Source organism: Paraburkholderia sp. GAS32 (genome assembly GCF_050434225.1).
GTDB lineage: Bacteria > Pseudomonadota > Gammaproteobacteria > Burkholderiales > Burkholderiaceae > Paraburkholderia > Paraburkholderia madseniana.
Genome location: NZ_JBNPVS010000021.1, coordinates 114,768 through 155,429, shown reverse-complemented (window position 1 = coordinate 155,429; position 40,662 = coordinate 114,768). Strand labels below are relative to the sequence as shown.

The window sequence follows — 40,662 nt, the reverse complement described above, 5'->3', positions numbered from 1 at the left end:
CGCTTCAAATTCATCGATCTCTTCTGTCATTGCGATCGCCCGCAGTCTCTATTACTTCATACTACCAGGTATCGCTTTTTATTGACACAGTAAGACTAGGGGTTCCCTTTGATTATGCGTTTTACGGGAGTAGCACGATCTTGGTCTCATGCCGATGCGCTCGTGGAAACCGGCGTTTTGCCCTGTTCCCTTCATTTCGGAAAACGTGGCGTTACCCGTCGATTGGTACGTCGAACCGCGTCCGACAACCTGGGCATTTGAATGGCTCGAAGTTACCTTGCGCCGGCAATGCTGCGAGCGGCTGCTCCTCGCCGGCGAGGTAGCAGACTGGGCATGGAAACGCTTCGTGCGATCGAAGTCGGTGCCACCGATCGACAAACCGCTGAATATCGATAGGCTGGGTGCCGTTCGCTTCGAGGTGGTCGAGAAGCACGTGGAACAGAGCGGGGCTTTGCATTGAGACCTCTGCGGCAATTTCCAGCCATCGTAGCATCCGCCACCCATGCGCGGCCCGCGCTCAAGCAGTTCCGCGCGCAAGCCACCGTGGATGTTCAGTGCTAGTGTAGTCGTGGGGATTTTCCCCAGTCACCGGGAGAACGCGATGCCGTCAGACCCCGCCACAAAATCCGCCGAGCCACCTTCGCCGCGAGACAAGCCGCTTCCTGCCGCGGCGCCGCAGGCCGAGTCATCTGCACGGGACGCAGATAAAGACGAGCCGGTACCGCATGAGCGCCCGCCAGTCCGATCAGACGACAACTGACTTTCCGCCGCGCCCTCGGTTTAACGGAAGGGTTCGTGTGTGCGGAGGTCAGAGGTCTCTCGACAGGTAGTAGCTACGCACCAGTGAAATCTGAGAGCGACTCGACTGCCTATCTCGGCCGGACTTTCGAAGGTCCGTTCTGCTCAGTTAGCTGCCCTTGCCCTGCTCGAGGGACGCTGCGGCGGTTTCGTCCATGACGTTGGTCACGCGCTGCACCGATTGCGTGTTCTCATCCATCGCAGCGCCGGACGCTCGACGAACTCGGCGCCGGCTCGCACGCCCCCCTCGAAGTCCTGGATAGTCAGTGTTGTCGCCTCCTCCGGAGCGTCGGCGGCGAAATGGCATTTCGGTCGCGCGGAAGATCTACTGATCGATCTTTCGTGTGACGCTCGATTGCGGTTCGCTGTATGCCAACCTCCTTCGCCTCTGTGCAAACATTTGTGCGCGCTGGAACAAGTATGCGGAATTTCGTCTATCTACCCTTGCACTGGTGCGATGCAACAAGGCGTACATGGTGTGGGCCATTGCCATCTGCCGCTCAGGGAGTTCCGGGATGTATATCAATCTTGTCGATCACGGGCATGGAGTGCTGCGCGCAGGCGGTCTTGCCCGCCGCTGGCGCGAGCTGGTTCTTGGCGCCGTCAGTCTGCTGGCGCTGCTGATCTCGAGTCACGCACAAGCTGCCGCGCCGGCGCCTGCCGAATGCGCGGCGCTGCAGGCGAAATACCCGCAATTCAAGGGCAAGACGCTAATCAACGCGATCAACCCACACACGCCGGGCTATGAAGCGCTGGACCCGAACGACCCGAGTAAATACATCGGCTTCGACATCGACCTCGGCGAAGCGATCGGCAACTGTCTTGGCTTCAAGATGGCGTACAAGCCTGTCTCGTTCGCGGCGCTGCTGACCACGCTGCAAAGCGGCCAGGCCGACATCGTAATCTCCGACATCTATGCGACCGAAGAGCGCGCGAAGGCGGCGGACTTCATCACCTATTCGAAAGTGTTCGACGGCGTGCTCGTCGCGAAGGGAAATCCGAAGAAGATCAGCGGCATCAACCCGACAATGTGCGGCACGACTGCCGCAGAGAACACCGGCTACGTTGAAGTGCCGCTGATCCAGAATCTTGCGCCGGCCTGCAAGGCGGCGAACAAGTCGGAAGCGGCCGTGCAGCTGTATGACAACAACGCGAACGCGATCCAGGCGATTCTCTCGGGCCGCGCGGACACGTACATCAACGATGTGAACACGGTGGACCAGGCGGTCAAGGCGTATCCGAACCAACTCGAAAAAGCTAGTGCAGTGACACTGCCGTATTCGATCGGTATCGGCGTTCCGAAAACTAATCCGGCAATGCGCGCAGCCGTGATGGCAGCGCTTGTCGCGATCCAGAAGGCCGGCATCCAGACTGACTTGCTGAAGAAGTGGTCGCTCGGTGTTGAAAACCTCGAAACCCCCAAGCTGATTGCCTCGAACTGATGAATCTGTTTCTGCACTATCTCGGCCTGCCGTATCTGCTGAGCGGCATCGGTTTTACGATCGCAGTCACGGCCCTCGGGCTCGCGGGCGGTCTGATCGTGGGACTGGTGCTCGCGAGCATGCAACTGAGCAAGGTGGGGCCGCTCGCCGCGATCGCGCGCGGCTACACAGTGATTTTTCGCGGCACGCCGCTGATCCTGCAACTCGTGTTCGCGTACGACGCGCTGCCGCACATCGGGCTGAAGTTGAGCGCGATGGGCGCAGCGGGTCTCGCGCTCGCGGCGAACGAGGGGCCGTTCATCGCGGAGATCCTGCGCGCTGGCGTGCTCGGCATCGACCGCGGGCAACTGCTCGCGGGGCAGGCGCTCGGCATGACGCCGACCGTGCTGCTGCGCCGTGTGATCGCGCCGCAGGCCATCCGCACGATGATCCCGGCGCTCGGGAACGAGTCGGTCAGCGCGTTGAAAAACTCGTCGCTGGCCTCCGTGATCGCGGTCGACGAACTGACCTTGCGCAGCACCCAGCTCGCGTCGTCGACGTTCGATTTCTTTTCGATCTTCTTCGCGTCCGGGCTGGTGTATCTCGTGCTGACAGGCGTGATCGCCGCGATCCAGTTGTTCGCCGAAACCGCGCTCGATCTCGATCGTAGCCCGTCCGGGCGCTTCGCAGGGCTGCTGCCGTGGCGCCGCGCCGGGATTGCGGCGAACTCGACCGGCGCAGCCCCGACGCTACCCGTCGATGCGCCGTTCGGACCGACGCCGTCGCCCATGCCCAACGCGGATGACCTTCACGCAGAGCGCGCGCAGCGCTACACGGCGCTCCAAAAGCAGAGCGCGACCGTGCAGGTGAAGGGTCTGCGCAAGCGTTACGGCGGGCAGACGGTACTCGACGGTTTCGACCTCACAGTCCGCTTCGGCGAGGTTATTGCGCTGCTCGGGCCAAGCGGATCGGGCAAAAGCACGCTGCTGCGCTGTATCAATCACCTGGAGCAGTGGGATTCGGGGGAAATCCGCATCGCCGGCAAGCGCCTCGGTTTTCGGGTCGATGGTCAGCAGATGACCCAGGGCGATATCGCCAACGAGCGTGCGAGTGCCGGTGTCGGCATGGTGTTCCAGCATTTCAACCTGTTCAGTCATCTGACGGCGTGCGAGAACATCGCGGGGCCGTTGCGCTGGGTGCACGGCATGGCGCCCGCCGATGCCGAGCGCCGCGCGCGCGAACTGCTCGAACGCGTCGGCCTCAGTCATCGCGCCGATGCGTTGCCGCGCCATCTGTCCGGTGGCCAACAGCAGCGCGTCGCGATCGCCCGCGCGCTTGCGCCCAATCCTCGCGTGCTGTTGCTCGACGAACCGACGTCCGCGCTCGACCCCGAACTCGTCGGCGAAGTACTCGACGTAATCCAGCGGCTCGTGAACGAAGGCGGTCTGACGATGATCATCTCAACGCACCAGTTACGCTTCGCCGATCAGGTCGCGGATCGCGTCGTGTTCATGAGCGGCGGCGCGGTGGTCGAACAGGGGCCTGCGCACGAAGTGCTCACACACCCACGCCATCCTTTGACGGCGCGATTCTTGAGCGTGATGGGCGCCGACGACCGACTCAAAGTCGCGTCGTGACGGCACGCGCCATTCAGCATCGCCCGGCCCTTTGCGCCCGGCGCCTTACGAGGTTCGAACAAACATGAAGCACCATACTCTCCCCGTGTCGCCCGAAACGGTTCATTGGGGTTACTTCAGCAAAAAAGTCGAGCCGGCGTTGACGGTGCGCTCCGGCGACCGGATCACGATCGAGACGCTGACACACCATGCAAACGACGATCACGAACGCATGGTCGCGGGCGACCCCGGCGCCGAAAGCATCTTTCACTGGACCCGGGAGCACAAGGCCATGCCGCGCCGCGGCGCGGGGCCAACCGACGGACCCTTTACGCTAGGTTCGGGCGAAGGTGTCGGCGTGCATCTGCTGACCGGGCCGGTCGCGATTGAAGGGGCCGAGCCCGGCGACGTGCTCGAAGTGCGGATTCTCGACGTACGGCCGAGGCCGAGCTGCAATGCGTGTTATCGCGGCCGTTGTTTCGGTTCGAACGTCGCCGCATCCTGGGGCTTCCACTATCGCGATCTGATCGAGGAGCCGAAGCCGCGTGAAGTCGTGACGATCTTCGAGCTCGATACCTCCGGCGAGCCGTTCGCACGTGCGGTCTACAACTACGTGTGGACGCCGCAGACCGATCCGGACGGCGTCGTTCATGCGATGATCGATTATCCGGGCGTGAAGGTCGATCATTCGCTGGTTCGCAAGCGAGAGAACATCCTGTCGAACGTGAAGGTGCCGGCCAGGCTGCATTTCGGCACGATGGGGCTGGCGCCGACGGAGGCCGACTACGTCAGCTCCAATCCACCCAGCTACACCGGCGGCAATATCGACGACTGGCGTGTCGGCAAGGGGGCACGGATGTATTACCCGGTCGCCGTCGAAGGCGCATTCTTTTCGGTCGGCGATCCGCATGCGGCTCAGGGCGACAGCGAGCTCGGCGGTACCGCGATCGAGACCTCGTTGACGGGGGACTTCGAATTCGTGCTGCACAAAAAGAACGACCTGGGCGGCACGATCCTCGAAGGCCTCACGCACCCGATGCTGGAAACCGACGACCAATGGTCGGTGTACGGCTTCACCTTCCCGAACTACCTGGCGGCACTCGGCCCGGCCGGACAGATCGAGGTGGCACAGCACTCCAGCCTCGACAAGGCGATGCGCGACGCGTTTCGCAAGCTGCGCCGCTTCCTGATGACCGTACACAGGCTGAGCGAGGACGAGGCCATCGCGCTGATGTCGGTCGCCGCGGATTTCGGCGTCACGCAAGTTGTCGACGGCAACTGGGGCGTGCATGGCTCGATTCGCAAGAATGTCTTCGTCGACGGCGCGGGGGACTGAGCGTTCCCGTGTGGGCCGCGAGGCGATGCGGAGCCCACAAGGGCTGGCGTGCCGGATGCATCGGCACGGTGCATATGCGCGCTGCTGGTGCGGTCTCGCGCACGACTGTGGCGGCCTCGCGCGCGCTGCCGCTCAGGGCCGGCCGGGCATCATCGATGCAGTCGACGTGCGATGGCGCGAATATTGCTCTTCTGCGATGACCCGTCCGGCTCCCCGAATCCATCCAAGGGTAGCGGGCGCCCTGCCACGCGCTCGCGCCGCAGGCATCGGCCCTGGAGTCCACTTGGATCTGCTGCGCTTTACTACCGAATCCTATCCGGAAGTCGAACGGCTGCGCGCCTGGCGGGAAGCGCTCGACAGGATGGGATGGCGTAGCGGCGCGATACCTCCGGCACGAGCGTTGCACGGGACGATCCAGACGCAGCGGTCGGTCGGGGGCTTCGATCTGAGCCTGCTGGCGTCCGTTGCGCAGACGCTCGAGCCGAATGCTGCCGGCGGCGACAGCGTGCTGATCATGCTGCACCTTGACGGCGTGGCGACGCTGCTCGCCGACGGCCGACGCCAGCCCCTGACGTTGAACGACCTCGTCTATCTGCCGTCACGCGAGGGTTGCTCGCTGGTTTTCGCCACGGATTTCCGCGCCTTTGTCGTGCGTATACCGCGTGCGGCGATCAGAGGGCGGCTGCTTGCGCCGTCGTCGATGTGTGCCGGGCGGATCGCCGGAGATGCCGGCATCGGACATGTGTTTTCCGGTTTTCTGGCGTCGCTGGCGGAAAGCGTGGACACGTTGTCGGCCAACGAGTTGCGTCCGCTTGAACTCGCGCTGATTGAGTTCCTGGTAGCGATTCTCGCAGTGCATCAGCGCGAAACGCCGATCAGCGGGCTGACATCGTCGCAGGCGGCCATCTTCTCGCGCGTTTGCCGCAGTATCGATGAGCGGCTCAGCGACCCGAAAATCAGTCTCGCGCTTCTCGCCACAGAAGAGCGCGTCTCGCAGCGCTACCTGCAAAAGCTGTTCGAAACCGCTGGCCAGAGCTTCTCCACCTATTTGCGGCTGCGCCGCCTCGAACGTTGCAGGGCCGAACTAGTCGATCCGCTACACGAAAAGATGTCGATCTCGGATATCTGCTTCCGTTGGGGTTTCAACGATCCCGCGCATTTCAGCCGTGCGTTTCGCGACCAGTATCACACCTCGCCGCGTGCCTTCCGTAACGAAGCGAGCTTGGATCTGGCCCGGCATCTGGTGCAGCGCATTTCGCGCGGACTGCCGTTCAACACGGAAGCGCTGCTGCTCCATGCGCAAGCCGCGGCGCAGGCCAGCGCGCAAGCGCGGCCGCGGGAAGCAACGCTCGACGATGCGGGTACGGTCGTGGCCAGCCCCACCGTCGAGACGCGGACCGAGTCCACAAGGGGCGTCGCCCGCCGGCCGGGCAAGCCGCGCCACCACCTGTTGCGTGCGACGGCAAACACGGTGCACTGGGGCTATTTTTCGCACGACCTGAAGCCGGTGCTCGAAGTCGACAGCGGCGATACCGTGACGATAGAGACGCTGACGCAGCATGCATCGGACGACTGGGCGCGCATGGTTGCCGGTGACCCAGGCGCCGAAAGCGTGTTCCACTGGACCGCAGAGCGCAAGAACGTGAACCGGCGCGGTGCCGGACCGATCGATGCATCGATCTACGGACGCGGCGCCGGCGAAGGGTTCGGGGTGCATATCTGCACTGGTCCGATCGCGGTGCGCGGCGCCGAACCGGGCGACGTATTGGAAGTCAGGATTCTCGATGTACATCCGCGGCGCTGCGCGAATCCGCAATTCAGCGGGCGCGCGTTCGGCAGCAATGCGGCCGCGTGGTGGGGCTTCCATTACCGCGAGCTGTTGACCGAGCCTAAACCGCGCGAAGTTGTCACGATTTATGAACTCGACGCCGAGCCGCAGCCGCACGACGGTCCGCCATATGCACGTGCGGTCTACAACTACCGCTGGACGCCGCAGCGCGATCCGTTCGGTGTGGTGCATGCAACGATCGATTATCCGGGCGTGCCCGTCGACCATTCGACGGTCGAGGAGAATCACGGGATCCTGAAGGGTGTCAAGATTCCCGTGCGCCCGCATTTCGGCCTGATCGCGGTCGCGCCGCAACAGGACGGCCTCATCGATTCGATCCCGCCGTCCGCGTTCGGCGGCAACCTGGACAACTGGCGCGTCGCGCAGGGCGCAAGCGTCTATCTGCCGATTGGCGTTCCCGGCGCGTTGCTGTCAGTCGGGGATCCGCACGCGTCGCAGGGCGATTCGGAGCTGTGTGGGACCGCCATCGAATGCTCGCTGACCGGCGACTTCCAACTGGTGTTGCACAAGAGAGCGACACTTGCCGGTCAACCGTATGCGGACCTCACGTATCCGCTCGTCGAAACCCCCGAAGAGTGGGTGCTGCACGGCTTCAGCCATGCAAACTATCTGACTGAATTCGGCACGCACGCGCAGAGCAAGGTCTACGAAAAGTCGACGCTAGACCTCGCGATGCGCGACGCGTTCATCAAGACGCGCCGCTTTCTGATGACGACCAAGGGTCTCACCGAAGATGAAGCAATCTCGTTGATGTCGGTTGCGGTCGACTTCGGCGTGACACAGGTTGTCGACGGCAACTGGGGGATGCACGCGATTATCCGCAAGGCCTTGTTCGCGGATTAATTATTGTGTGACGTTCGCTATGGCGCTGCCAGGCGTCGTACGCGTACGACGCTTTTCTTTGTTCATGGAGTTACGGTAGATGGATTTATCGACGAGATTCTGGATGGTTGAGGATGCGCCTACGCCAGTCGGTCCCTTTTCTCATGCCACCGAGCAGCACGGCTGGGTGTTTCTCACTGGCCAGATGCCGACATCGCCTGACGATGACAACGCCCCGCTTCCCGAAGGTGTTGCCGCACAGACAACCCGGGTGATGGACAATCTGGTTCTCGTGTTAAAGGGGATCGGGCTTGGGCTCGAAGATGTCGTCTCCGCGCGGATCTTTCTAACCGAGTTCAAACGCGATTACGCGACGATGAACGCGGTCTATGCTGCCTATTTCCCGCCTGCGAAATTGCCGGCGCGGACTTGCATCGGCGTGACTGGATTGGCGCGTGACGCGCTCGTCGAAATTGACTTTATTGCACATAGGCAGACTTCAGCAGCCGCTTGATATCGGTGGGCGGATGTTGACCATTCCGGTGCCGGATTCATGACTGTCAGCAGCGGGTCGGCCGTTCTTCTTGCCTGGGCCGTCTGGATGAGTCGGGAGCACTCATTCGTGCCCCACGCCCGACTACCTGGAAATCTTCTCCAGCTCGAGCCCCTTCGTCCGCGGCCCCATCAAGCCGATCGCCAGCATCACAATCAGCATTGCCCCGGCGATGAACACAAACACACCAGTCGTCCCGAAGTGCTTCAACACGGCCGCGATCAGAAAGGCCGTGAAAATCGCCGAGAAGCGGCTCCACGAATAGACGAAACCCACCGCCCGCGCGCGGATACTGGTCGGAAAAAGCTCGGTCTGATACGCATGGTAGCTGTACGAAATGATGTTGCCCGCGAGCGTCAGACACACACCAAGGCTCACCAGCAACACCGCACCAGACGCCTGGCTGAACCACAAACCGCACACGATATTCACCGCCGCCATTACCACGATCACCGTCTTGCGCTCGAAGCGGTCTCCGATGAAAAGTCCGATCACCGGACCGATAGGCGCGGCCAACGCGATCACGCTCGAGTACATCAGGCTCGTGGTGATCGTAATGCCCTGCTTGATCAGCAGCGTCGGCACCCAGTTCGCAAAGCCGTAAAAACCGACAGTCTGGAAGATATTGAAGATCGTCATCATCAGCGTGCGGCTGCGGTACGGCGGCACCCACATATCGCGGAAGCTGCCGCGCGGCGCGACCGGCGCGGGCGGCGCCGGCGGCGGCAGTTCACGGCCGTATTCGCTGCGTACTTTCGCTTCGAGTTCGCTCATCACGCGATCGGCTTCGGCGAGACGCCCTTGTTGCGCAAGCCAACGCGGGCTTTCCGGCAACGCGCGCCGGATCCACCAGACAAACAGCGCACCGTGTGCGCCGATCAGCACCACCCAGCGCCAGCCGTCGAGGCCGAACAGCGTGCGCGGCACCAATAGATAAGAGAGAAAAGCCACCACCGGGACGGCCGTAAAACCAACGGCCTGCTCGCATGCGAAAGCGCGGCCACGAATCTGCTTGGGCACCAGCTCCGAGATATATGTGCCGATCGTCACGAGTTCGACGCCGATACCGACGCCCGCCACGAAGCGCCAGAAGTTCAAACCCGTCGCCGTTTCCTGAAACGCCATTACGACGTTGGCCGCCGTGTACCACAGCAGCGAATACGTGAACACGGCGCGGCGGCCGAAGCGATCCGCCAGAAAGCCGCACGCGATCGTGCCGATGAACAGCCCGCTGAACAACGCGGCGATGAAACTCGCAACGCCAGTCGAGCCGAACAGGCCGTGCGTCGTTGCGGTCAGCAGGCCGCTTTTGACGAGACCAGGCGCAACGTAGCCCGAGTACAGAAGGTCGTACAGTTCGAAGAAGAAGCCGAGGCTCAGCAGCACCACCAGCTTCCACACGGAACGCGTGGCGGGCAGCCGGTCGAGGCGCGCGGAGATGCTGCCGGCGTCGAGCGTGGTGGATGCAGCGGACGCCGCAGCAGTTGCGCTTGCGGAAGACGCCGCGCCGCCGGCGCTGCGCGCGACGGACCCGGCGTGATCGAGGGATGCCATATTGTTTGTCTCCTGGTGATGCAGGTCATTCAGGCGATGCACGATGATGCTCGCCGCGGCCGGTCTTGTGTCGGCCTTGGGTACTTTCGTATGTCACACGCACCGCGATGCCGGGCCGCAAGGTCCGGCCAGCATTCTAGCGGCGCGCGTGCTTCAATTGTTCGAAGGTGGTGATTTTTCCGGCCAGCGCGCTCGCCGCAACGGTGTACGGGCTCGCGAGCCACACGTTGCCCGGCCCCGAGCGGCCGGGGAAATTGCGGTTGATCGCGCTGATCGTCACCTCGTTCGCATCGGCCGACTGACCTGGTCCGCAGTTCGCGCACGAACCGCAGCCCGGCATCACGAGCGTCACGCCCGCGCGCTCGAAAACCGGCAAATAGCCCTGGTTCTCGCAGTAGGCGCGCACGGCCATGGTGCCGAATTGCAGGAAGAGACGCGTGCCCTCGGGCACATGCATGCCCTGCTCCACGCCCCAGCGCAATACCTCGTGATAGAAGTCGAAGTCTTCGCGCTTGCCCGCCGTACACGAGCCGCCATACGCGATATCGATCGCCACGTCCTGCTCCAGTTGCGGCGCCGGCACGCCATTGCCCGGGTCGCCCGGACGCGCGAGCATCGGTTCGATGGCGGTGGCGTCGATGCGGATCGTGTCGCGATACGTGGCGCCCGCATCGCTTTTCATCCAGTTTTCAAGGGCGAAATCGACACCGCGACGCTCCTTCAGGAACGCCACGGTGCGTTCGTCCGGTTCCACGATGCCCGTGAATCCGCCCAGTTCCGCGACCATGTTGGTGAGCGTGGCGCGTTCGTCGATCGACATCGCGCGCACCGCGGCGCCGCCATACTCGAACACGAGGCCAATCGCGCCGCCCGAGCGGATCGCGTCCATCTGCAACAGGTGCAGCACGAGGTCCTTCGCAGTGACGCCGTCGCGCAACGTGCCGTCGATTTCAATGCGCAAGGTCTCGGGCACCTTGCAACGCACGTAGCCCGTCACCCAGCTATTGGCGATTTCCGTTGCGCCCGCACCGAATGCAAGGCAGCCGAGCGCGCCGGAATGCGGCGTATGCGAGTCGGTGCCGCATGCAACCTGTCCTGGCAATGCGTACTGCTCGGCCATCAACGCATGACAGATGCCTTCCGAACCCGGCGAGTTGTCGAGCGCGCCGTGCGAGCGCACCGGATAGTCGCGCGAGAACGACGTGTGCCCTTCCATCAGATTGGCAACGCCCGGCAGCAATCCGTCGCGCACGTGCGGAATGCTTTGCGAAGCGAGCACCAGGTGATCCTGGAACGCGATGATGTGATCCGGCGCATGCAGCGGCGCGGGCTTGCCGAACGCGCGATGCATGAGATGCGCGCACATGCCGGTGAAGTAGTCGTGGCTGAAGCGCCAGTCGGCGGCGATGAACACGCCGTCGCCGCGCTGCGCGCTTTCAATGCCGGGATGAAGATGGCGCTCGATGATCTTCTCGACCAGCGTCTTCGGTTCGGCGGTGCTTGCCGCATTCGCTGCGTTGGCCGCGTTTGCCGGGTTTGCCATCTCCCGCACACGCGGCGCCGGCCAGTTCGCGAACTTGCTGTACGCAAGCAAGCCACCGCTGCGAATGATCTGCTGCGTGAGCGCATCGCGGCCTTTGAGAAACTCGTCGATCGGCACCGTCTCCCCTGCGATCAGACGATCGAGCACGGAGAAATCGGTGGTCGTGAGAATGCCGATGTTGTCGCAGTTCTGCTGATAGATACGCTCGAAACTCTCCGCGACGATCAGGCGAATACCCGCTGACAACTCCGCCAACGGGCTCGATTCGCGCGACGACCCCTTGCCGTAGCGCTTGCCCGCCACCGTCACCTGGAAGCCACCGTTCTTGACCGCATGGCGGCCGATCGGCATGCGCTCGCAGGCCTTGAAGCCGACGTACGGATATTGGCCGAGGCGTTCGTCATAGGTGAGCATGACGGTGACCGGTGTGATTTCGTCGGTGGACACGTTATCGCGCAGCGCACCGGCAGTGGCGCGCGTGAAATTTTCGCCGGCGAGTTGCGCCTCGATCACCGCGGGGTCCTGTGACAGGTACAGCACGCGGCCGTCCAGACGAATCGTATCGCTCATGAGCATTCTCCTTGCGCCCACTATACGGCGCGCGCAGGCAATGCCGAAGTGCCGGTCCAGCAACACAGACGTCTCGTTTGGAGAATGGTGCGAGGCGCCCTGCGGGCTAGGGCTTGCTGCCGAGGAACCCCACCAGTGCCGCCGCGCTGGCGCTTAACTGATCTCGCGACTTGAAGATCATGATGAGATGCCGCACCGCCCAGGCGTCGCTCAAGGACAGCAGGCGCACGTCGAGCGCGTTCACATAGAGCAGCCCCACCTGCTCGGGCACGATTGCGATGCCAAGGCCGGCATGGACCATCCGGCACAGCGCATCGAGGCTGCTGACGCGGATCTTGACGTCGATCTGCCGCCCTGCGCTGGCCGCCTGCTGTGCGAGAAGTTTGGTCAGCGCACTCTCGCTGCGCAGGCCGACGAAGCTGTCGTCGAGCAACTCGTCGAAGGCCACGCGCGAAGCGGAGGCCAGACGATGGCCGCCCGGCACCAGCACCGCCAGTCGGTCTTCCCGATACGCCACCTGCTCGAAGGCTTCACTGCCCGCCACCGGATTGCAGATGCCAAAGTCGGCGCCGTGTTCGTCGACGATACGCAGCACGTCGGCGCTGTTCTCCTCCTCCAGTTCGATCGACACCTCCGGAAACGCGCGCCCGAAAGCCGCCACGTCCTCCGGCAAAAACTGCACGATCGACGAGAGATTCGCCACCACCCGCACCCGCCCCTTCGCCCCCGACGAAAAGCGCGACAACTCCGCGCTCATCTGTTCGATGTTGCCGATGATCGCCAGCGCATAGCGCAGCACGGTCTCGCCGACCGGCGTCACCGTAATGCCGCGCGACTGGCGCTGAATCACCGGCAAGCCGATCAGCGCCTCGATTTCGGCAATGCGCCGACTCACTGCGGACGAGGCGATGAACTCACGCTCAGCCGCGCGCGCGATGTTCTGCTCCTGGCAGACGGCGACGAACAGGCGCAGCGAGGTGAGGTCGAGCTTTTTGAGGAGGTTTTCCATGGTGCTGCGTTTTACATTTGAGAGTGCAAAGGCATTGCCTTTTCCTACATTTGAATAAAGCGGTGACCGCTCCGCGAGCAAAGTCCCCGCCTTTTTAACGCCCGATTTGCCTCTATCCTACCCGTCGGCGTGTCTCGCCCCTGAAGCGGCTGCTTCGAACAATAGGTGAGGTTTGCTATGAGCATCAATGAACGTTGTTACCTACGTCGGTATTGCTCCTGCCATCGTCGTGATCAGCGAGCAGTCCATCCATACGCCTAAGGCAGTGCGATCAGTTTGATTCGAACGCTAGATCGCCTATCGCGCTTCACTCACGTTCGGGTCGGCGCTTTTCTCGCGCTCCACCGCAAGCCATCGCTGACCAGACGCGGGAGTGATCTGCAACAGTATCGAGGCGCTGGCACAGACGAGCCCAACGCCGCAAACACCCGACCAATGCCATACGCTCCACGCATAGTTGCCAAGCGTTGCGCCGATCGCACCGCCCGCAAAGCGGATCGTCATATAAAGCGTGTTGGCGCGGCTCATCGCAGTGCTCCGAACCGCAAGGTTGCGCGCCATGTTCGAGACATGCGCGCTTTGCAGGCCGAGATCGAGCAGGACCACGCCGACGATTAGCCCGCCGATGCTAGCGCCTTTCCAGGCAAGTAGCGCATACGAGGCGACGAAGACGAGGCTGGCGGCGAGAATGACACGACGCGGATCGCGCGCATCGGCCAGCTTTCCCGCGGCATAGGACGCGCTCGCGCCGGCGACGCCGACGAGCCCGAACAATCCGGCTGTCTCGCTGCCGTAACGGGCGTCGAGGCCATGCAGCTGAAACGCGAGCGTCGTCCAGAAGGCGCTGAATGCGGCGAATTGCAACGCGGCGATCGAAGCGGTCTGCCGTACCACGGGTTCCTCGCGCAGCAGCGTAAGCAGCGAACGCATCAACGCGCCATAGCTGCCCGAGAAGGTCGGCTCGACGCGTGGCAGCACGCGCGCAAGCATGGCGGCAACGGCCACCGTCGCGACTGCCGCGAAGGCGTAGACGGTACGCCATCCGAAATGTGCGGCGATCGTGCCCGATACAGTGCGAGAGACGAGGATGCCGCAAAGCAGGCCGAACATCACGATTCCAACGGCCTTGCCGCGGCCTTGGGGACCTGCAATCTGCGCCGCATAAGGCGTGAGCAGTTGCGGTGCCACACTCGCCATGCTCGCGACAAAGCTGGCTGCCACGGCCCAAGGCAGCGTGGGTGCCGCCGCCATCGCGACGAGCGCGACGACGGCCGCCGCCAACGTGAGCGCGAAGAGCTTGCGAAGCTCAACCTTGTCGCCCAGCGGAATGAACAGGAGCAGGCCGAGCGCATAACCAGCCTGCGCGGCGATTGAAACCGCGCCGGCCTGAGGTTCGGTAGCCCTGAACGTGTGCGCGAAATCGACCAGCAGCGGCTGGTTGTAATAGTTGTTGGCGACGACGAGCCCGGCTGCGAGTGCCATGACCCAGTAGATCGACTGTTTCATCTGCGTCCATCCTTTGCCGGAAATGTTCGAAGTGCTCGCGCGCTCGATCCAAGGCGCGGCGCGAGGGCTTTTGCGGTTTGCTCAAAGGGGAATCTAGACTATTTCTAAAATCGGGAGTAGCGTCATCCAGCGGCAATGACTCTTGCGATTTAAGGAAGGGTGACCGATGGACCGATTCGACGCGATGAACGTGTTTGTCCGAGTGGTGGAAACCGGCAGTCTGTCTGCAGCCGCCCGTGCGATTCCGATGTCGCTGACTTCGGTGAGTCGCCACTTGTCGGCGCTCGAGAAGCAATTCGGCATGCAGCTGCTGCGTCGCACGACACGGCACATTGCGCTGACAAACGAGGGGCGCCTCTTTTTCGAGCGCGCGAAGTCGATCCTTGCCGAGCTGGACGAAGTGGGCACGTTGCTCAGCGCGGGCCAGAGCGAGCCGGCGGGCCGTTTGCGCATCGCTGTGCCCACGCTGCTCGGCCGAACCGTCATCGCGCCGCTCTTGCCGTGCTTCCTTGCGCGCCACACCGCAGTTTCGGTCGAGCTGCTGCTGATCGACCGCGCCGTGAATCTCATCGAGGAGGACATCCACCTCGCGATTCGTGTGGGCCGCCTGCCCGATTCGGCGCTCGTGGCACGCAAGCTCGGTGACGTGCGCATGGTCGTTTGCGCCGCGCCGTCTTATATCGAACGCCGCGGCGCGCCTTGCTCGCCTGACGAGCTGCGCCGGCACGACTGCCTCGTTTTCTCCGACCAGCCTGGCCCCGTTGATTGGCGCTTCAAGTCCGCAGGCACCCGTCATTCCGCCCGCATTACAGGTCGCCTCTGGGCCAACGCGCTCGACGTGCTCGCGGCCGCGGCGATCGACGGTGCGGGCATCGTGCGCGCCCCGTCGTGGCAAGTGGCAGCCGACATCGAGTGCGGCCGGCTGCGGCGTATCCTGCAGGACTACGAGACTATGCCTGCACCTGTGAATGTGCTCTTCGAACGCGCGCGACGCACGTCACCCTCTGTGCGGGCCTTCCTAGACTACCTGGTCGAATCGACGGAAACGGGCCCGCTCGCGGGCATGTCCCGCTTCGGCGAAGCGCTCGGCGCGGCAAACGGGTGATACCGCATTACGCCGGGCGCCTATGCGACATGTTCGTTCGTGAGTCTTAGCTCCCACGCCTTGGCGCCCTGAGCGCGCGCCAGCGTCAACGCTTGCTGCAAAATCAACGCCCGTGGCGCTCGCCGAGATGACGTCTTCTCCGATAGCGTCCGAGACTTGACTCTCATCAGTTCCGGGGCGTTCCAAAACTGTCCAGTAGCGTCGCCTGCCAGCCGGGCATTAATGAGGCTGACTGCTTCTCGCATACGGCCCTGTTCCAGCATTGCGCTCGCAAAGTCGGATAAGAAAACGGAATAAGCCGGATCAAATCCACGGGCTTGCAGCGTCTCCAGTGTCGATCGAAGCTCGACGAAAGAGACAGCGTTCGGATCCTGGAATACTTTCGCCCAAAGTGAAAAAGCCGAACCATAGAGTCCCCAAAAGTCCAGACCGTGAGTTCCTGCCACCTGGATAAGCTGCTGGGACGCACGCTTGACGCCTTCTACGTCTCCCGAAAGTGCTCCCACGTTACAGCTTCCCTCCGCAAGGGCACAGCATAGGGTGCAGGCGTGATCCAATGCCATCGCCTCGTCAATCGCTATCTGGGCAGCCCGTCGCGCTTTTGCCGTGTTTCCCATTACCCACAGAATGCGCGAAAGAAAGGCCCAACCTGCCACGCGCTGGTCCATTCCAAATCTTAAATGGGAGCCATGACGTTCGTCGCGCGTATAACTGTCGAGCATGCACTCAATTTCAGACAAAGCTTCAGTGTGATTTCCCAGAAAATGATGAGATGTCCCAATCAAACGACGTGCCGTCAGAAGTGCCGCTTGATCGCGATGACTCGCGGCTAGATCTGCCATGTTTTTCCCGTGCTGGAGGGCCTGTGCGTAGTAACCGCTGCGGAGATGATAAAGCCATAGACCGTATTCAGCCTGCAGTTGCGTTTCCGCGTCGTCCAGCCGGAGCGCGAGATCGCTGGCCCTGCTCCAGGCCCGCCCATTAGCCGGAACGGGTCCACGTGACCAGGTCAGCGAAGTGGCCAGTGCGGTCTGGATCATCATCTCCTGGCGCTCTTCAACGGGAGGAATTTTCGTTTCTTCCAGTACGTTCGTAATCCGCAGGCGACACTCGTCGTAGAGTGATAGTTGTATCCAGAATGGGGCGGAGTTCGCGAGAATGAGCAGACCCGAGGCACGGCGCTTACTATCTGACAATGACCAGTCAAGAGCGGCCCTGATATCGTCAATGTGGTGTTCGTATTGTCGCTTCCATTGCGTCGTGGGTAGCGACGTCCAATCCCGTTGGGCTTGAGAAGTCAATTGCTCAACGAAGCGAGCATGCTTTTCAGTCATGGCCGCCGTGCGGTTCGCAAGCTGCTCCAGGGCGTATGCCCGCAGCATGGTTAGATAGCGATAGCGAATCGGCGGGGTTCCGGCCTGCAACGTGATCAGCGACTTGTCAACGAGGCTGCAAAGCACATCAACCAGTCGGGTGGGCTTTTCCAGATTGGTGGATACGATACGTTCTGCGGCAGCAACGGTGAAATCGGCAGGGAAAATGGCCAGCTCCTGGAACACCGCTTGTTCCACGGAGTCGAGTAATTGGTAACTCCACTGCAGCGCGTCACCAAGCGTCCGATGGCGACCTGGGGTCTGGCGTTTCTGAGCGGCAAGCAATCCGGACGAAAGGGCTAAATCTTCGGTGACCGCTGCGAGACCCAACGATGGCACGCGAGCTGCAGCGATTTCCAATGCCAGTGGAACCCCATCGAGCGCCCTGCATAACGTCGTAACCTGCTCTACGTTCGTTTCCGTAAGCTCGAAGTGATAGTCCGCGGAAGTTACACGGCGGACAAACAGTTCAACCGCACTATAGCTTCTTGCGTTTGCTGCGTTGATGGTGCGCGGAGGTAACGTGAGAGGACTGAGCCGGTAGACCTGCTCACCGTCCAGCCCCAATGGGGTCTGGCTGGTGAGCAGCACGCTCAGTTGCGGATCAGATTCCAGAACCCGCTCAAGGGCCGCTGCACAGGCCGACGTAACGTGTTCGCAGTTATCAACGACCAGTAGTGCCCTTCCCGGGTGAGACGCCAACTGTTGTGTGCTTGTCCCAGCAAGCCCCGCCAACGCGCTCGAAATAGCTGGCGATACTGAGGCTGCGCTTAGTTGCGACAAGTCGGCGAAGTAAACCCCGTCGGGAAAACAGGGGCTGGATTCTGACGCGGCCTCTATCGCCAGGCGGGTCTTACCTATGCCGGCAGGGCCTGTGAGCGTACATAGCGTTTGGGTAGCCAGCAGCCGGTTTAATTCCAATAGCTCCTCGACGCGGCCGATCAAAGGAGACCGTGGGCTCGGCAGGCCAACTCGTGGTTGAGGTGCGCCTATGGACGACGTGACAGCCCGATGCGCCTGCACTGAACCTGTAAAACGATAGCCTCGACCGAATTCCGTCGCGATAAGGTCCCGATCATCCCCCAGTATTTTTCGCAACGACGAGATCTGCGCCTGCAAGCTGTTTTCCTCGATGACCTCCTTCGACCATATCCGGGAAAGAAGCGAATCTTTGGATACGACCTGGCCTGCCGTACTGACAAGCTGGACTAACACGTCCAGCGCACGCTCACCTACGTCCAGTCGTACACCGTCTCTTAACAATAGCCGCAAACGTGGGAACAACTGGTAGCTGCCGAAAGCAACCATATCGTCGTCGCGGGAGTCCGGGCCCTTCGACGGCCTTTCATGGCGAGTCTTTGTACCTGTAGGCATTTGTCAATGTCACACGGCGAGATTTCGGGGATCAACAGGGATTTCAGACGTCTGAAATTGTAGGCCAAAGACTTCTTGTGTGCGCTGCATCACGATGAAGGTCCCTGTACTACGTCGTGAGTCTGGACATGTCACCCAATACAGTTGGTAGCGAATCTCCGGCGCAGTCCGCCGCCCCTGAAGAGCCCGGGTTAACACATCACCTGGACAGTTCATTGCTGATGGTGATGGCGGTTGCCTGCGGTGTCTTCGTCGCTAATATTTACTACAACCAGCCGATCCTGGAACTATTGCAGCAGGCTTTCCCACGATCGGTTGGCCTCGTCAATCTGGTTCCGACGGCGACACAACTGGGTTTCGCCTGTGGTCTGTTTTTTCTGGTACCTCTGGGAGACCGGATTGATCGGAGAAAATTGATTCTCGGGCAAACGGCAGTGTTAGTCGTGGCGTTGGTATGCCTTGCTGCAGCCCCGAATGCCTGGTTGCTGGTAGTCGCTTCAGCAGTAGTAGGTATTTCAGGATCTGTTGCCCAACAAGTCGTACCGTTCGCGGCAGAACTAGCCGGATCCAATCGCCGTGGCCAGGTCGTCGGTACCGTGATGAGCGGCCTGCTTTGCGGCATTCTGCTGGGACGGGCCGTCGGCGGATTTACTGCCGATCATTGGGGCTGGCGTGCCACGTTTTGGCTAGGGGCCGCGATGACCGCCATTATCTGGGTCATGTTGCTAGTCAAACTCCCACACAGTGAACCCAAGACAAGTCACAGCTACTTTCGTCTCATGAAGTCACTCATCGAGTTGTGGCGAGAAGAACCGTCACTGCGCCGTGCAACGTGTATTCAAGCCGCGATGTTCGGCTCCTTTATTGGGCTATGGACGATTCTGGCATTGCGTCTGCATGAAGCCTTCGGCTTGGGGGCTGATGTCGCAGGCCTCATGGGGATCGTTGGTGCGGCCGGTATTCTGATTGCCCCACTTGCCGGCCGTGTCGCCGATCGTCGTGGACCTCATGCCGTTATCGGGCTTGGTTGTCTGATCATGCTGCTGTCATACGCGGTTCTCGGCCTTTGGGGCAGCCTCGTTGGCCTGATCGTCGGCATCATCCTGTTGGACTTCGGTGAGCAGTCGGCTCTCATCTCCAACCAACATGTGGTGTACGCACTTCGCCCGGAGGCAAGAAGCCGACTCAACACGCTATTCATGAGCGGCATGTTCGTAGGCGGTGCCGCGGGTTCCTGGGGAGCAAGTCTCAGTTGGCGACTAGGTGGATGGCACACAGCGTGCATATTCGGCGGCGCATTGGCATTGCTCGGGTTTGTTCTTCATTTCTCCGGGAGGCTGGCTGCTTATGGCACCACCAGGAGTTGAAACGTCGACAGTGGCTGAAAGCAACCGGGAATGGAATCGATGCCTCCCCCTGTAAGGGCCGACGGACGTAGCAGCTCGAAGGAATCAGGAAACTTTCGTACTCGACTCAATGTGAACGTAGAAAAGAGAGCGGGACGCAAGCGTCCCGCTCTCTTCTCACCTTGTGCTTTTGCTTACGCGTCCAGATAAGCCACTTCGCCATGCAACTCGGTATCGAGCCCGTGCTGCGCGGCGGCTTCACCGACCTTAACGGGTGTCACGCGGTTGATCAGCCACAACATGCCCCACGTGAACACGAACGCCCAGACGCCGGACACACATACCGCCACGCATTGCTTGACGAAGAAAGCGCCGCCACCTAACAGCAGGCCATCCGCGCCATTCGGATTCCACGCTTTCGACGCGAACACGCCGAGCAGAACGGTACCGACAAGACCTCCCACGCCATGCACGCCCCACACGTCGAGCGCGTCGTCGAGGCCAAGCCGGTTTTTCAGCGCAACAGCGTAATAACAGATCACACCGGCAGAAATGCCGATTATCGCGGCGGTGCTCAACGACACATAGCCGGCCGCGGGCGTGATGGTCGCAAGGCCGGCGACCGAGCCGGTCAGCAAGCCGATGAATTTCGGCTGCCGTGCGTTGGCCCATTCGATCAGCAGCCACGCAATGGCAGCGAACGAAGCGGCGACGTCGGTGTTAAGGAAAGACGAGGCCGTGATGGCGTCGACGCGCAGCTCGGAGCCGGCGTTAAAACCATACCAGCCGAACCACAGCAGACCCGTGCCGAGCGCGATCAACGGCACGTTGTGCGGCTTGTGCGTGAGGGTCTGACGGCGTCCCACATACAACACCGACGCTAGCGCGGCGAATCCGGCGGTGTTGTGGACCACAATGCCGCCCGCGTAATCGAGCACACCCCACTTCGCGAACAGTCCATCCGGACTCCAGACCATGTGCACGAACGGGAAATACACCAGCACCAGCCAGCCGGTCAGAAACAGGAAGTACGCCTTGAACGTCACGCGGTTGGTGAACGCACCTGTGATCAGCGCCGGCGTGATGATCGCAAACATCATCTGATAGGCGACGTGGACCACCAGCGGAATGCCCGCGTCATTGCCCGTGTACATCGTTTGCAGCGTAATGCCGCGCAGGAACGCATAGTAGGTCGGGTCACCAATGATGCCGTGCCAGCTTGGGCCGAAGCACATCGAGTAGCCGAACGCGAACCACAGCACGGTTGTCCACGCGAGCGAGATGAAGCTCTGCATCATGATCGCCAGCACGTTCTTGCGTTCGACTAGGCCGCCGTAGAAAAACGCGAGACCCGGCGTCATCAGCATGACGAGGCTCGCGCACAGCAGCATGAAAGCGGTATTGCCAACGTTGATCGGCATGGTTGCGGGAAGCACAGCTTGTCTCCTTGATGGTCGTCGTGATGTGTGCCCCAGGCAGCGCGAGGCACGGGCGTCGAAAAGAGCCCTTCAGCGCGGAATTTCTTTCAATTTGTAGGCTTCGTCTGTTTTCGCGCGTTTGCGGCAGGCGAAAAGTATTCCCGCGCCGGAGCCGGCGCAATAGGGCTGGAAGATATAGCGGGATTCACGTGCCCCGTATGGCCGTCTCAGGCCCGACCGGCGACCGCTCGCCATCGTCAGCGTGCTGTAAGCGCGGGTAAACCACGTCCACTCGAACGGCCGCTCATAGCCATGCCTGTGCGAAAACGTCGCTTTTTCGCGTCAGTTTCACATCGCTCCGCCTGGGCCGCCCAGAGGCCACACAGGCTAAAAAACACCTATGATTTGAAAGACATATTTCCTTCAAGAGGACATTTAATCACTTCATGAAACAGCTTATTGTAAAAAAGTAGAGACACTTTGGAACCGGTTCCATTTACTATGGCGCCGAAATCCGACGACCGCCCGTGTGCAGCACGGCGCGCTCCCATCTCGCGATAAAGAACAATATGGCTCACTCTCCTCTTACCTCCCGCCGCGGCTTCTTACGCACGGCCGTTGCGCTGGTTCCCGCCGGGACCCTCGCCGGCTGTGAAGTCAAGCAATCCGCCACGACTGCTCAGGGCGCGAGCGGCACCGCCTCCGCGGGCCAGCCCTCCGGCGCCGACTACAAGCCGCATTTCTTCGACGCGAAGGAATGGGCGTTCATCCACGCGGCGGTCGATCGCCTGATTCCATCGGACAGCGAAGGCCCGGGCGCGGTCGAAGCCGGCGTGCCCGAGTTCATCGACCGGCAGATGGACACGCCGTATGCGCACGGCGCGCTCTGGTACATGCAGGGCCCATTCACGCAAGGCGCGCCGGAACTCGGCTATCAGTTGAAGCTCGTGCCACGCGATCTGTACCGGCTCGGCATCGCGGCGGTCAACGCTTACTGCACGAAGACCTACGCGCATCCGTTCGACGCCCTCGACGCACCCACACGCGACACCGTGCTCACCGCGCTGGAGACAGAAAAGATCGATCTCGCGGACGTCCCGGCCGGCGTCTTCTTCGGCCAGTTGCTGCAAAACACCCGCGAAGGCTATTTCTGCGACCCGATCCACGGCGGCAATCGCGACATGGGCGGCTGGAAGATGATCGGCTTCCCCGGCGCGCGCGCCGATTTCATGGACTTCGTCAACCAGAACGGTCAGGCCTATCCGTACGGCCCCGTGTCGATTGAAGGAAAGCGCACCTGATGACCACACAAACCAAACCGCACGTCGACGCGGTCATCGTCGGCTTCGGTTGGACCGGTGCGATCCTCGCGAAGGAACTCACCGAGGCCGGCCTCAAAGTGGTCGCGCTCGAACGCGGCGAGTATCGCGACACGTATCCGGACGGCGCATATCCGAACACGATTGACGAGCTGACCTACAACGTCCGCAAGAAGCTGTTCCTCGACCTCTCCAAGACCACCGTATCGATCCGTCATAACGTCGGCGATGCGGCACTGCCCTACCGGCAGCTTGCCGCGTTTCTGCCGGGCGAAGGCGTCGGCGGCGCCGGGCTGCACTGGTCGGGCGTGCATTTCCGCATCACGCCGGAAGAACTGCGTCTGAAGAGTCACTATGAAGAACGCTACGGCAAGCGCTTCATTCCGGACGGGATGACGATCCAGGACTACGGCGTCAGCTACGACGAACTCGAACCGCATTTCGACTTCGCCGAGAAAGTGTTCGGCACCTCGGGCCAGGCTTATAAGGTCAACGGCAAGGTGGTCGGCGACGGTAACGTGTTCGACGCGCCGCGCAGCGACAACTTCCCGCTCCCCGCGCAGTTGAACACCTACTCGGCCGAACGCTTCGGCAAGGCCGCGCGCGAGATCGGACTGCACCCGTACCGCCTGCCTTCGGCGAATACGTCGGGTCCGTACACGAACCCGTACGGCGTGCAGATGGGACCGTGCAACTTCTGCGGATTCTGCAGCGGCTACGCGTGCTACATGTACTCGAAGGCGTCGCCCAATCTGAACATCCTGCCGGCGCTGAAGCAGTCGCCAAACTTCGAACTGCGCTCGCGTTGCCACGTGCTGCGCGTCGAACTCGACGATACGAAAAAGCGCGCCAAGGGTGTCACGTACGTCGATCCGGCGGGCAACGAAGTGTTTCAGCCTGCGGATCTCGTGATCGTCGCGGCGTTCCAGTATCACAACGTCCACCTGCTTCTGCTGTCAGGTATCGGCAAGCCGTATGACCCGATCTCGGGCGAAGGCGTCGTCGGCCGTAATTTCGCGTATCAGAACCTCTCGACGATCACCGCGTTCTTCGACAAGGACACCTTCACCAATCCGTTCATCGGCGCGGGCGGCAACGGCGTCGCCGTCGACGACTTCAATGCAGATAACTTCGATCACGGTCCGCTCGGCTTTGTCGGCGGCTCGCCGTTGTGGGTGAATCAGGCGGGCACCAAACCGATCAGCGGCATCGCGACACCGGCCGGCACGCCCAACTGGGGCGTGGACTGGAAGAAGTCGGTAAAGGACCACTACGCACACACCATTTCGATGGACGCGCATGGCTCCAACATGTCGTATCGCGACGTGTTCCTCGATCTCGATCCGACCTATCGCGACTCCTACGGCCAGCCGCTGTTGCGCATGACCTTCGACTGGAAGGACAACGACATCAAGATGGCGCAATACGTGACCGGGCAGATGCACAAGATCGCGCAGCAGATGGGGCCGAAGTCCATCGGCGTCTATACGCGCGAATTCGGCGCGCACTTCGATTCGCGCCGCTATCAAACGACTCACCTCGTCGGTGGCGCGATCATGGGCACCGATCCGAAGACAAGCGTGTTGAACCGTTACCTGCAAAGCTGGGACGTGCACAACGTGTTCGTGATGGGCGCGTCGGCGTTCCCACAAGGCATCGGCTACAACCCGACCGGCCTCGTCGCGGCGCTCGCCTACTGGTCGGCGCGTGCGATTCGCACGCAGTATCTGAAGAACCCCGGGCCGCTGGTGAGCGTATGAAGAAGAAGATCGATACGAAACGCCTGGGTCAGGCATTCAGACGCGTGCGCGCTGCATCATTCTGCGTGGCGGCTACGTTGTCCGTTCCGCTCGCCGCGCAAGCCGCAACGCTCCCACCTCAATCCGACGCGACGTTGATCGCGCACGGCGCGTATCTCGCGCGTGCCGGTGACTGCATTGCATGTCACACGGCACAATCCGGCAAACCCTTCGCGGGCGGCCTGAAGTTCGACACGCCGATCGGCGCGATCTACTCGACCAACATCACGCCCGATCGCAACACCGGCATCGGCTCATGGACGTTCGCGCAGTTCGATCGCGCGGTCCGTGCCGGTGTGCGGCCGAACGGCGACACGCTGTATCCGGCGATGCCGTACCCGTCGTATGCGCGTTTGAGCGATGACGACATGCACGCGCTGTATGCGTACTTCACGCAAGGTGTCGCGCCGGTGCACCAGACGAACCGTGCGGTCGATATCGTCTGGCCGCTGTCGATGCGCTGGCCACTCGGCATCTGGCGTTACCTGTTCGCGCCTGATCCCGCGGCGTTCAATTCGAAACACTATGCCGATCCGGTGGTTGCACGCGGTGCGTACCTCGTGCAGGGCCTCGGCCACTGCGGCGCCTGTCACACACCGCGTGCAGTGACGATGCAGGAACGCGCGCTGAGCGATCTCGACGGCTCCGAGTTTCTCGCAGGCGGCGCGGCGATCGACGGCTGGGTCCCGTCGAGCCTGCGCGCTAATCCACGCACCGGCATCGGTTCGTGGAGCGAGGCCGATATCGTGCGATTCCTGAAGGCCGGACGCACGCAGCACAGCGCGGCATTCGGCGGCATGACCGACGTCGTGCAGCACAGCATGCAGCACATGAACGAGGCCGACCTGACCGCGATTGCGCGTTACCTGAAGACGCTGCCGTCGACCGATCCGAAGGAAACGCCGTACGTGTACAACGATACGGCGGCTCGCGCTCTGCGCACCGGCGACGCCACAACGCCAGGAGCCGCCGTCTACCGCGACAACTGCACCGCCTGCCACCGCAGTGACGGCCGCGGCTACACGCGCGTGTTCCCGGCACTGGGCGGTAATCCAGTCGTGCAGGGCAAGGACGCGACCTCGCTGATTCACGTCCTGCTGACCGGCAATACGCTCGAAGGCACGAAGACCGCGCCGTCTTCGTTCACGATGCCGGCCTTCGGCTGGCGGCTGAACGATCAGGAAGTCGCCGACGTCACGAACTTCGTGCGCCACAGTTGGGGCAACACCGGTTCGACGGTCAGCGCGACGGATGTCGCCAAGGTCCGCAAGACCGTCACGGTGCATGCGCCCGAAATGCCACCTGCCGCGGCACTAAGCCACTAACGTCGCGCCCTTGCAACTCGCCCGCAATGAGGGCGAGTGACGACAAGGATCGCGCAAGCCGCTTCTCCCCTTCACGCAATCTGCTCCGTTGGTCATGAGGCGAAGCGGCAGTAGCGATTAGCTTGCCTCTGCCGCTCAATACTGTTGCTGGACCGCGTCGATCATCTCAAGATGACGCGCTTCCGTCTCGTCGTCTGCGGGGAACATGCATTCGATACGCAGCTCCTGTGCCGCGACGGCTTGCGGCGTGCCCACGGTTGCGACCATTGAAAAGTAATTCAGGACCTTGCCGTCCTTGACGAAACCGATTGGGATCACCGGCATGGCCGCAGCAGCGGTCCCGGTTTCCACGGTGCGCTGCGAAGACTTCAAATCAGGCTGCACATCCGGATAGGCACGCAGCGCGGCAAGCAACTCGTGCGTCTGTTCGTCGACCACGCGACCGACCGATTCCCGATAAACACGCTGAATCAGGCTATTCGACACCGCTTGCCAATCGGCAACGAACGGACGCATTCCATCCGGATCGAAAATCAGATGCAGCATGTTGCGCGGCCCCTTGCGCGCAGCCATATCGATGAAACAATTGAAAAAGCGCGGCGCGGATTCGTTGGTCATCAGCACGTTCCAGTGGCGATCCATGACGAGCGCGGGAAACGGCTCGTGCTGACGCAACATTCGCCCGAGTGCTTTCGTGACGCTCTGCATTTCCTGTGCGTTCCAGGCGCTGTCGGCATACATCGGCGCATAGCCCGCTGCCAATAGCAACGTGTTGCGTTCGCGCAGAGGAATGTCGAGCGTCTGAGCGATATCCAACAGCATCTGCCGGCTCGGCACGCTGCGTCCGCTTTCGATAAAGCTGATGTGACGCTGCGAGACACCCGCGTTGAACGACAAGTCCAACTGGCTGATGCCGCGCATGTCTCTCCAGTGACGCAACAACGCGCCGAGTTCATTCGGCGGCGTCTTCCTTTCGGGATTCGCAGGATTCATCGGTCTGTGGTCCACTAGTCGATACAGATCAGGTTCGGTGATCGATGGCGCCGGAGCATCGTGGACGTCCGGCGCCAATCGGTCGTTCGAACCGCGCCGGTCAGCATACTCCCAGTTGCCGACCGGCCCTTCCAGACGCGACCTATGCGGTCCAGACATATTCCTGGAACGGCGCTTCGAGCGGAGGCTTTGTGATGTTGCCGGCGTAGTTCGTGATAGTGGAAGCAGCCAGCACCGTGAGGACCTCGAGCACCTGGTCCTGACGGAAGCCGGCCTCGAGAAACGGGTCTACGTCCTTATCGTCCAGGTGTCCGCGCTTTTCGATCGCTGTTTTCGTCAAGGTCGACAACGCGGCGTGCTTGCGATCGGCAGGTGCACGGCCATCGCGAATCGCTTCGACGTCGGCGGGTGAGAGGCCCTCTTTCAGCGCGAGTGCGGTGTGAAACGCAACTGCCCACGTACATGCGTTGGTCACCGCGTTAGTCAGCAATAGAGTCTGTATCTGCGCCTCCGTGAAAGTACCCGCATGAACTTTCTGGAAGATACCGATGAAGCCGCCGATCAGCACCGGCGATTCAGCCATGGCGCCCGCGATGTTGGGGATAAGGCCGAAGTTTTGCTCAAGCTGCCGAAGCACCGGCCTGGATTGTTCGGGCGCGGATTCAATCGTGTGAATGTGAAACGTCGACATGGTATGTCCTCGATCGTAAGCGCCGCTCGGGATGAGTTGCGCGATGACCGAAGATTAGGCGTGAGTGTGCGGCCCGCCAATTACCTCGGATGTAATAGGTTTCGGTAACTGGCGCGCGGCCATGCAAGCGTTCACGAAAAGCAAAAGGCCGGGTCTGAACTGCCCCCGGCCTTTCTCACCGCAAAAACTACCAATCAGAACCGGTGAATAATGCCCACACCCACCGCCAACTGACTGCCTGAGGAAGACGGCGCACTGTTATACCCATCGCCGAGTGTCGCCGTGGCGTCGATGATCTGCCCGGCGCCGTTGGTGCCCAGCGTCTTGCCCTTCGCCTTCTGATAAGCCTCCAACGCATAGAAACCCGTGCGCTTGGACAATGCGTAGTACTCGGAGAGATTGAACTGGTGGTATTGCGCATTGTCCTGAATGCCGTTCGCGCGTGTAGCACGGGTATAGCTGTACCCCGCGCCAAAATCCCAAGCAACGGCCGGTTTCCAGTGCAAAACCGTACCAGCCGTATTGAAGATCGCCGTATCGTGGAACTTCGAACCACTGCCCGGAATGTACTGGACGTTCGAATAGGTCGCCGTGATATCCCACGCGCCATTGAACTTATAGCCGCCACCCACCGCGAAACGCTGTTGCGCCTGCGCAGTCTGATAGCCGTTCGTCAACGCGGATACGCCGATCTGCGAGCCGCCGTTCGTGGTGGTCGAATCCGCGCCCCATGAGCCGCCGCCCGCGGTCGAATTGTTGATTCGCGAGAAGCCGGCTGCGAGGCCGACCGGCCCCATCGCATACTGCACCGCGGTCGCCCAGGTCGAGCCCTGGTTCGTGCTGCCCGCCACGCCGCCCAGCGAATACGAGCCGCTCACCGTCAGGCCATAGAGCTTCGGCGACGTGTACTCCAGCGTGTTGTTCGCACGGTAGATCGTGTCGAGGCCGTCGATATCGCCAGGATGCGCGCCGTAGTAGCCGGTGATCCATGTGGTCGGGCTATACGGTGAGAGCAACTGGTAGTACGAAGCGTACTGGCGGCCCGCCGTGAAGGTACCGTACGTCGGGTTGGTCAGGCCGACCCACGCCTGCCGGCCGAACATCGCGTTGGTGTATTGCTGGGCACCGGTTGCCGAATTGAAGCCGGACTCGAGTTGGAAGATCGCTTTTGTGTTGCCACCCAGGTCTTCCGCGCCCTTGAGGCCGAAGCGGCTGCCCGCAAATACACCCTGCGTCATCTTGACGGCCGATTTTCCTCCGCTAGTGGAGCCGAGCGACGTCAGATTGTTCGTATAAGAAAAGCCGTTGTCGACGATACCGTATAACGTGACGCTGTTTTGCGCGAAAGCCGGCACGCAAGCCGCGATCGCTGCTCCCAACAGCACAACGTCTACTCGTCTGATACTTTTACTCATTCTCCAGATCTCCAAATCATACGTGTTATTGAAATTGTCTCAATCGGCATTGACGCTCGAGGGTCGCCAAACACTTTGTTCTATCGCCCTTGGGGCTGCAGCAGTCGCTTTACCGTCAAGGCTAGGGGGACGGTGAAGAAGATATGGGACATGAAGCCGCCGATGATCACAGCCGGGTCGTAGTAGTTCGGATGGCTATCGGAGGCAATCATGATTGCCACATGCATGACGATCCACGCGAAAACCGCGTAAAACAGCGCGACAAAAGTGGCTTCGTATCCGCGCCGGCGAAAGTAAGGCCAGATTGCCGCGAACAGAACGCCCCACGCCGACGCGAACACGAAGTGAATGCCCGTGCCGACGATATAAGCCCACACCCCGATTGATTCCTGCACCTGTTTGCCGAACACCAGCCCCGTCGCGTTGCGTGGAATGCCCGCCAACGGCATCAAGTGCTGCGCCCCTACCCAGATGAGCGCTTCGTAAATCCAGATGATCACGGCGCCGACCAATCCGCCGATCACACCCGCACGAATCATGGCCATGCGGTTCGGCCATTCCGTCACATTCGTCGTCTCACCCTTGTTGAGCCCACTTCCGCTCACGCTCAAATCGCCACTCATGTCTGCTCTCCTTCAATAATTGCTGGTAAGGGATGCCGTGCGCACAGCAATCAACACGCCGTTGCGTGAAACCGCTGCAGACGCGTTCAGGCGTCGGCCACGGGACTGGTGATGAAGCGCAGCGCGAGACGGTTCATGACGATCGCCGCAGCAGCGATCAGCGCAGGCACAGCGAGCACCGCGAATACGGTTTCGAAACTGAATCCCAGCGACAACAACGCGCCACCCACGAGCGAGCCCAGAATGCCGCCGAGCCGGCCGAACCCAAGCATCCAGCTCACGCCGGTTGCGCGGGCACGAGTCGGATAACAGCTCGGGGCAAGTGCATTGAGACCGGTCTGTGCGCCGCTCATGAAAAAGCCGGCACAGGTAACGAGAACCGGCAGCAGGTTCGATTTGAGCGTGCCCATGCCCAGCGCGAAGATGAACACGCCACCGAACAGATATGCCGCACCGATCACCGCGTTGCGATCCATGCGGTCCATTGCGAAGCCGACCGCAACGGCGCCCACGGTGCCGCCCAACTGGAACATGCCGGTGATCGCGGCGGCACGCTCGACCGGCAAGCCGGCATCCTTGATCAACGTGGGCAGCCAGCCAGTGAGCAGATAGATGATCAGCAGGCCCATGAAGTACGTGAGCCACAGCATCAGCGTGCTGAATGCGTAGCCGTCCGCGAACAGCATCCGCACCGGCGCCTTCGCAGCGACCACCGGTTCGGGCGCGGTGAAGCGCACGTCTTTCCCGAAGACATGTCCGCAGACGCGGCCGAGCGTTGCAGCGATACGCTCGGTCGACATTTTGCGCACCAGCATCAAACGCGCGGACTCGGGCAGGAGCCACAACAGCAAGGGAACACTGAGGATCGGCAAGATACCGCCGAACATGAACACCGCGCGCCAGCCGAAGTGCGGAATCAGCGAAGCCGCCACAAATCCGCCGGCCCCCGAACCGAAGTTGAAGCCGGTGAACATGATCGTGAGCAACAGCGAGCGACTGCGCGACGGTACGTATTCGGAGAGTAGCGTGGTCGAATTCGGCATCGCGGCGCCGAGACCCAGGCCCGTCAGAAAGCGCAGCGCAACGAGTTCCATGGGTGAGTCGGCGAATGCGCAGGTCAGGCTGAAGAAGCCGAAGCAGAGCACGGAGGCAATCAACACTTTCTTGCGCCCGATGCGATCGGCAATCGGCCCTGCCGCCAGCGCGCCGATCGCGAGGCCTACCATCGCGGCGCTCATCACGGGACCGAAGGCGGCCCGGCTGACGTTCCAGTCATGCATGATGACGGGCGCGACAAAACCCATCACGGCCGTGTCCAGCCCGTCCATCATGACGATCAGAAAACATAGAACGAGGACCAGCCATTGGTACGCCGACATCTTGCGTGCGTCGATAAACGCCTTGATGTCGACTGAGTCTGCAGATTTCATGCGTGTCTCCGGAGAAAACAGTTTCCCGCCCCGGCGTTCTGTCGAAGCCGGGGTCTTCTTGGTATTGAAATGAAAAACCGCTAAAAAAAGATGCGGCGCAGGGCCGAGTCGCCTTAGACGGCTTCCGGCACCCTGCGCGTTTTCAGAAACGCCTCGAGCGTTTCGCCTCGCATGCTGGCGTACATGCCGAGATTCGTGATCTTCACCACGCGCGCAAATTTCTCGAGAACGAAGAAACACACGCCATATCGAATCAGCCCGATCCAGTCCGTGTTGTCGACGAGCGCGCGCTCCTCCGCCGTCAGGCTGGCCACGTCGTACGCAGCGGTCCGGTTCTCCAGCCACAGCGTGCGAGCCGGCGCTTCGCGCATCTGCCAGAAGAAACGGTTCAGGCGCATCGCTTTCATACTCTGGCGGATATCGAACGGATACGTGCCCTTCAATTCCTCGATACCGATCAGTTGCGGGTTCATTGCATCACCTCTTCTTCGTAGAGGGTCACGGCCATCGCGGTGCTCGTCGCAAGGTAATAGCTGCGATGCAGTTCACGGACCTTCGGCCCGAGCGCGCCGCGCATCGCGAGCCACATGATCGTCTCGACGCTCTCCGCGCCTCCAAGGCGCACATAGTCGACATGCTTCATCGCGGCGAGACGCTGCGGCTCATGCACGATCAGATCGAGGAACTCGATGTCCCAATCAGTATTGTTGAAGCCGCTTCGCTCGCCGTGGACCTGGTGCGACAACCCGCCGGTGCCGACCACCACGACATCCAGATCCTGCTCGAACGACTCGATCGCGCGGCGCAGCGCCTGACCGAGACGGTAGCAGCGGTTCGCGGTAGGCAGCGGATATTGCAGCACGTTGACTTCCATCGGCACGAGCGACATCGGCCAGCCGCCGTCGTGCGGCAACATCAGCGAAAGCGGGGAATTGCATCCGTGATCGAGTGCACGATCCTGGAAAATCGTGAGATCGAACTCGTCGTTGACGAGCTGCTCCGCAATGTGGATCGCCAGATCGGGATGACCGGTTATGTCCGGCAGTGGGCGCTTGCCTGCGCCCTCGTCCGCGAACTCGTGATTGGCCGATACACCTAGCGCGAAGGTCGGATAGCAATCGAAGAAGAAGCTGTTCGCGTGGTCGTTGTAGAACATCACCATCACGTCCGGCTTGCGCTCGGCGAGCCAATCGGCCACCGGTTCGTAGCCTTTAAAGAGCGGTGCCCACGCGGGATCGTTCTGCTTGCCCTTGTCGTACGCCATGCCGATAGTGGGCACATGCGACGTGCCGATTCCACCAATGATCCTTGCCATATCCCGTTGTCTTCCGTTGCTTCGTGCCGCGCGCCAACCAGCGCCAATCGGATGGGTCGCCGCTACCGGGGTGGCAGCCATTGCAACCATCTTGAGGTGCAACCATAAAGATCATGCAGGCTTGCCGAAAGTACGGGTAAACCACATTCGCACCGGTTAAATTGCTCGCAAGCGCCCTGAATGCCAGTGACCGGCGCACGGATAAGCGCTGAAAGCCCCACCGGATCGAGGGTTTGGGGTATCGCTGACGAGCGTGCCGAGCCCCGGCCTCGCCTCCTGACTATCCACATGCGATAAACAAAACAGATGCCCGGGAAACGAAGTCGCAAGCCGTCTGGCAAGCGTGGTACGAGACTTGATGCGTCGCTATACTTGATGGCCTCGAATGAGTAGACACCCATGAACGAGATCACCCAGCACACGATCGCGGACACGTTGAACATCCGCCAGCCAGAACGCCACCATCCGTGAGCAGCAAAGAACTCCTCAACCTCGCGCAATTGCGAGCATTTCGACTCGTTGCCGAGATGGGTAGCGCCACGCGTGCGGCAGCGGCGCTATTTCGCGCCCAGTCGGCTGTGACGCGTTCTGTGCAGGAACTGGAGTCGGCCCTCGGCGAGGCCCTCTTCGATCGCGGCCCCTCCGGCATGCTGCCGACGCCCGTTGGCCGCGCCGTGCTGCAGCGTTGCGAGCGGATCTTCGCCGAACTGGAAGAACTCGCGCAGTGGTGCTCGGCGAGGCAGGCACGCCGGCGGCCAACAGCAGAAGGCGCGCTGCCGGCCTATCTGCTCAACACCCGGCGGCTTCAGCTATTCATCGCATTGGCGCGTCATCGGCACATGCCGAGCGCGGCGAAGACCTTCGGCATCAGTCAGCCGGCCGTGAGCACAGCGATCCGGGTGCTGGAAAGCGGCGCCGGTTTGAGTCTGTTCCATCGCAGCCCGCGCGGCATCCTGCTCACAACGGAGGGCGAAACGTTTCTGCTTCACGTGCGCCGCGCATTGAACGAATTGCGGCATGTGCCCGACGATATCGCCGCCCTGCACGGCAAGATTCAAGGCGCGGTGACAGTGGGCGCATTACCGCTCGGGCGCACGTTGCTCCTGCCCAAGGCGATTGCGCGGATGACCGCGCAGCATCCGGGCGTGAGAGTCGTCACTGACGAAAGCGCCTATGAGGCGCTGGTCGCCGGCCTGCGCGCGGGCGATATCGACTTCATTCTCGGTGCGCTCCGCGATAACGACGCCAGCAGCGGTCTGAAGAACGAGCGCCTGATGTCGGAAGATATGGTCGTTCTGGTGCGCCGCGATCACGCGCTCACTCGCGCGCGCGATCTGAGCATCATGGATTTGCGCGACGCGCAGTGGATCGTGCCACGCAGCAATGCGCCGGCTCGCGCACTGTTCGAAGCGCAATTCAAGCGAATGAAAGTGAAGCCGCCGATGCCCACGGTCGAGACAGCAGACCTTGCGGTGATTCGTGGGCTGCTGCTCGGCACGGACATGGTCGCGGCGTTATCGGGCCAGCAACTGCACTACGAAGTTCAGTCTGGTCAACTGGCGATGCTCGACGTGCAGTTGTACAACACCCGGCGCGACATAGGACTGACCATGCGGGCAGCCGGTACGCCCTCACCTGCAGCGCGTGCGTTGATCGACGCGATCAGGCTTTCGGTTGTCGATGTCACGCGCACGATCAGCATCGCCGCGAATTAGTCGCTGCGTACAGGGGCTTTCACAACGAGCCTTAACGCGCCATAGTCACTGAAAACTGGAATTCAGAATTACAAAGATAGCCAGAATATGCTGCTGCCGCCTTGGTCGAATAGTGACGATCAAGACAACGGAAGCAATATGAAAAGCCAACCTTTTTTGTTAGCACTATTCGCGGTCGCCGCGTTCTGGACTGCCGATAGCCAGGCCGCGCAGCCGGGTTACGCCTATTCGACGACGGTGCGTCTTTCCGACGGCAAAACGCTGAGCTGTGCTGTGAACGAGCCCTTGAGCGCCGTGCGCGACACCGGTACCACGCTCACCCGACGCGAAACGACGGAAGCCGACGTATTGGCGACTCAGCGACTGCGCCTGCTCAGCGGCCCCACGTCTGAGTATCCATCACCGTACACTGCGCCGAACGTCACGTGCGGGGCCATCAGTTGACGCTGAGTGGGACGACGGAGTTCGTGCGGCTCATTCGGTACGATGCGGAACATCGTTCGGGAAAGGATAGGGGGCGTGAGGTCCTGGCCATTCCGCCGCCGGTGGACCGCGTAGCGCATCGCATCCGGCGAGACCTGCGAGAAAGCTGCACGTGAGTAAAGCGGCGCAAATGCACCGGACTACTGCTCGACCGTTCATCGCACACCTCCTCGCATCTACCGCATACGCTACTTCTTGGACCTCCGGTCGGGGTGGCAGGTTGCACACAGGCCGGTTCGACCATCATAGAGCCGGCCTGCGGCGATGGGTGTCATGCGAAAACCGTGCTATCTGATTCCAGTTCTGTCCGCTGGGTTCGTGGGGCGGACAGCTTGTCTGTTTCGCGGAGCCTGAACACGGCCACCGCATCGACGAGCGCACGAGCCTGATCTTCCAGCGATGCCGCAGCAGCGGCGGCTTGCTCGACTAGCGCGGCGTTCTGTTGCGTCGCGTTGTCCATCTGCGTCATCGCGGTATTGATCTGATCAATACCGTGCGATTGCCCTTCGGAGGCAGCACTGATCTCGCTGACGATACCCGTCACGTTCCGGGCCGCCGTGACGATTTCGGCCATGGTTTCGCCGGCGCGCGTTGCCAGTTCGGCGCCGTTCCTCACCTTCGCAACTGAATCGCCGATCAGTTCCCTGATCTCCTTCGCGGCGGCGGCCGAACGTTGCGCGAGCGCGCGCACCTCTCCCGCGACCACCGCGAATCCGCGTCCCTCCTCGCCGGCACGTGCAGCTTCGACGGCCGCATTCAAAGCGAGTATGTTGGTCTGGAACGCGATCCCCTCGATCGCGCCGATGATATCGACGATCCGCTTTGAACTCGACGACATATCCGCGATCAGGTCGACAACCTGGCCAACAACCTGGCCGCCGCGGGCCGCTATCTCCGACGCATTTTCCGCGAGCGCACTGGCCTGCCGCGCGTTATCGGCATTTTGCCGGACCGTCGCCGTCAACTCTTCCATGCTCGATGCGGTCTTCTCCAGCGTCGCCGCCTGCTGCTCCGTACGCGTCGACAGGTCCGCATTGCCACTCGCGATCTCGCCCACGCCGTGCGTAATCGCCGCCGTTCCCTGCCGCACCTGGCTCACGGCCGCAACGAGCCCCGCCTGCATCCGGCCGAGTGCGGTCATCAATCGTCCCATTTCGTTGACGCGCAGCGTTGCGATCTCACTGGCCAGATCACCAGCAGCAATCCGCTCGAAATGGCGAATAGCGGCATCGATAGGCCGCACAATCGAATTCGTCAACGCGGATCGCGCGACGAGACCGAGGATCATTGCAGCGGACCCGATTGCGCCGAACAGCCAGAGCAGCATATGAAAACGCTGCTGTGCCGATGCAAAGCGCGCTCTTTGCTGCTCTGCCTGAAAATCCTCCAGCGCGCGCGCGGCGTTCCGGTAGTCGCTAAACAGTGTGTCAGGCGCCTGCCGTTGCGTCGTCCGGAACGACATGAAATCGTTCTGGTCGAGCGCCGCGATTTCGGGGCCAAGCGCCTGTTTCATCAATAGCTCGCGCTTCGCACGCAGCGCGTCGGTCAGCTTCCTCTCCACCTCATTCGACGGCGGTTGCGCAGCATAGGCCGCCAGCTCGCGATCACTACTCGTCTGCTCGGCATGCACTCGCGCGAGCACCGCATCGGTTGGCTTTCCCTGCGCGACGAGCGTCTCGTACGCACCGAGATCGACTCGCACCTGCAGAAGCGCTTCGCTGCTGGCGCCAAGGTGTCGCAGCGCAGCCGTCTCTTCGCTGTACATCCTGTCGAGCGCCGTGTTGGCCGTTTCCAGGCCCGCAATCGACGTTGCGATCACAAGCATCAACGCGGCCGTGTAGCCGGCAATCGTGATGGTCAGAGCGGTCCGGATACTGGTATTTCTGAACATGGCTGTCTTCCTCGACCCGGTGAGCCAAAAAAAAGCGGCGGGTGGATAAGTCCGCCGCCGCTAGTAGGAGCACATCGATGAATGAATCAGCGCGAATCTGATTCCCGGATCAGAAGCGAGTGCGCACGCCCGTGGTCAGTTCGAGCTGGTTGGTCGCGCCGAAGGTGGATCCGACGGTGTAGCCGCCATGCAGCTTCATGTAGTCGCCGGCCAGATACACTTCAGTACGCTTGGACAGGTGATAGAACGCCGACCAGTACAGCGTTTCCTTGAAACCGTTGTGGAGGCCTGACGTCGGATCGAAAGCGCCGATGTTCGCGTTCGGAATATCGCCGTCGACGTTGTAAGCGGCGTTGTGCACGCGCATTTGCTGATAACCGAGTTCGTAGTCGAACGGACCCTTGGGCGACAGCTTGAGCGACGCCGTCCACGCATTGTCCTGACGCTGACCGAGCGCGCCCTGATTGCCCAGGTAACGGAAGTAACCCGCATTGGCGCGCAGAATACCGAACGTGTAGTTGCCGCCCACCGAGAACGTCTGGTTTGTAAAGCCAACGCGATTGACATGGCTATAGAAGCCAGACACGTCGAACACACCACCGTTGTACCCGAGCGCTGCCTGGTAGTTGGAGTTGGAGCCGAAACTCGTGGAGTTGCCGAATGCGTAGCCTGCGCTGGCGAAAATGCCATTGCTGAACAGTTTCTTCCATGCCACGCCATTGTTATAACGTGTGCCGGTCGCGCTGGCCGCGTAGAAAATCATCTGCTTGAAGTTATTCGAATTGGTCCAGCCGCCCTCTTCCGTCGTCAGGCGCGCCGAGCCGTACGGGTCGCCATAGATCGTCGATGCGTCGCGCGCGATCGTGTTCTGGAAACCTGCCGTGATCTTGCCGAACGTGTCGTTCTCGATACCCACCCATGCGTCACGGTCGAAGATCTGGCCCGGATCTTCCATCTGGCCGTTGGCGACAACGAATTCGCTCTCAAGGCGGAAAATGACCTTCGTTCCACCTCCGATGTCTTCCGCGCCCTTCAGGCCCCAGCGGCTGCCGCTGAACCACGGTTCGCCGTCGTTGCCCATACCAATGACATGATTGCCGTTCGCATCCGCGTGCGTCCGATAGGTGGGAAAGCTCAGGTCCATCAGGCCGTAAAGCTGGACGCTCGACTGTGCGTGCGCACCGGTTGCGGCGAAAGCGCCTGCCGTAACGGCCAAAGCCAGATACTTTTTCTTCACGATCGTCTCCTCTGATTACAACGTTGAAATTTTCGTTCTCGTCGACTGCGGTGACTGCCGTCCGAATATCCGGACAACGGCCCCGACTGCCGATGAGCGCAATCCTAGTTTTCTCAATCCTTCACGCAGCTTTCCCGCATCACCTGCACAACTAAGTGAATTCACTGATATACGTCGCTAATTCGGCGTTCGCTACGCGGTATCGATGCTGCACGGGATGGTGCCGACCCGTTTCAGCGTGGCAGGCCGTTCGGAGAAATAAAGCGGCACGCCACCGGCGTCGAACTCGATCACCGGCGCGTCTTTTGAAACAACGTGATTCATCAGGTAAAGCCGTGCAAGTCGCCGGCACCGCGAAGGCGGCGCCGGCGGCGCAACGAAATTGCGCTGCAACAAACAGGCAGCAGCGACCGGCAAGCGCCGGCTTATTTTGAACCGGTGAACTCGTTGGTGTAGGTTTTCGCCAGCTCGATATGCTTGCCTTTGACCGACGGGTTGAACGCCGACAGCACCTTCAGCACGGTCTCGGGACCGTCGGCCGGCATCTTGCCGTCCTTCGTAAACATGGGCAGCGACGCTTTCAACGCGCTCACGTAAAGCTGTTTGTCTTTCTGATAGTCGTCAGGCATTTTGGCTGCAATTTCTTCCGCGCTATGCGTGCTGATGAATTGCATCGTGCGAACGAACGCGTGCGCAAGCTTTGCTGCTTCCGCCTTGTGGGAATCGACCCATGCCGCCTGGACATAGAGGCTCGACGCCGGGTAGGTGCCGCCCAACGCCGCCTTCGTGCCTTCGACCGAACGCATGTCGACAAGCACCTTCGCGTCGCCGGATTTCTGCAAGGCCGAGACGGTCGGCTCGGTCGTCATGCCGGCGTCGATGCGACCTTGTTTGATCGCCGCGATGAAGCTGGCGTCAGCGCCCACCGGCAGCATCGTGTATTCCGTGGACTGGATGCCGTGCTGTCCGGCGAGGTATTGCGTAAGGAAGCTTGTTGAAGAACCCAGGCCAGTCACACCCAGCGTCTTGCCCTTCACGTCCGCCATCGATTTGACCGTTTCGGCCGCTTTGGTCGATACCATTTCGACCTCGCCCGGCACTTGCCCGAACACGACGATCGCCTTGACGTCCTTGCCCTTGGTTTGCAGATCGATCGTATGGTCATAGAAACCGACGACGGCCTGAACGGCGCCGGCCAGCAGTTCGTTTTCAGCGTCAACGCCGGCTGGCTGCGACAGAAGCTCGACATCGAGCCCTTCATCTTTGAAATAGCCGAGCTGTTCGGTCAGGCGCGCCGGCAAATAGATCAACTTCGTGATACCGCCGACCATGATCGTGATCTTCTCGCCGCCGGCGGCTATCGCTTGCTGCGACGCAAGACTGAACAGCAGGCCGGAAGCAACGGCGATATGGCGCAGCGTGCGAAAGCTAGGGGTCATCGATAGTCTCCGTTATTGTCCGGTGCGGCGGAATGCCGCCCGTCTGCATCGATGAGGCGATTCTAGGGGGCCGAATCCTTCTCGCTGCTTACACGGAGACCGAGGATCCGTACGGGATTTCCATGAGAGACGAGCACCAAAAAAAAAGCCAAGGCGGTGGAGCCTTGGCTTGGAGAATTCCGCGGATCGAGCGATCCGGCAGAATCCAGAGGTGCCTGCTGCGCCTTGGAACGCAGCAGCCCCCAGGTACGGCAACAACAGCCGGGCGAGCGCGAAAGCTCAATGCCGGGCTTTGCTCCAGTGCGGCCAGTAGTGGCGGTGATCCAGATGTCTAAGCCGCTTGCGACGCATCTGCTCCCGGTAATAATGAGCGGCGACGAACACAGGTGCCATCGCCAGCACGAACGAACCCATAACGATTCCCACTGCTTCACTCATCGCGACCTCCATTGCAGAACTAGCGAACAGGTGACCACACCACTTTCAGTCCACGAATTGGACACTGGAATTCGTGATCCCAGCATCCATAAGCAATCCTTCATATGGGCCAGAGACCTCAACACGGGCATTGCTGCCCGCGTCAGTTCTATCGCTTCGCGCCCGCGGCTACGGGAGCCTGCTCTGAGTTGCTGCGCACGGCCTTCGATGCCGTGGCTGTGACTGCATCAAAATTACTCTCGACGGCATGCACGGCCTGCTGCCCCGTTTTCTGCAGCGTTTCATACAGGGTCGTGGTGGCGGCAATCGCGGATTTCCACGCGGCGATCGCTGCTTCGGAGCCGGTGGGAGCATGCTTCGCCGCTTCTTCTACGAGTGCCTGCACACGATCGTTGTACCGCTCGTAGTGCGTCTGTGCGAGTTGCGTAACTTCAGCCTGAGTGGTCGATGCGATCTCGAACACTTGCTTGCCGTATGACAGCGATTTTTCCGCGAAGGGTCCGGTGAAACCGGCTTGCAGCGAGAACCATTGCGGCGGCTCCGTCGTGCCGGACGCCTTCGCCATGTTTTCCTGCGTCTCGGCCAGCGTGGCCCTGACGGCCTGCAGGTTCAGCGCGACCAGTTTTTCGACGCCTTCAAAGATCTTTCCGGCCACCCCGAAGAACGCGTCGACATTGGCCTTCTGTGCAGCAACCTGCTCGGGACTCAATAGAGCCATGATTGAATTCCTCAAAGTTCGGTCCGGCGCGCGAAGCCCCGATCAGACGGGTGTGATGCGGCGGATCGCGATGGTGAATAAATCGAAACGGGTGTCGCAGACGCCTAGCGCATCCGGGCAACCGCCTTGAGAATGGAATCGCCTTCGCTTGTGATCCGGGGACGCGAACGTCCTGACGCGAGGTTTTCCAGTGATATGAGTTGCCGCTCGAGCAGGGCGTCGAGCTCGGCGCGGTCCAGTTCGATCTGATCCGGCGCGTTCTTGATGAGCATTAAGGTAGCGAATTCATGGGGACTCAGCATATCGTCTCCTCGATTTAGTCTATCTGCACGGGAAGCATTAATTACCCCTCCAGCGTGAATGCCCGGCAAATATTCCTGCCGTCTCCGCAAAGCGATCGTTCGAGAAATCGCATCGGGGAGACGCCATCATAACCGCTCAATTTTCAAATGCAATATGCGGGATGCGTTTTATCAAAGCGGCTGTTTTGTCTGCTGAATACTTCCGCATCGCGTGGTCGCGCCTTGCTCCCGACAACACCGCCCCACCCCCGTGGATACCGGCCTGGCATGGCCGATAGGTTGATCCGGTCAACCCGCCAATGTTTGAATCGAAGGCTTAATTAACATTATCGATTC

The 40,662-nt window shown here is 61.3% G+C and carries 33 protein-coding genes; 13 read left to right on the top strand and 20 right to left on the bottom strand.

Features of this window, described 5'->3' with window-relative positions; all coding sequences use genetic code 11:
- Positions 1-148 precede the first annotated feature (148 nt).
- The 6 genes from P3T25_RS24540 (at position 149) to P3T25_RS24515 (ending at position 8,356) form a co-directional block, all read left to right on the top strand.
- A complete protein-coding gene (locus P3T25_RS24540; RefSeq protein ID WP_154566169.1) occupies positions 149-460 on the top strand; it encodes a hypothetical protein in 312 nt (103 codons plus the stop codon).
- A gap of 853 nt (positions 461-1,313) precedes the next feature.
- Complete coding sequence (locus P3T25_RS24535; RefSeq protein WP_266239639.1) at positions 1,314-2,240, top strand: ABC transporter substrate-binding protein; 927 nt, start codon at positions 1,314-1,316, stop codon at positions 2,238-2,240.
- Positions 2,240-3,856: an amino acid ABC transporter permease/ATP-binding protein gene (locus P3T25_RS24530; protein WP_429359140.1), complete on the top strand. Its 1,617-nt coding sequence runs from the start codon at positions 2,240-2,242 to the stop codon at positions 3,854-3,856. Before P3T25_RS24535 ends, P3T25_RS24530 begins: the two co-directional genes overlap by 1 nt.
- A 64-nt stretch (positions 3,857-3,920) precedes the next feature.
- Positions 3,921-5,171, top strand: a complete 1,251-nt coding sequence (locus P3T25_RS24525; RefSeq protein ID WP_171929281.1) for an acetamidase/formamidase family protein — start codon at positions 3,921-3,923, stop codon at positions 5,169-5,171.
- 283 nt (positions 5,172-5,454) lie between these two features.
- Entirely contained in the window at positions 5,455-7,863 is a 2,409-nt protein-coding gene (locus P3T25_RS24520) for an acetamidase/formamidase family protein (protein WP_154566165.1), read from the top strand.
- A 79-nt stretch (positions 7,864-7,942) separates the two neighbouring features.
- Positions 7,943-8,356: a RidA family protein gene (locus tag P3T25_RS24515; RefSeq protein WP_154566164.1), complete on the top strand. Its 414-nt coding sequence runs from the start codon at positions 7,943-7,945 to the stop codon at positions 8,354-8,356.
- 123 nt (positions 8,357-8,479) lie between these two features.
- Here the strand turns inward: P3T25_RS24515 and P3T25_RS24510 are convergent, their stop codons facing one another.
- The 4 genes from P3T25_RS24510 to P3T25_RS24495 all read right to left on the bottom strand — a co-directional run bounded on the left by P3T25_RS24510 (position 8,480) and on the right by P3T25_RS24495 (position 14,577).
- The gene (locus P3T25_RS24510; protein ID WP_429359139.1) at positions 8,480-9,949 is read right to left on the bottom strand and encodes an MFS transporter; all 1,470 of its coding nucleotides are present in this window, start codon (positions 9,947-9,949) and stop codon (positions 8,480-8,482) included.
- Between the two features lie 136 nt (positions 9,950-10,085).
- Positions 10,086-12,062 carry an aconitase family protein gene (locus P3T25_RS24505; protein WP_429359138.1) on the bottom strand — a complete coding sequence of 659 codons (1,977 nt, stop codon included), beginning with the start codon at positions 12,060-12,062 and terminating at the stop codon, positions 10,086-10,088.
- Positions 12,063-12,168: 106 nt separating this feature from the next.
- On the bottom strand, positions 12,169-13,071 hold the full coding sequence (locus tag P3T25_RS24500) for a LysR family transcriptional regulator (protein WP_154566161.1): 903 nt from the start codon (positions 13,069-13,071) through the stop codon (positions 12,169-12,171).
- A gap of 297 nt (positions 13,072-13,368) precedes the next feature.
- Entirely contained in the window at positions 13,369-14,577 is a 1,209-nt protein-coding gene (locus tag P3T25_RS24495) for an MFS transporter (RefSeq protein ID WP_429359137.1), read from the bottom strand.
- Between the two features lie 166 nt (positions 14,578-14,743).
- On the opposite strand from P3T25_RS24495, the gene P3T25_RS24490 reads away from it, so the two are divergent.
- Entirely contained in the window at positions 14,744-15,682 is a 939-nt protein-coding gene (locus tag P3T25_RS24490; RefSeq protein ID WP_429359136.1) for a LysR family transcriptional regulator, read from the top strand.
- Between the two features lie 20 nt (positions 15,683-15,702).
- Here the strand turns inward: P3T25_RS24490 and P3T25_RS24485 are convergent, their stop codons facing one another.
- Positions 15,703-18,363 carry a winged helix-turn-helix domain-containing protein gene (locus P3T25_RS24485; RefSeq protein ID WP_429359135.1) on the bottom strand — a complete coding sequence of 887 codons (2,661 nt, stop codon included), beginning with the start codon at positions 18,361-18,363 and terminating at the stop codon, positions 15,703-15,705.
- Positions 18,364-18,557: 194 nt separating this feature from the next.
- Here P3T25_RS24485 and P3T25_RS24480 point away from each other — a divergent pair, with 194 nt between their 5' ends.
- The gene (locus P3T25_RS24480) at positions 18,558-19,796 is read left to right on the top strand and encodes an MFS transporter (RefSeq protein WP_266239649.1); all 1,239 of its coding nucleotides are present in this window, start codon (positions 18,558-18,560) and stop codon (positions 19,794-19,796) included.
- 173 nt (positions 19,797-19,969) lie between these two features.
- Here P3T25_RS24480 and P3T25_RS24475 read toward each other — a convergent pair whose 3' ends face one another.
- Complete coding sequence (locus tag P3T25_RS24475; protein ID WP_429359134.1) at positions 19,970-21,211, bottom strand: ammonium transporter; 1,242 nt, start codon at positions 21,209-21,211, stop codon at positions 19,970-19,972.
- A 551-nt stretch (positions 21,212-21,762) separates the two neighbouring features.
- Here P3T25_RS24475 and P3T25_RS24470 point away from each other — a divergent pair.
- From P3T25_RS24470 to P3T25_RS24460, 3 genes are read left to right on the top strand one after another with little or no spacing between them, the layout of a single operon-like run.
- Positions 21,763-22,494, top strand: coding sequence for a gluconate 2-dehydrogenase subunit 3 family protein (locus tag P3T25_RS24470; protein WP_429359133.1), 732 nt, complete (start codon positions 21,763-21,765; stop codon positions 22,492-22,494).
- Positions 22,494-24,272: a GMC family oxidoreductase gene (locus tag P3T25_RS24465; RefSeq protein WP_171927359.1), complete on the top strand. Its 1,779-nt coding sequence runs from the start codon at positions 22,494-22,496 to the stop codon at positions 24,270-24,272. Before P3T25_RS24470 ends, P3T25_RS24465 begins: the two co-directional genes overlap by 1 nt.
- Positions 24,269-25,636 (top strand): c-type cytochrome, encoded by a 1,368-nt coding sequence (locus tag P3T25_RS24460; RefSeq protein ID WP_429359132.1) that lies wholly within the window; start codon positions 24,269-24,271, stop codon positions 25,634-25,636. Before P3T25_RS24465 ends, P3T25_RS24460 begins: the two co-directional genes overlap by 4 nt.
- Positions 25,637-25,771: 135 nt before the next feature.
- On the opposite strand, the gene P3T25_RS24455 is transcribed toward P3T25_RS24460, so the two are convergent.
- The 7 genes from P3T25_RS24455 to P3T25_RS24425 form a co-directional block, all read right to left on the bottom strand.
- The gene (locus tag P3T25_RS24455) at positions 25,772-26,629 is read right to left on the bottom strand and encodes a helix-turn-helix domain-containing protein (protein ID WP_429359131.1); all 858 of its coding nucleotides are present in this window, start codon (positions 26,627-26,629) and stop codon (positions 25,772-25,774) included.
- A gap of 142 nt (positions 26,630-26,771) precedes the next feature.
- Complete coding sequence (locus P3T25_RS24450; protein ID WP_171927361.1) at positions 26,772-27,320, bottom strand: carboxymuconolactone decarboxylase family protein; 549 nt, start codon at positions 27,318-27,320, stop codon at positions 26,772-26,774.
- A 194-nt stretch (positions 27,321-27,514) separates the two neighbouring features.
- Positions 27,515-28,735 carry a porin gene (locus tag P3T25_RS24445; RefSeq protein WP_429359130.1) on the bottom strand — a complete coding sequence of 407 codons (1,221 nt, stop codon included), beginning with the start codon at positions 28,733-28,735 and terminating at the stop codon, positions 27,515-27,517.
- Between the two features lie 80 nt (positions 28,736-28,815).
- A complete protein-coding gene (locus P3T25_RS24440; RefSeq protein WP_429359129.1) occupies positions 28,816-29,358 on the bottom strand; it encodes a hypothetical protein in 543 nt (180 codons plus the stop codon).
- Between the two features lie 86 nt (positions 29,359-29,444).
- Positions 29,445-30,788: an MFS transporter gene (locus tag P3T25_RS24435; protein ID WP_429359128.1), complete on the bottom strand. Its 1,344-nt coding sequence runs from the start codon at positions 30,786-30,788 to the stop codon at positions 29,445-29,447.
- A 113-nt stretch (positions 30,789-30,901) separates the two neighbouring features.
- Positions 30,902-31,261, bottom strand: coding sequence for a protocatechuate 3,4-dioxygenase (locus P3T25_RS24430; RefSeq protein ID WP_408516448.1), 360 nt, complete (start codon positions 31,259-31,261; stop codon positions 30,902-30,904).
- Complete coding sequence (locus P3T25_RS24425) at positions 31,258-32,103, bottom strand: gallate dioxygenase (protein WP_154558466.1); 846 nt, start codon at positions 32,101-32,103, stop codon at positions 31,258-31,260. The genes P3T25_RS24430 and P3T25_RS24425 overlap by 4 nt, the downstream gene beginning before the upstream one ends.
- Before the next feature lie 467 nt (positions 32,104-32,570).
- On the opposite strand from P3T25_RS24425, the gene P3T25_RS24420 reads away from it, so the two are divergent.
- Together P3T25_RS24420 and P3T25_RS24415 are read left to right on the top strand one after the other, a co-directional pair.
- Complete coding sequence (locus P3T25_RS24420; protein ID WP_168435559.1) at positions 32,571-33,818, top strand: LysR substrate-binding domain-containing protein; 1,248 nt, start codon at positions 32,571-32,573, stop codon at positions 33,816-33,818.
- An 87-nt stretch (positions 33,819-33,905) separates the two neighbouring features.
- On the top strand, positions 33,906-34,262 hold the full coding sequence (locus P3T25_RS24415) for a hypothetical protein (protein ID WP_429359127.1): 357 nt from the start codon (positions 33,906-33,908) through the stop codon (positions 34,260-34,262).
- A 310-nt stretch (positions 34,263-34,572) separates the two neighbouring features.
- On the opposite strand, the gene P3T25_RS24410 is transcribed toward P3T25_RS24415, so the two are convergent.
- From P3T25_RS24410 to P3T25_RS24380, 7 genes are all read right to left on the bottom strand, one after another.
- Positions 34,573-36,192 (bottom strand): methyl-accepting chemotaxis protein, encoded by a 1,620-nt coding sequence (locus P3T25_RS24410; RefSeq protein ID WP_154558468.1) that lies wholly within the window; start codon positions 36,190-36,192, stop codon positions 34,573-34,575.
- A gap of 109 nt (positions 36,193-36,301) precedes the next feature.
- Positions 36,302-37,429: a porin gene (locus tag P3T25_RS24405; protein WP_168435560.1), complete on the bottom strand. Its 1,128-nt coding sequence runs from the start codon at positions 37,427-37,429 to the stop codon at positions 36,302-36,304.
- A gap of 192 nt (positions 37,430-37,621) precedes the next feature.
- Complete coding sequence (locus P3T25_RS24400) at positions 37,622-37,753, bottom strand: hypothetical protein (protein WP_266239662.1); 132 nt, start codon at positions 37,751-37,753, stop codon at positions 37,622-37,624.
- A gap of 101 nt (positions 37,754-37,854) precedes the next feature.
- Positions 37,855-38,868 (bottom strand): ABC transporter substrate-binding protein, encoded by a 1,014-nt coding sequence (locus P3T25_RS24395; protein WP_154558469.1) that lies wholly within the window; start codon positions 38,866-38,868, stop codon positions 37,855-37,857.
- Positions 38,869-39,147: 279 nt separating this feature from the next.
- Positions 39,148-39,306, bottom strand: a complete 159-nt coding sequence (locus P3T25_RS24390; protein ID WP_166618145.1) for a hypothetical protein — start codon at positions 39,304-39,306, stop codon at positions 39,148-39,150.
- 148 nt (positions 39,307-39,454) lie between these two features.
- The gene (locus tag P3T25_RS24385) at positions 39,455-40,024 is read right to left on the bottom strand and encodes a phasin family protein (protein ID WP_266239664.1); all 570 of its coding nucleotides are present in this window, start codon (positions 40,022-40,024) and stop codon (positions 39,455-39,457) included.
- A gap of 104 nt (positions 40,025-40,128) precedes the next feature.
- The gene (locus P3T25_RS24380) at positions 40,129-40,326 is read right to left on the bottom strand and encodes a hypothetical protein (protein ID WP_154558471.1); all 198 of its coding nucleotides are present in this window, start codon (positions 40,324-40,326) and stop codon (positions 40,129-40,131) included.
- Positions 40,327-40,662: the final 336 nt, after the last annotated feature.

Excerpts from the sequence above, each read along its gene's own strand:
- P3T25_RS24540 (WP_154566169.1), top strand. The coding sequence starts at position 149 with ATGCCGATGCGCTCGTGGAAACCGGCGTTTTGCCCTGTTCCCTTCATT.
- P3T25_RS24535 (WP_266239639.1), top strand. The coding sequence starts at position 1,314 with ATGTATATCAATCTTGTCGATCACGGGCATGGAGTGCTGCGCGCAGGC.
- P3T25_RS24530 (WP_429359140.1), top strand. The coding sequence starts at position 2,240 with ATGAATCTGTTTCTGCACTATCTCGGCCTGCCGTATCTGCTGAGCGGC.
- P3T25_RS24525 (WP_171929281.1), top strand. The coding sequence starts at position 3,921 with ATGAAGCACCATACTCTCCCCGTGTCGCCCGAAACGGTTCATTGGGGT.
- P3T25_RS24515 (WP_154566164.1), top strand. The coding sequence starts at position 7,943 with ATGGATTTATCGACGAGATTCTGGATGGTTGAGGATGCGCCTACGCCA.
- P3T25_RS24510 (WP_429359139.1), bottom strand. The coding sequence starts at position 9,949 with ATGGCATCCCTCGATCACGCCGGGTCCGTCGCGCGCAGCGCCGGCGGC.
- P3T25_RS24505 (WP_429359138.1), bottom strand. The coding sequence starts at position 12,062 with ATGAGCGATACGATTCGTCTGGACGGCCGCGTGCTGTACCTGTCACAG.
- P3T25_RS24500 (WP_154566161.1), bottom strand. The coding sequence starts at position 13,071 with ATGGAAAACCTCCTCAAAAAGCTCGACCTCACCTCGCTGCGCCTGTTC.
- P3T25_RS24495 (WP_429359137.1), bottom strand. The coding sequence starts at position 14,577 with ATGAAACAGTCGATCTACTGGGTCATGGCACTCGCAGCCGGGCTCGTC.
- P3T25_RS24490 (WP_429359136.1), top strand. The coding sequence starts at position 14,744 with ATGGACCGATTCGACGCGATGAACGTGTTTGTCCGAGTGGTGGAAACC.
- P3T25_RS24485 (WP_429359135.1), bottom strand. The coding sequence starts at position 18,363 with ATGGTTGCTTTCGGCAGCTACCAGTTGTTCCCACGTTTGCGGCTATTG.
- P3T25_RS24480 (WP_266239649.1), top strand. The coding sequence starts at position 18,558 with ATGTCACCCAATACAGTTGGTAGCGAATCTCCGGCGCAGTCCGCCGCC.
- P3T25_RS24470 (WP_429359133.1), top strand. The coding sequence starts at position 21,763 with ATGGCTCACTCTCCTCTTACCTCCCGCCGCGGCTTCTTACGCACGGCC.
- P3T25_RS24465 (WP_171927359.1), top strand. The coding sequence starts at position 22,494 with ATGACCACACAAACCAAACCGCACGTCGACGCGGTCATCGTCGGCTTC.
- P3T25_RS24460 (WP_429359132.1), top strand. The coding sequence starts at position 24,269 with ATGAAGAAGAAGATCGATACGAAACGCCTGGGTCAGGCATTCAGACGC.
- P3T25_RS24455 (WP_429359131.1), bottom strand. The coding sequence starts at position 26,629 with ATGAATCCTGCGAATCCCGAAAGGAAGACGCCGCCGAATGAACTCGGC.
- P3T25_RS24450 (WP_171927361.1), bottom strand. The coding sequence starts at position 27,320 with ATGTCGACGTTTCACATTCACACGATTGAATCCGCGCCCGAACAATCC.
- P3T25_RS24445 (WP_429359130.1), bottom strand. The coding sequence starts at position 28,735 with ATGAGTAAAAGTATCAGACGAGTAGACGTTGTGCTGTTGGGAGCAGCG.
- P3T25_RS24440 (WP_429359129.1), bottom strand. The coding sequence starts at position 29,358 with ATGAGTGGCGATTTGAGCGTGAGCGGAAGTGGGCTCAACAAGGGTGAG.
- P3T25_RS24435 (WP_429359128.1), bottom strand. The coding sequence starts at position 30,788 with ATGAAATCTGCAGACTCAGTCGACATCAAGGCGTTTATCGACGCACGC.
- P3T25_RS24430 (WP_408516448.1), bottom strand. The coding sequence starts at position 31,261 with ATGAACCCGCAACTGATCGGTATCGAGGAATTGAAGGGCACGTATCCG.
- P3T25_RS24425 (WP_154558466.1), bottom strand. The coding sequence starts at position 32,103 with ATGGCAAGGATCATTGGTGGAATCGGCACGTCGCATGTGCCCACTATC.
- P3T25_RS24415 (WP_429359127.1), top strand. The coding sequence starts at position 33,906 with ATGCTGCTGCCGCCTTGGTCGAATAGTGACGATCAAGACAACGGAAGC.
- P3T25_RS24410 (WP_154558468.1), bottom strand. The coding sequence starts at position 36,192 with ATGTTCAGAAATACCAGTATCCGGACCGCTCTGACCATCACGATTGCC.
- P3T25_RS24400 (WP_266239662.1), bottom strand. The coding sequence starts at position 37,753 with ATGAATCACGTTGTTTCAAAAGACGCGCCGGTGATCGAGTTCGACGCC.
- P3T25_RS24395 (WP_154558469.1), bottom strand. The coding sequence starts at position 38,868 with ATGACCCCTAGCTTTCGCACGCTGCGCCATATCGCCGTTGCTTCCGGC.
- P3T25_RS24390 (WP_166618145.1), bottom strand. The coding sequence starts at position 39,306 with ATGAGTGAAGCAGTGGGAATCGTTATGGGTTCGTTCGTGCTGGCGATG.
- P3T25_RS24385 (WP_266239664.1), bottom strand. The coding sequence starts at position 40,024 with ATGGCTCTATTGAGTCCCGAGCAGGTTGCTGCACAGAAGGCCAATGTC.
- P3T25_RS24380 (WP_154558471.1), bottom strand. The coding sequence starts at position 40,326 with ATGCTGAGTCCCCATGAATTCGCTACCTTAATGCTCATCAAGAACGCG.